This is a genomic window from Clostridium puniceum (assembly GCF_002006345.1).
GTDB classification, from domain to species: Bacteria; Bacillota; Clostridia; order Clostridiales; family Clostridiaceae; genus Clostridium; species Clostridium puniceum.
In genome coordinates this window covers 1-44591 of the sequence record NZ_LZZM01000188.1, presented here as the reverse complement: position 1 = coordinate 44591, position 44591 = coordinate 1, and the positions used below count along the sequence as shown (strand labels likewise).

The window sequence follows — 44591 nt, the reverse complement described above, 5'->3', positions numbered from 1 at the left end:
ATAATCATTTCTATAGATCTATCCATTATTATTCCAACAATTTTTTCTTCTCTTACACCTTTTTCTCTTAAGGCTCTTCCTAAAGAATTTGACTTTTCATTTAATTCTCTATAAGTTAACTTTTGACCATCTAATACTACTGCTATATTGTCTGGCGTTTTCTCTGCTTGTTCTTCAAACAATTCCTGTATTGTTTTTTCTGATGATATTTCTTTATTCTTATTAAATTCATTTAGCAGTTTGTTTTTTTCTTCCACGCTTATCATATCCAATTCAGATAACTTAACACTTGGATTTAATGATACAGAATTTAACAGGTTATATAAATTATCCTTTATTGACTTTATAATTTCTTCACTATATACGTTACCGTTATAGGTTATTTTTATATTTAATTCATCACTCGGTGGTATAAGAATTCCGAAATCATAATTTGTATACTCAAATATTTTAAAATCTTCAATTTTTAAGTCTTCTTTTTTATTTGAATCTAAATTTTCACTGACTGGATAATTTTCATATACAAAAATGTAATTTATAAGCTTGTTTTTCAAAGAAGTCAATGATTGTAATTCTGCCAATGAACAATAGCTATATGTATTAGATTCAATAAAGTCTCTATTTATTTTTTTTACAACTTCTTTAAATTCCGTTCTGCTATCTGTTTTTATTCTTACAGGTACAGTATTTATAAATAACCCTACCATCATCTCTATACCTTCAACTTCATTTGCTCTTCCAGAAACTACAGAACCAAATACTACATCATCAGTATTGTTATATTTTTGGAGTAATACTCCCCAAGCTGTTTGAATTACAGAATTTAATGTTGTATTAGTTATTTTAGCTATGTTTTTTAATTTTTCTATTAATTCATTCTCAATAAAAATTACTTCTTCTTTATTATTAAAGCTATTTGACATTGTATTTAACTTTGGCAGTACTATTTCTTGCTCATATTCTTCAAGGTAAGTTCTCCAATATTCTAAAGCCAAAGCTTTATCTTGCTTGTCAAACCATTCTAAGTATTTACCATAAGATGGGGCTTTTTCAATAATGGCTTCTTTTTCCGCGCATAATGATTTATACATATTAGTTATGTCTTTCATTATGATCCCTAAGCACCATCCATCCATAATTATATGATGGAAACTACATATTACTTTATATTTATTATGAGAGGTCTTTATTACAGATGCTCTAATTAAACAATCTATTGTTAAGTCAAAGCCTTTATTTATATCCTCTTTTTTAAATTCTTCTATGTATTCACCTTTTTTTTCTTCGTCAAAACTGCTTATATCTTCATAGTTTATTGTTATTTCTCTTTTACTTAAAACTACCTGCTTAGGTTTAATCATGCCTCTATAGAAAAATGCTGTTCTTAATATTTCATACTTTTCTATAAGATGATTAAATACTTTATTTAATATTCCTATATTTAATGTTCCTTCTAACTCTGTTATACTTTGTTCAAAATAAGCACGAGAATTTTTATCAAGTATTAAATTGTATAATATTCCCTCCTGCATTGGTATTAAAGAATGAATTTTTTGTATATCTTGGTTAACAATGAGTATCTTTTCCAATTCTTCTATAGTCAGTTCATTATCTCCATAGTCCGATGGAGTTTTTTCTGTTTCTTGCTTCATTTCGCAATGATTTATTATATTAATTAAATGCTCCAAATATTTTTTTGATAACCTATTAATTGTTTCTTCTTTATATTCTTTTATACTATAATTAAATTCTATTTTAAGTTCATCATCTATAACTAATCCATTAATCTCAATAGGATGTGTTTTTTTGTTTGCTTTTGAAATACTAGAAGTATCACTTATTAGCTTAGAATATTTAAATAAACTCGTACTTTCCCTTTGGGCAAATTCTCCAAGATAATTAAAAATTATCTCTGGCTCTAATTTAAAAGTAATCTTGTCCTTTATTTCATTATTAGTTAAATATTTTAGTATTCCGTAACCTATACCTTTGTTAGGTATACGTCTTAAAGTCTCCTTTATGTATTTAATAGAATATGAGATATCATCAGTATTAGTCATATCTAAAACTACTGGATACATAATTGTAAACCATCCTATAGTTCTATCAATTAAAACATCTTCTATAATATCTTCTCTACCATGCCCTTCAAGATTTATAAGTACTTTCTCATTTCCACACCATTCTTTAACTGCCATACCAAGAGAACAAAGTAGTATATCGTTTATTTGAGTATTATATGCCATACTGGTTTTCCTTAGAAGCTTCTCAGTTTCTTTCTTTGAGAGACTTATCGTAATAGTTTTAGTTTCTCCCATTAAAGTTTCACTTTTTTCAAAATCCCTTGGTATTTCTTTTATATCTGTATTCTCTATTGTATTCCAGTATTCTATTTCTTTAAGTATCTTTCTACTATTAGCATATTCTATAAGCTTTTGATTCCATTCTTTATAAGAAGTAGTCTTGCTAGGCAATATTACATCTTCTTGCTTTTCTATAGCTCCATATGCTGTTTCCAAATCCTCCATAAGAATTCTCCAAGATATACCATCTACAATTATATGATGCATTGCTACAATCACATAATCACCTACTGGAGTTTTAAATAGACCTAGCTTTAGTAAAATTCCTTTTTCTAAATCCATTCCTTTTTGTATTTCATTTGATAATATTTCTATGCTATCCTCATACTTCTTATCTTCCACTAAATCATATAGATCTAGAGTAAATACATCTTCAATTCCCTCTAGTCCTCTATTTTTCTGATAAACTTCTCCTCTATCTTTTTCATATATCATCCTTAAGGCATCGTGATGCTTCATAATTTCTACAAAGGATTTTCTTAATATTTGTTCGTCTATACAATCCTTTTTATAAAAAATAAAAGATTGATTCCAATAATTCTCTTCTGAGAAATTGCTGTCAAAAAACCACTTTTGTATAGGAGCAAATTTTACATCCCCCTCAACCGTACCTTGATCTATTTCAAAATTCTTGTATATTACATGCTCACTTAATTCACTTATTGTAGGATGCTCCATTAAATCCTTAACAAGGAGATGAATATTATGATTTTGGAGTCTTGATATAATTTGTATTGATTTTATAGAATCTCCACCCACTTGATAATAATTATGATTTATACCTATTCCTTTTATGCCTAGTACAGCTTCCCATACATTAACCAAAATCTCTTCTATCTTAGTTCTAGGGGCTTCAAATGATATATGTGAAGTTTCAATTATATTTAATTCTAAAAGTACTTTCTTGTCAATTTTTCCATTTGATGTTAATGGTAACTTATCAATCTGAAATATGTAACTTGGAATCATATATGCAGGAATCTCTTTTGAAAGTTCATGCCTTACTGATAATATTTCCATTGCTTCTTCAGACGTTATATATGCACAAAGATACTTCTCTCCTTGCATATCACTTCTATCTATTACTACTGCCTCTTTTATCCCTTTAATTTTTAAAAGTTGATTTTCTATTTCACCTAATTCTATTCTGAATCCCCTTATTTTTACCTGATCATCTATTCTTCCAACAAATTCTATATTCCCATCGTTTAGCCATTTTGCTAAATCTCCCGTTCTATACATTTTGGTTCCTGGTTCAAATGGGTTGTCTACAAATTTTTCGACTGTTAATTCTTTTCTATTTATATATCCTCTTGCCAAGCTATCTCCTGATATACATAACTCTCCCACTTTTCCTATCGGCATTAAATTTAAGCGATTGTCAACATCTACTACATACGTTTTTAAATTATTTAGCGGTTTTCCAATAGGTACTGACGATAGATTTTGAACTTCTTCATAGTTCCACATCGTTGCACAAATTGTTGTCTCTGTGGGTCCATATGCATTCATATAATCTACCTTTTTACACCACTTATTTAATATTTTTTTATTAATAATTGATCCAGCAGTTATTAATAACCTTAGTGTTTTTATTTTCTGCTCATCGACATTACCTAAATATATGGGTGGTATCGTTGCCACTGTTATGTTATGTACATTGATATAATTACTAAAGTTTTCATAATTATCAATTGTTTCTTTTGATAATATATGCAACTCGGCTCCATTTAATAAACTCATATTTATTTCCCATACAGATGCATCAAAAGAAATACTAGCAAATTGTATCACCTTATCTTGTTCATTTATATGTAGCTTTTTCTCAAATAATTCTCTCAGATTAGCTATCCCAATATGTTCTACCAATACCCCCTTTGGTCTTCCTGTGGTTCCTGAAGTGTATATGATATATGCTAAATTATGTACTTCACTTAACATTTTCAGATTACTTGTTGTTCTTTCATATAAAGCTGGATCTTCTATATCTATGATTTCTCCATCATAGTCTATGTTTTTTTGTAATTTTTTTTGAGTTAGAAGTATCTCTGTATTACTATCTTCCAACATATATTTTATTCTCTCAACTGGGTATTCAGGATCTATCGGTAAATATGCACTCCCTGCCTTTAATATTCCTATTATTCCTATGATCATTTCTAAAGATCTATCTACCATTATTCCTATAATTTTTTCTGCCTCTGCACCTTTTTCTCTTAAAACTCTTGCTAAAGAATTTGCTCTCTCATTTAATTCCTTGTAAGTAAGTCTCTGACCATTAAATACTACTGCTATATTATTGGGTATCTTTTCTACTTGTTCTTCAAATAATTGTTGTATTGTTTTCTTCATATATTTTGCATCTGTCTTATTAAATTCATTTATAATTCTATTTTTCTCTATTTCACTTATAATATTTAACTCTGAAATATCCACATTATTATTTTTCATAACAATTCCTCTCTTAATACGTTTTTCTTTAACATAACATCCTATTTATAATATCAATTATATTTTCAGGATTATCGTTAATAAAAAAATAATTCCCTTCAAAAGTATATATCCTCCGCTCTCCACTATTGTGGTTACTCCATTCATCAAGCTCTTTTAAAGTAATCGAATCTTGCTTTCCACTAAATACTGATATATTACATTCGCTTTTCATCTATAATGATATTTTCCCAATATTTTCAAATCTTTTTTTAGTATAAGAGTAATTATTTCTAATAATTCATTGTTGTTAATTACTTTTTTTGAAGTTTCTCCAAGTTCTGTGACTTTCTTCATAAAATCACTATCTGGCAAAGTATGAATATTTTCTTTATTTCTTTTAATATTATGAGTTCTATATCTCGAAAAAACATGTGCTTTAGTTTTGTAAAGCACATGTTGCAAATTTTATAATAAAAGTTCATAACCTAGACGATTCCCATACTGTATCAACACATAGCATATTCATCATCACATTATTCTTTAATGTCTATATTTTATAAAACATACTTAATTAATTATTTACATCTTCTTTATCAATAATAATTAAATTTGCTTATTGTGAAAAAGTTTTTAACTCTCCACTTTACCATTACATTTTACTTATTTTAAGGTAAATTTTATCTCTAGCCACATAATTAACTTAATTACTATCACTTTTGTTAGAAATAGTAACTATTATGAATTATTTGTAATTACATATTCTCATAATACATAGCTTAAGTACATATTTTTTTCTTAAAATATGTACTTTCAAGCTTAAAAAAGCAGATATTTTACGTATACGCTTCTTTTTTTCAAAACATTCTTTTACGCTTTAAAACATATATTTTACTACAAAAGTATTTACTTTTTACTAAATATATGTATACTTCATCTAATTATCATTACCAATTTTTAGTCTTATAAGACATATATTTAAAAAACTAATCTAATATTTTTAAAAGCAATCACTAATATGCTTTTATTTAATCATAAATTAAACATAATCACTTATAATTGACCTATATCAATTTAATAAAAAAAACACCAAATTATTAAACTGATGTTTTCTATGTGAATTTATTCTGTTTTCATATTTCTTTTAATCAGCTTAATCAATCGTTTTAGTTCTTCTCTTAATTTCAACTTTATTTCATGTTCCATGCAATCACTTAAATACTCAGACATAATAATAAACTCTTTTAAAAATCTTTTTGTTATTCCTAAATATATTTTTTAATTAAATTGAATTTTCTATCACTTTTATAATAATAAAAATTGCTTATGGTTTTATTCCTTTAATTATTGTATATTATTTTCATTAAATATAAATAGTTTTATTATTCACCTTATTTTATCCTACAAATAGTCAAATTATTTAAAAATAATTTTTGTTCTAACTATTTCCTACTACGAATTCAACAATGCAATTTTCAAATCTATTATTTTTTACACTTCTGAGAATTTCAAAATATTTTAATTTATTCACAACACGAACTTAGGACAATATTCCGTAACTTTCTAGTAAGAGTAGTGGTACCAGCATCAGTTTTTTGCATCATAAATAAGAATGTTAAATTTTCCTTTGGGCAGTTACAGAAATATGCACCAAGCCAACCATCCCATCCATATTCTCCAATACTTCCCAGATCACCAGCCTTACTGCAATCTGTCATTACACGCATTAAGTTCCCGTAACTGTGTCCACATAGTGTAAGCCAAAGATCAAAGCTTTTCTGCTGCATAGTATTTAAAGTCCCTGACGTTAGATATTTAACTGTGTGAGGTTGTAAAATCTGAACACCATCCAAACTACCTTTATTCATAAGCATACTAGCAAATCTTCCATAATCATCTATAGTAGATACTAGACCAGCTCCTCCAGATTCAAATGCTGGCTCCCTATCCATCTGATGAATTATACCTAAATGATCTCCGATGTAAAGTTCTAAACCTCCATTTTTATTATATGCATAAGTTTTTACAAGTCGCTCTCTCTTTTTTTCAGGTAACCAAAATCCAGTATCTCTCATACCTAGTGGCTTAAATAATTCTTCTTTTAGAAATTCTCCAAACCTTTTACCACTAACTATTTCAATAATGGCCCCTAGTACATCCGCAGAAGTACCATATTCCCAAGAAGTTCCTGGCTGAAAAGCAAGTCTACATCTTCCTAATTTATTCATAGCTTCTATAGTACTTATTGGTGAATCACCTAGTAATCTACTACCTATCTCCTGAAACAAATCTTCTGTATCCTTCCCAGCTCTATGATCTCCACCATATACCAATCCTGAGGTCATAGAGAGTAAATCCTTAATTGTTACTTCCCTTTCTGCCGAAACCAAACTTTCACCTTTATCAACCATCTGGTCTTTAAATCCGAAGAGATACTTACTTACTGGTTCATATAAATCAATTTCACCACGTTCCAAAAGTATCATCACCGCTGCTGCTGTAACTGGTTTGCTCATAGAATATAATCTAAAAATAGAATCTCTTTTGATTGGAACTCCTTGTTCCCTATCAGCTAAACCATCTTCATGATAGAAAATTTCTTTTCCACCTTTTATTATCATTAAATTTCCACCAGCTATAACATTATTGTCTATATTATCTTTTAGTATTTTTTTTACCTGGTTCATTTCGTTTTTACCAAACATTTTCATTTCCCTCACTTAATTGACTAGTGTTTTATTATCTTAATTTTTATATTATTTTATAAAATTTTTTTATTAAACTTTATATTACACTAATTTTTCTAAAATAAACTTGACTATAACCTTTGCAACACCATTATTATCATTAGAATCTGTTACAAAATTTGATTTTTTCTTAACTTTTTCATTAGCATTTCCCATTGCAACTCCCATGCCTGCAAACTCTATAGCTGATAAATCGTTGTCACTATCACCTATAGCAATTATTTCTTCCTTTTTAATATTATAATAATTTGCAAGAATTTCAATTGCCTTTCCCTTTGAGGTTCCCTTTTTAGTAATTTCAATATTATGATTAGATGAACTGGTAATTTCAATTTCACTTACGCTTTCTAATTCTTTTCTAAGATTATGTATTTTTTCTCTATTTCTATTTATAATCTCACATTTAATTATATTATCTTTCTCATGATTAAAAACATCAAACCATTTTTCTTCATCTTTTATATAATTTAGTTTAACATTTCTATTTATAAACCCTCTTATTTTTAAAAGCTCTATACCAATTTTTAACTTTAAGTCACCACAATATATTTTATATACACTATTAAAAATAGGTTTTACATTATATTTATTAAATATTTTTAATAACTTCTTACACGCTTCCTCATCAATAACACTTTTATAAATAACATCATCACCATGCTTTTCTTTAATAATTGCCCCTGTACATGCAATAATAGGAGAATTTAACCCTATAAAATCTGAGTAGGCTACTGCATCAACATAAGTTCTACCTGTACTAATAACTACATGAACTCCCATATCATGAGCTTTTCTAAGAGTACTTTTTGAAATTTTACTGATTTTATGATTACTATTTAAAAGTGTTCCATCCATATCTATGCAAATTAATTTATATTTCATACTACACCTTCCAATAAAATGTGTTTATATGGATTTACATAGTTTATTAATAATTCCATACTTAACTTAAGTATACAAATATTCTTATTGAAATTCAATCCACTTAAAAGTTTTAAATTAGTCATTAGTTTTTCTTGATAAAATCTTTATAACTATGCAAATTGTATCGTCATTTTTTAACTATATTTCTATTCTTCATAACAAATAACTGGAGTTCCATCTTCTATATTGTTAAAAATTGTTTTAGCTAAATATAATGGAGCATTTACACATCCATGGGTTCCATTTCTTTTATATATATCGCTTCCAAAAGAATATCTCCAACTAGCATCATGTATTCCTATATTTCCGTTAAAAGGCATCCAATAAGTTACTTCCGATTCATAATTGTGTCCTCTTAGAGTTGCTTCTTTTTGTTTATAATTAAGCATATATATTCCAACATTAGTGGAATTTCCCTTGTTTGGATCACCTGTTACTACAGGACCTTGAGTTATAAGTTTTGCATCTTTATAAAACCATAAATGCTGTCTTGTTATGTTAATTTCTACATAAGTTTCACCTATGTCATTAGTATTACCTATTTCATCCCTATATAAAGCCTTTTGAGTATATATAGGTTCTTTTTGAAGTAATTCACCGAGTTTTATATTTTCTAATAATGCTTTTGTTTCAGCAGAACAATTAATTTTCCATCCATAAAATCCGCCTTTAACTTCTACTATTTTATTTATAGATGTTTTAATTTTTCTTGGTATGCCAACTGTATCATATTTTTTACTCAATCCTTGTACATATTCCTTAACTGCTTTTTCATTTATTACTACTTCTAATTTATCATCAACATAAAGCCATTGATTTATTATATTATCATCTAACATTTCATTTTGACTTCCAAATATATAAGTTATTTTTGTTGATACATACTTATTAAGTAAATTCTTAGTTTCTATAGTTTTATCAGAACTTAAAGTGTACTTTGGATTTTCGTAACAAAGATTTTTATCTAAATCTAATTTTGTTTTTCCTTCTAATATACTTTTTTCTATAGCTTCATTTAATTTATCTGTGTATATCTTATTTCCATATACTTCTTTAACCACTTCATATGAATCATTTGAATACTTAAAACTTACATTTTGAGGTTCTATAATTTTTTTATTTAAACAGTTTAATTGATTTATTTTATTTTTTAAATTATCTTTATCATAAAGAAATATATCCTCTACATAATATTCTTGTTCCTTAAATAACGAGCTTATCCATTTAAATAAACTTTGCATTTTATAAATTTTAGAAATACTATTTTTTTCATTATACAACATTCCTATATCTTGTCCTTTTATTTTTTCTATTTCTCCATCTCTTTCAATTAACTGTAACTCATAATCTTTAATATAACTTCTAATTATATGATTTACATCATCATGTGACTTTAATGATACATCTACACCATTTATTACTGTATTAAAAAAGTAATGATTAGCAAAGTATAATGAAATAAGCAAATATATTAGTATACTTGAAGCTATTAAAATAATATTTTTTCCTATGATCTCACTTTTAAAAAGCTTTTTTACATTAATATTCTTCATATCTATTATCCTCTTCATCAAAAATACATTTTATTTAAACATAATAATTAATTTATAATATGTTTGTATTTTTGATTTTAAAACTTAATTATAGAAATGTAATCTTAAAGCTTCTTAAATTAACAGTAAAATTGAGCATTAAGCGCACTACTAAACATAATAAAAATTTTAAACCCAACAGACGCATAGTATACTTATATTGAATTTATTTTGTTATTAGAATTATACAACCTAACAACTTAAAGCACTCTGGTAACAACATCTAATATTTCCATCTGTAATGTCCATGAATTGGATTATAAAACCAGCTCAATTTAGCCTCTGATGCGCATGGATGGGAATTATGAATAACATAAGGTATACCGTCATCATCCCTTTTATCTGAAATAATAGCAATATGCTCATATCCCTCAATAAAAACTATTATATCTCCCGGCTGCCACTCTTTTAAATTATTTATGTCATCTTCCTTGAATTCTGTAGTTAACTGAATACAATTTTTTTTGAAAAACGTATCTTGATTTAAAACTCGTCTAAAATCAATATTGGGATCCGCTTTTCCGTTCACTTCCTTATATTGAGTTTTATTTTCCTTAATATCTTTATCTATTAAATCTTTGATTGATATATCTATACCTTTAAATCCTCTCCATATTACATCAGTGCAAACTCCTTCACCATTTGGTGGATATCCTCCTATATAGTATGCATCTTTATATATTGTCTTCTGCTCAGCTTCTTTTCTCGCAGAATTTACTATATCTATAGGATCAGGTATTCCATTTTCATTTTTATCAACCTTTGAACTTTCATCTGGAACATTAACTTTCCTAATTGGTACTACATCAGTAGTTTGTTTTATTTGAATGTTTAATTCAGTATTTGTTTTATTATATTGAAATTTTTGTAATATAATTGTAGCTATTAAACATATAACCAATAATCCTATTAATATAACTAATATCTTCGTTTTTTTCACTCTTATCCCTCATTAAAACAATCTTTTCTATCTCCTTATTATTTTATAGCTTTATTTATATCTGTCCTTACCTGGTAACAATTTCAATTTTAGTTAACAAACGACATAATCCTTCTACCTTTTGAATATATCAATCTCTTGTTTTTGTTATATTATTTGTTCCTAATAATTTTATAAAATCCATCTCATTTATTTCATTATGCCATTTCTTTTATATTTAAGATTAAAGCAATATATATTTGATTTGTATAATATTTGCGTCTCATTAATAGACATAATAGCCATCTAAATCCTCACTATCCTAACTCAAAAATAGAAAAGGATAGCACTATCAGTTTCCAACAAATAGTCTACCCTTATTATACTACAAAACATTATCTTTTAACCCATTTTTTTCTAAAAATTATAACATTACTTTCCTATAAATTTATAACTTATTATATATTATTAAGTAAAACAAGCATGCCAAAGAATATCTAAAAAATTAACCTATTTAAGCAATCAACATCCCCATACACTCAATCACAAAACTCTCAAAATAGTAAACATATTAGTAAAAATCTTATCCTCATATCTCTCAAATTTAACGGTTATAAACTCCTCATCTTCACTAACCAAAATCCCTTTTTCATACTTATCATTTTCAACCATTTCTCTTCCTTCTTAGCCTCCTCCGTCTCTTCCATTGCATTATTTTTTTCTTTAATAATAACCTTCACTTGTCTAGCAACATCCTTAAAATCAGCTTTTGGAGCATATTTTTCTTCTACTATTTCATCAAAAGATTTTATTTAAACTGCTCATTTTTCCCATGCTTTGATTACTTTTTATATTACTTTGATAACATCCAAATATAAACAAAAATTTATATCAAATCAGTATTTTGTCATAAAACATATATATTTAGGAATAAAAAGAAGATATATAATCGTGTAAGTCGATTTATTAAGAAAAATGTATTTAGAGAATAAATTTATGCATTTAAAGAAAATTACATTTAAATATACTAAATATTGTGAGAATATATATCTGTAAGTAAAACTGCAGTTTTGTTCACGTTAACATTAAACATTATATTTGGTACGACATAATTAAATTCTTGTGAATCTTATCGAAAGAGGTAAAAATGATATCTCTATAGCTAACTCACAAAGTAATGTATAGATTTTTAATATAACATTTTAACAATAAAAACATAATAACAAGTGTATATCTTATCTATAATTTAAAAATTAATAAAAGGGAGATTTTATCTATGAAAAAAATTAAAAGTTTATGTTTAATTGCCGCTCTAAGTGCTATGGTTACAGGAGTAAGTTTATTACAAAGCACATCTGCTTATGCAGCTACAACTATACATGTAAGTGAAGGTGGTACTTCTTTGTCACAAGCTTTAGTTTCAGCTAAACCAGGAGATACTGTTCTAATAGATGGAACTGTACACTCACAACCAGTAAAAGTACCTGCTGGAATATTACTAATGGGGGGAGGCGAAGGCAACTTTGGAGTCATAGATTTTTCAGGTTCTTCAGGATCTAATGCTAGAGGTTTAACAATTAATACTGATGGATCAACTATTGCAAATTTAGAAATACTTAATGCTGGAGATAACGGAATTTACATGGAAGGTTCATATAATACTCTTCAAAGTTTATGGGTTCATAATAATCAAGATGCTGGTGTACAATTATCAAATGGTGCAGCCAATAATACTTTAACTAACATTACTTCTTATTATAATGCTGATGGATTTGCAATTAAATTACATTCAGGTGAAGGAAATGTCTTAACAGATTGTATAGCACAAGAAAACTCAGATGATGGATATGACTTATATGCCGCTCATGGTGCTGTCCAATTTATTAGATGTAAAGCTATAGCTAATGGATATTATAACGGAATTTATGGTGATGGAAATGGATTTAAGGTAGGAGGAGTTGATAATAAAACTCCAGGTGTACCAGCACATTTAGACCCATTAAATCATGTTCTTATTGATTGTGTAGCTCAATCTAATTTAGCAGCTGGATTTGATAGAAATAATCAAAGTGGTGTTGTTACAATGCAAAACTGTATTGGTCAAGACAATGGTAAAGGTAACTTTAACTTTCCAGCTACAGGTACACCATCTGCTTTAAAGAAAAAAGTCACATTTGGTAGAGCTATAATTGATTCATGTACATCTATTGGTGAAGGTGCAAATAATATTACGGGAGCTGATTTACAAGGAGAATGTACAGGTTTTTAATATAATATTTTATCAAATTGATATATCACATTAAAACTATTAAAATAGCATAAAAAGTATATTTTTAATCATAAAAGTCAAATAAGTAGAAAAAAGTGATTTTAATTGATTATTTTCTCATTTAAAGACAAATATATATACTTTTTTATCAAATTAAAGTATTATACAAACATATTAAATCCCTAATATTCAAAATTCTCTAACTAAAGCAAAGAATATCATAGTTATTTCTACATAGACAATGATATTTACATTGCATGTAAAACCAAAATAATTACACTGAAGTAAAATGCAGTCTATAGAGTAGGTAATTTAAGAAAAGTCTATTCTATAGGTTGCATTTTATTCTATAGAAGTTAATAAAAAATATTTAAAGGGGGCTAAAATTATGATTAAGAACAAATTTACTTTACTCACTTCAGCTATATTTATAGCTACTTTTTTATTTTGTGTTACGCCAGTCAAAGCAATTGACAGCATTGATAATAATGCTTCGACGGAAACAAACACAGATATCAATAGTATAGACAAGCCTTATACTAAAGAAGTCACACAAGAAACTAATAATGCAAACAATATCCTTGCAAAAAAAATAGGCTCTAAAACAAGCAGCAATACAAACAAAAAACTAACAGTTATGGTTTACAGTGATGCAGATAATAACTTAGAAGAGAGTTTACTTGAAGATATTCAACAAATGAAAGATGGATATGTAGATAACCCAAACTTGAACCTAATTGTTTTAGTTGATAGAACTCCAGATTATTCTGAGGATTCAAATGTACTCGGAGAGGATTTTTCAGACACAAGAATGTATAAAATTGAAAAAAACAAAGCAATTAGAATTAATGGCGGCGATCAATTTCCTGAGATAACCAAAACTAATACTTATGAGGCAAATATGGGTGATGGTAATACACTAAAGAAATTTATAGATTCTTGCAAAAAAAATTATCCAGCAGATAAATATTCACTTATTATTTCTAATCACGGTGGTGGTGCAAGAGACAGCAAGTTATTACAAAAACCAAAAGATCCAAAAGCAGTATGTTGGGATGATACAAATGATGGAGATTGCTTATATACTGCTGAAATAACAGATACATTAACTAATAATGAATCTGTAGATGTATTAGCTTATGATGCTTGTTTAATGGGAACAGCGGAAGTCGCATATCAATATAGATCAGGTAATGGAAGCTTTCAAGCAAATGTTATGGTTGCATCAGCTCCTGTAGTTTGGGGAAATGGGTATGATTATAAAAAAATTTTTAGTAGACTGAAATCTGGTGGCGGAAATAATGGACTAACAGATACAACCTTAGGTGGAAAAGAACAATTTTTTGATCCTTCAGCAGTTACTGATCTTCAATTAGGAGCTATAATGGTTGAGGCTCAAAGAGATTCTGCTAAAGCAGCAAATGCAAATGACCAAGTTTTAAGTTGTTATGACCTTACAAAAATAGAAAATGTAAAAAATTCTGTAGATAAGCTAGCTATAAGTCTATGGAACGAAAATAAAAAAGCTGATATGGAAAGCCTTAGAGGAACTGGCAAAACTGTATCTCTGATTCATTACTTCATTGAAACAGATAAATATGAATGGTTAGCTTATCCTTACTTTGATTTATATGATTTATGTAAAAAAATAAGTACAAGCACTGTTTTTAGTACTAATGTTAAGAGCTTAGCTGTAGATGTAATGAAAAATGTAGATGCTATGATTGTTTATTCATATGGTGGAACAAAGTTTAAAGGATTTACTGAAGGTAAAAGCGGATTAAGTATATTTTTGCCAGATGGAAATAAAATGTATAGAGATGTATCTGCTAATATAAGTTATTCAGAATGGACAGGTCAAAGATGGTACAATTCAATAGATACAACTACTCTTCAATCAGATTATCTATATGGCAAATTAAGCTGGTGTAAAGATGGACAATCTCCTGAAGCTAATAATGTTGGTAATTGGTTTGAGCTTCTTGATTCATGGTTTGATAGTTCAAATGATCAAACAGGTGGAGATAACGGATACCAATGGTAAAATTTAAATAACAATTTACTATAAGTCTAGTTTAATGAAGATTTTATAAAAAACAGCAAATAATAACTACAATAAAGCGTAGCTCCTAATTAACTTTTAATTAGGAGCTACGCTCCTTCTTCTTTCTACTTAATCCTTATTAATTGTTTTATTGTTAGAAGCTATTTTCACCGCTATTAATTTTAGCCTCCATATTCAATAATCTAATTGTCTTAAGCTCTTTCCTCATTACTTACATTTTTATAGTATTCCTTAAAACTTCAATTAATTTTTTCAATTTACAAAAACTATAATACTTATTCTCAAATAACTTTTTATCCTAACTATTAGAATGTTTTACACTTACAAAATAATTGATTATAAAAAATGTTCTTCATAATTAATAAAGAACATTCAATTTCTCAAGACTGAATGTTCCTTATTTTCATATCTAAAAATTTATCTAATAACTAGATTTTTCAAAGGTATCATCTGAAACAGTTATAGTATTTTTACCTGATTTTTGATACCACATATACCCTAAATTAATCATTTCTTTTAATCTAGTTGTTTTAGTACTTGCTGATGCAGCTGCATTACCTGTATTTTTATTATTTACAGTTTCTGCTGGTGGATTGAAAGTAAATGAATAAAAATACCATTCTCTACTTGCAGCATGTTTTCCTGATTGATCTATAAAAGGGACATAATCAGGATAGAAGTCAGTAAATACTGCTAACTTTCTCATCTCTAAATTACTATCTCCGATTAATAAATCATTTATATTACTTGACTTATATTCTTCAAAAACTACACCTTTTTCTTTTAATTTAGTTACATATTCCCTACAAACTTCGCCTGTCCATTCTCCGCCTAAATAACTCTTTCCACCTTTACTCCAAAAAGGATCTAATAATGCAACCCTATTTGGTCTCAAATTAATAGAAAATTCTCCACTTGAAATAGAATCTTCTATTAATTTGCTAGAATTTATAACCATCTGATTTCCTAGAGAATGTCCTACTAATCTTATTTCACTACCAGTAAAATTTTTCATAGCTTTTCCATATACATTCTTAAAAATTTCAGCAACTGATTTTTCAGATCCAGCATAAGATTCATAAGATCCATCAATCTTTCTCCATCTCATTTTTTTTGAAGTTTCGTTTGTCCAAATTTTTGCTTCTGCATCTTTCAATTCGCCTTCATCTGCAAACTGATTCCAATAGAATATTCCTATATTCCATCCAGCTTTTACCCAGTAATCAGCACTATTCACATTTAAGTCTATTCCCGAATTATTACTAGTTGCATTAAATGTTTCTCTATGCAGCTTTTTAGTTGAACCATTTTGCCAGCCATGTATATATATAACGGTTGGTTTGCTTGGGTCAAAATAACTATTCTTTTGACCTTCTACATATTTTTCGGATTGATTATTCTGCCCAAACCAATATATTCCAGTATCTAATGTCTTTCCATCAAAAACAGCTGCTTTAACATTTAATGTTCCACCACCTAAAACACATAATAGTAAAGCAAATAATGATATTACTATCTTTCTCATACTTTTACATTCCTTTCATCAATTAAATATACAATTTTACTTTATTCAAAATTATAAGTATAAAATTGTCTTACTTATGGTGTAACAAGTCTAGTAGGAAAATCATTTGTATTATAACAAGTTGTTGTATCTACTCCAGATGATTTGTATACCATACCTTAACCATTAATCTTTGGTTGTTAAGTGAAGCAGCATTTAAATTATAAGAATATACTGTAGGATGATTTCCAGTACCTGTTGCTGAAACATTCATTGTTTGAGTTCCAAGTAATACTGCCCCAGTACCATCTGCATTAACTTTTAAAATATCAACTGTAATATTTGAACTGCTCCCTGGATTATTTGTCCATAGTGTAAAATTCCATTTGCCACTTGGATAAGTGCCATTAACCAATGGAGTGGTTCAGAAATTTGGAGTTGTATTAATTGTCTTTGTGGCTGCCACCCAGATATTACATTTTTTGTAGTTTGCATATTTTGACTAGGAGTACCAATGCCAGTTACTGCTTGATTAGATAAATACCATGTTGTACTTGAAGTATCATGACCAGATCATTGTTGATATACACGCACATAGTCAACATACATTTTAGCAGGAAATTGTGTTGAGTGATCTGGACTTCCTGGCCAGTTTCCTCCTACTGCTAAATTAAACAGAATAAAAAAGGTTTATGAAATTCATCTGTTCCATTAACACTATTTAATATATTGGCTTCCAAATATTTAGCTCCATCTATAAACCACTTAATTGAGCTTGCATTCCATTAAATTGAATAAACATGATATTGAGTTACATCAAGATTCCCAGATGGTCCTCCATAATTTGCATACTTATTATCATCCCAGTGAATAGTACCATGTATATTAGCTTCATCGTTTACGTGTTCCATAATATCAATTTCGCCACATTTAGGCCAAACTGCTTGAGAAATATTTAATCCTAACATCCAAAATGCTGGCCATATACCTTGTCCACTCGGAAGCTTCATTCTTGCTTCAATTTTCCCATACTTGAATTCCTTTAATCCTTGGGTTTTAATACGACCTGATGTATAACCCATCCCACCAGAACCGGTTCCAGTCTCATTAATCCAATTTGCTTTATTTATATTGTTTCCATTAAACTAGGTAGTGGCAGCATTTGCATTAATAGCAGAAAGTACTGAAGATATTAGCGCAAACACCATAATTAAACTAAAAACTGTTTTCTTTTTCATTAAAAAGCCCCCTTATTAATTTTGCATTTTATTTACCTAGTATTAACCATTCTATTTTTTACCAATACATACATTTAGCAACATATATTATAGATACCTAAATGTAGAATTTATACGTATAATGTAGAAGTCATATCGTATTAACTTAGAGCAAACTTTTAAATTGTTTTAGGTATCTATAATAGAAACATTACTATTTTCAATTTTCAGTGTAAATAATTTTATAGTAAATCATACTTTTATCTTCATAAAACATCAATATCATCCAAATATATAGATTAAGACAAAAAATCAGCATTTTACGACTCATTTAAGTATTAATAAAACTTATTGCAATTCATATAAATGGCTCTAACAACGGCATTTAGCATCAAATAACAAAAGAATTTCATTCCATAATTCTTTTTTCATTTGTATAATACTGGCTTGACATTCAGAATTTTATCTTTTATCGTAAATAAATTAATTATGAGAAAAAATAGATTAACGTCCTGACTCATTTTTTATTATTTTCTAATTGTAACTTTTTCTAATAAAAATACTTTATTTTTCTGAGTTCTCTTTATTTTATTCATCTAATCTTCATTATAAATTTAAAGATTTCTGCATATACTAACCATAGTATAGAAGGGAGGAATGGTTTTATGAATAAAAGTATGAAAATAATATTAGTCATAGTTGGAATTTTAATAATTTTAGCTATCCCTGTTAGTGACTACAATAGTTTAGTTTCTCTTGAACAAAAAGTTAATTCAGCATCCTCAAATATTGATACTCAACTCCAAAGAAGATCTGATTTAATACCTAATTTAGTTAGTACGGTTAAGGGATATGCTACTCAAGAAAAAACAATATTCACAGATATTGCAAATGCAAGAAGCAAACTCGCAGGAGCTACAAATGTATCAGAACAAGCTAATGCGGATAATGAATTATCTAGTGCTCTTTCACGATTATTAGTTGTTGTAGAGAATTATCCTGATTTAAAATCTAGCCAAAGTTTTAGAGACTTATCAATTCAATTAGAGGGAACTGAAAATAGAATTGCAGTGGCTAGACAAGATTATAACACTGCTGTAACAAATTATAATACTAAAAGAAGAAGATTCCCTAGTAATATAATCTCATCATTATTTGGTTTTCAAGAAAAAATACTTTACAAAGCAAGTGAGGGTGCAAAAGAAGTACCTTCTGTGGACTTTAATAAGTGAAAATAAATAATAAAAGTAAATTTATAAGCTTATTTATAATTTTTCTTCTTTTAGTAGTTTCTTTTTTTTCATTTCCAGTAATAGGTGAAATTAAACTCCCCTCTCCAACTCCTCATAAATATATAAATGATTATGTGAAAATAATAAATCAAACCGAATCAAATAACATAATTTCTATAGGAAAAGAGTTAGAAGATAAAACAGGTGCACAAGCTGTTGTGGTTATAATAGATTCAACTAATAACATTCCTATTGAAGAATTTGCTATTAATTTATTTAGAACTTGGGGAATTGGGCAAAAAGAAAAAGATAATGGCTTATTAGTTCTTTTAGCTATAAAAGACAGAGCTTGGAGAGTTGAGGTTGGACGTGGACTTGAAGGTGCTGTTCCAGATGCATTAAGTAGCAGAATTATTGAATCAATTGCAAAACCTAATTTTATAGAAGGTAATTATGGAAAAGGAATCATTAATTCATATAGTACATTATGTGATTATATTGCAAAAGAATATAACGTTACCTTGGATAAATCTTTAAAAATTTCAGTAACTGATACTAATACTATTTCTACTGGTAATTTTAAACTTTATGTTGGAATTTTTTTAGGTTTAATTCTATTAGATTTATTATTTAATAGAGGACGAATTTCTTACACGCTTTTGCAAATTCTAATTCTAAATAGCATCTTTAGAGGAAATGGCCCCAAAGGAGGTTCTTCTAGTGGTGGCTTTGGCAATTTTGGTGGTGGTTCCTCTGGTGGCGGTGGTTCCAGTGGAAATTGGTAAAACTTCCACTTTAAAACATAAATAAGATAATTATTTTTAATAATTATCTTATTTTACTTCTCATATAATAAATATACTAATAATTTTATCATAGTTGTAGTTTTTATCTATCATGATTTGGACTACTATTAACTTTATTAATTGCTTTTGTAACTTCTACGATTATGTCTGTTTCAACTTGTTGTTTAGTACTTTCCAATTTAGCCATTATTTTTCCTAAAGGTGTAGCTACATAATATGGTTTTAAATTATTAAGTGAAAGTGTATAAATATCTCTTTTACATTTATCACATTTACATCCATCTACTTTTTCTAACAAAATTTCCATATACTCATTAACCCATATTTCCATATAATTAATAACATCGTGCATTATATCTTCTCTCCCCTTATTAAGACGTTAAACTATCCTTAAAATTTACTACAGACAATCTACAGCAATCCCCCAAAATTTACAAATAACACAATCATATTATTAATTTTACTATAATTTAACTATAATAAAAAGTATTTATTGAGTTTTAATTAAAATTTTGTTATATTCTCCACAAAATTTTTATTCATTTTCCAGAATTTTTATTTGATTAAGATTATTAAGTATGTGCATATAACAATCTGCTTTCTTTTGTATACCATAAATTATAGTTTCCAATTGTTGATTTTCTGCTTTTGATTTATTCACTAAATTAGTTAAACTAATTGATATTTCTTTTATTCCATGCAAATTATTACTTTGAGAGTCTTGTACTTCTGCCACATTTTTATATACACCTAGTTCAGCATCAACAATCCTGTCTAATATAGAAGATGAACCTTCAATAATTTCAGTAGCCTTAGTTATAACACCAGAACCTTCATTTGATTTATTTACTAATTGTTCCATAGATGTAGTTAACATTTGCAAGGAATTCATGATATCTTTTGCATTTTCCTGCGTATCAACAGAAAGTTTTTTTATTTCGTTAGCAACAACAGTAAATCCCTTTCCTGCTTCGCCCACTCTAGCTGCCTCTATTGATGCATTTAATGATAATAAATTTGTTTGTTTTGCAATACCAGTTATCATAGTTGCAAACCCTTGAATGCTATTATAATATTGTTGGATATCTGAAATTAAATTTAATAATTCCTCAAATACTTGTGATACAGAACCGACTTGATTTATTAAATCGCAAAATTCATTTTTAGCATTCTCTATTTCTTTTTGTGAATTATCAAGACTTACGACTACACCATCGACAAGTTTTTTTGTTTTATCGCTATTATGAGATAAACTTTGCAAGTATTCATTAACTTGTTCTGTTTCTTGTGTCGTATATTCTGCTCCCTTTAAAAGTGTATTTAATCCGTGAGTCATATCCCCTTCTTCATGAACAAGAATATCAATATTACTTTGTATTTGTGAGTTTAACTCAAAAACTTCTTTTGCATACAAAAATCCTTTTTCTTCTGATTTTATCTCAGTATTAACCTTACTTTCAGATGATTTTATTTTCTCTATCTTATCTTTATTAGAAATTTTAAACATTTTAATGCCTCCTTACTATTCAACTATCAACATTACCATCGTTTGATTGGCATGCGCTTTATAGTATTGTTCTCCATAACTTATAAAACCTGCAGTATTAGGACAGAATGAAATAATTTCTTTATCTATACTTTTCCAAAGATTTTCTTGTTGGAATTTTAAACTTCGTAAGATACAATTTATTGCAAAAACAAAAGTTGGTTTAAAAGGAATATCTCCAATAGTCTTTTTTATTTGAATAACTGGATCAACTGATTTAAGAACTTCTACAAAAGTATTGGCCATTAATTGACAATAAAATGTAATAGATTTATCTGTATTCACCTTCATAGGTGAAGCAATAAAAATTTCATCTCTATAAATTTTTCCTAAAGGATTATTCATAAAATGATTAGGCAAGTCTGATTCACTAACATTTAAAATTTTTGCATATTCTATACTTGCAGGAACATTATTAAAGGTTTTTACAGTTCTATTAATAGCATCTGCCTCCGTTACTAACAAACGTGCTCCACTTGGAACATATATATTTTCTTTGATTAAAGTTGTTCTTCTGCTTGTATTAAAAAATAAAACAGTACTATGAACTCTTTTAGACCCTATAAATATAAATGTTTCTTTAAATTTAAGATTATCACCAGCGCTTCCACCTATAATTTTAAAATTATCATGTGTAAAATAAAATGTAGTAACAATACTTTCTTCCATTCCAGTTAATCCATCACATAATAACAATGCAAAAGCATTTACATTATTTTGTACCTTTTTATATGCTTTCTTTAAATTACTAATACTTTTTATTGGAGGATAAAGTATTTCCACAACTTCTGCATCTGATAATTCATATTCAAAACCTGAAATAATTCCATCTTTATACCCTTCTATACTGTATTCCCCAGATGTAGAACAAAGTGTAACATTTGATGAAACTAACTTAGATAATTCCAATATAACTTCTACTGTAGAAAATAAAACAAATCCTTTATTACTATTTGTTTTTGTATACTTAGATACTCCTTGTGGATTTGAGAAAATTAATGATTTCATAATAACAGCTCCTAACATTTAAAATAATTTCTCCAAATATTCGATTATGTTGCAATTTTAATTCTTCACTGGAATTAACCGCCTTTACACACTTTTTATTTTTTACAACATATTTCCTTAAATACAATATTCTTATATATAATATTATCATAAAAGCATTAAAAATAAAATTTTCTTCTTCTTTTACCAATTTTTATCAATTGTTCTTTGTCATTTAATTTATGATTTTCTATAATTTTGTCAAATAAACATTTCAAAGTTTAACAAAAGTATAATTTTATATTAATATTTGCTCCCAATCTTCTATCTATTAATAATTTAATATTTTAAAGAAACATAATATTTTAGCATTTGTATACCAAGATGCTTTATTATGGTATAATCATAAGATTATAATTATACCATATCTTTAAGTTCAAATATTAATTGTTAATATTTTCTAAAAAATAGAGTTCACAAAGTTATCTCTAAATACAAACTTTTAATTATATATATATGTTCTAAAAAATTTTGTTCATTAAGACTTAATTTCTATATTAGAGTGATTGGATAAGACAACCAACTAAATTATGAACTTTCTTAATTAGAACTTATATATGTAAATTATTATGAAATAGATATGTTGTAATATTATATTAGGAGGATAAATACCGATGATGTTAAAAATTAATATACCTAAAAATCCTGCTTTAGCAGTAAAAATGTTAATAGATTCAGGTTTTGAAGCAGGTGTTGTTGGAGGATGCATTCGAGATGCCCTTATGAATAAGATTCCTCATGATTGGGATATCTGCACATCAGCTACACCAAATGAAATTCAATCAGTATTTCACAACTTTAAACAACTTGCTGTAGGTTTAAAACATGGTACTGTAGTTATTTTTATAAACGATGAAGAAATAGAAATAACAACCTATAGAATAGATGGCACTTATTCCGATGGTCGTAGACCTGATACTGTATCATTCACAAGAAATTTAGTAGAAGATTTAAGCAGGCGAGATTACACACAAAATGCTATTTTTTTTAATGAATCTGTTGGAATAATAGATCCTTTTAACGGTGTATCTGATATTGAACGTAAAATTATTAGATGTGTTGGGGATGCTAATAAAAGATTAAGAGAAGATGCTCTAAGAATTTTACGAGGAATTAGATTTGCATCTAATTTAGGGTTTATAGTAGAAGAATCTACAAAAACAGCAATGTTAAAAAATAAAGAACTTTTAATAAATATTTCTCAAGAACGAATTGCTGTAGAATTTATAAAAATTCTTCAAGGCAAAAACGCAATAAATATACTTGATGAATTTCAAGAAATTATATTATGTATTATTCCAGAAATAAAATCTATGATTGGATTTGAACAAAATAACCCTTATCATTGCTATGATGTTTGGAAACATACCCTTATTACAATTAATAACGTAGACGAATTAATATTAAAATTAACTATGTTCTTTCATGATATTGGAAAGATAAATTGCTATAGAATTGATACGCAAGGAATTGGTCATTTTTACGGTCACGCAGATGAATCCACTAGAATTGCATCTGAAATTTTCAAAAGAATGAAATTAACAACTTCAGAATTAATTTCTAAAAATGACATAAAAAATGTTATACAACTAATAAAATATCATGATATAGTTATCAAACCACAAAAAAAGAGTATTCGAAAAATCTTATCTAAATTAGACGGTAATATATCACAATTTCAAAGATTACTTTCAGTAAAAAAAGCTGATATTCTAGCCCAAAACCCTGATAAAGCACTGATTCGCTTAGGCGAAATTGATTCTATTCAAAAAATCTTTAATGAAGTAATTGAAGAAAATATTTGCATAACATTAAAAAAATTAGCTATTAATGGTAAAGATTTAATTGATATTGGTATTCCAGCAGGTGAAAAAATTGGTAAAATATTAAACCAATTACTTGAAGATGTTCTTGCTGAAAATTTATCCAATGAAAAAGAATCACTATTAATAGCAGCAGAAAAATATAATTATTAATAATTTCATGCTTAAAACATAAAAACTGTTTCAAAAAAAATCCACCTAGTAATTAAATTCTAGGTGGAACTCCTTCTTTTTTTGAACAAATGCAAAGCTATCAAAATTTTTAGCTATATCATAATGTGTTACTCCTAAATTATGAAGAAGATAATAATCAAAATAATCTACACTAGATTTTTGTAACTGTTCATTAAAAACTCTTTCAAAAAAAGTATCTACCATTTGATTTTATATTCATTCATGACTCTTAATCATCTGATACATTCCTATTATTAATTGAATATACATTATAAGTTTGCCAGATTTTTTCTAAGTTTCCAAATACATAAGAAATATTTTCTTTTTCTCTCATTCCAACAGCAATAATTAAAGCATTTATTACTGATAATGGTGCAACTAACGAATCTACAAATGATGCCATATTACTTTGAGCTATTAATGTATAATCTGCTTTAGCTGCTAATGGTGATAATAAACTATCTGTAAGCGCAACTACTTTTGCTCCTCTGTCTTGAGCAAATTCCAAAGCATCTATTGTCTTAGCTGCATATCTTGGAAACCCAATACCAATGACTAAGTCACCTTCACCCACATTTATCATTTGTTCAAAAACATCTGAAATACCATAACTTACAATCTTTACATTTTGTAATATTATGTTTAGATAAAATCCTAAAAATTCTGCAATCGCTGTTGAACTTCTAAGACCGATTATATATATTCTTTGTGCTTCAAATATATTTTTCACAACCTCTTCAAATGTATTTTGATTTATTTTTTCCAAGGTAGCTCTAATATTTTCCATATCTGCCTTAAGTACACCTTTTAAAGCATCACCATCTGAGAAATAGTCATTTCTAAGCTCTAATCTTTGCACTGTAGTAAGTTTATTTTTTATAAGTTCTTGCAATGCTTTTTGAAGTTTTGGATATCCTGAAAATCCAAGTTCAATTGCAAATCTTACAACTGTTGATTCTGATACTCCTACAGAGGTTCCAAGCTTAGCTGCTGTCATAAATGCAGCTTTATCATAATATTTTAATATGTATTCAGCTATTAATTTTTGTCCCTTACTTAATCTTATAAATTTGCCTTGAATTAGTCTCATTAAATCTTTGCTATTTTCATTATTTAATTCATCCATACTTTGCCTTCCCACTATCAATTTTGAATAATATTAATTTAATTCTATCATCTTATTTAAAATTGTACAATAAATAACTGATTTTTGAAACTAAATATTAAAAATCTGCAAGATTTTTATTACTTACCGTCAATATAAAATTTAATTTTAATTTAAAATTAAAAATTGTTATAATATTCTCAATTTAATTAACAGTGATTTAATCAAAATTATTCAAATCACTGTATTATACTAGAAGTTATATCTAATTTGCCACATTAGAATTTTGTAAATAAATTACGCATATGTAGCTTGTTTATTTTAACTTATTATTATAAAGTATTTATATAACTTATTTCCTCTTTATTTAAATCTCTGTATTCTCCTCTTTTTAAATATCCAAGTTTTATTTCTCCAATAGATATTCTCTTTAACGACAAAACCTCATGATTTAATGCTGCACACATCTTTCTTATTTGTCTATTCTTCCCTTCATGAATACCGATCTCTATAGTTGATACCTCTTTATCATAACTTATTACCATAAGTTCTGCTGGAGCAGTTATGTATCCTCCAATATCTATTCCTATTTGAAATTTTTTAATATCCTTTTCACTTATTTTCCCTTTAACTACTGCTATATACTTTTTAATTATCTCTACTCTTGGATGAATTATTTTATTATATATTTCACCATCATTTGTTAATAACAATAGTCCTGAACTATCATAATCCAGTCTTCCAATCGGATATATTCTCTCATCTACCTTAACTATATCTAAAATAGTTTTTCTCCCTTTTTCATCTTTTACAGAACTTATGTATCCTTCTGGCTTATTAAGCATTATGTATACTTTTTTTTCTGCTTTACTTATTATCTGTCCTTCATATTCTACTATATCCTTTAATGGATCTACTTTGATTCCAACTTCATTAACAAAAACTCCATTTACCTTAACTTTTCCTGTAAGTATTATTTCTTCACATTTTCTTCTTGAAGCAATACCGCAACTTGCCATATATTTCTGTAATCTTTCTTCCATAATTTCACTCACTCCATAACTTGGTATTTCTACTGGTTTTATTTCCTCTTTTGCTATTTTAAATTATATCTTTTTCGTCTATATAATACAACTTCTCTCTATAATTTAGTTTATTTATCAGAAGTTAAATAAGTAATTTAATTATTATTCTACAATAAATATAATTATTATATATTTATGTATATTTCACAATTTAAAAATATAATCTGATAAATCAATTATTATATTTTATTGTTTAACATGATAAAATATAATACACTAAAAACTACAATTTTATTATAGATATAATAGAAACGCTAAAACTAGCGTTTCTATTATCTAAACTAAGGCTACCTTTAGGTTATCGTCCTTAAGATTAATAAAATTAACAGAAAAAGCTTCCGCAACCTGCTCCTCCACCAAGGAATAAAATCACTAAAATCCAAATCCAGCTTCCGCCAAAACCTCCACAGCCTCCGCCGAATCCATTTCCAAAACCACCACCAAATCCTCCATTGCAGCAACAGCTATTAGTATTACAGCAGCAATTATTATTACAACAAGGATTACATCTACAGCAGCAACAACTATTATTAGAATGTTTAGACATGTTTATCATCTCCTATTCTTTTGTTATTATATATTATTCAACTTTTATATTTTTTGTTCTTTAAGACTAAAAAAAATAAGAATTACTTTTAAAAAATCACTAAAGGGACTTTAAAATAAAAAAACACACATAAAGCATAAAAAATCTGCTTATATGCATGTTTTCAGTATTGTATAAATCTAATTGTTAAAACAATAAATTAATTTACTATATTAAAGCAATGTACAGTAACTAAATATATGTGTGATTTCTTTATTGGAATATATATTTAGTTAATTATGAAAATTTATAAAACACATTGCAAATCCATAATATTGGAAAGAATATTAATCTAACTAATCACTCTATACTAAAGCTTTTAATACCTTTTTCATTATCGTATATGCTATCCCCCCTACAATTACTACACAAAACAAGTCAGCACCCAGACCTTTAACTAAATTTAATCCACCTAAAGGCAAATATTCACCATTTCTGCGTTGCATATTATTTATAAAACCTGATAATAAAAATAAAGATGCAAATGAACCAATTGCTGTAGCCACTAATGAAAGTATAATATTTTCATTAGTTTTAGATGAAAATATCTTATTACAACATTCTAACTTATATCTTTTTTGAGTTACATTAAAAATAAAAAACATAATTGCAATTATACTTAAAGCAATAACTATTTCAAAAAACAATTCTCTAAGTCTTACTTCCCTTATAGTTCCTCGATTGATTAAAACTTTAATAGTATATTTTTGAAATTCACTATCTAAACTATTAATATTATTTTCTAATGCATACCTACTATATATTCCAGTGTATTCTATAGTTTCAAATATTTTTACTACAACAATATAAATTGATATTGGCATTACAAAAATCATACTAATAAGTCCTATCACTGCATTAGAAAATAATAAATCAACAGTAAGCATAAACATTATCCCTATTATTCCTATTAAAACTATTCTAGCAATTTCTATTAAAACAATACTCCTATAACCTTCAATAATGGCTAAAAGTTCTCTATTTCGAATATATGCCATAAAAGCTATATAAACATATGTTAAAACAAAAAATATCAATGTAATTAAAACACACATTAATTCATTATATTTAATTTGTTTTTTAGTGTAAGGTCCACTAGCTAAAAACATTGCTGTATTTCTTTTATTAATTCCTTGAGCTATAAAATATATAGCTATAAATATAACTCCTAATCCAAAATAATTTTCCAAATTAGTAGTACTAAAATCATTAAAAAATGATTCTGCTATTTGTAATTTTGTTTTATTTAATTCAATAGTTATAATTGAATTTGCTATGAATCCCCAGCTCAATAGTCCAATAATTATCGGTATTTTAGCTGAATTAAACCAGTTATAAATTAATCCCTTATTTAAATATTTCTTCATTTTTATCCTCCTTATCAACCTTATAGATAAAGATATCTTCTAAGCTAAGATCAATTTCTTCAATAAATAATGGTTTAAATTTATTTAGATTATTTATAAATTCTTCATCATATTCATCAGTTATAATTGTAAAAACTCTACCAATTTTACTTATCTTAAAAATCCCTTTTAAATTTAAATCTTCTTCATAAACAGGTTCATCAAAGGCAACCTGTACTTTTTTAATCTTGCTTTTCATGTTTTCTATTGAGTTTTCATATGAAACTACACCTTCATCAAAAATAGCTACATCATCACAGATTCTTTCGAGCTCCCCTAAATGATGAGAACTTATTATTATTGTTGTATTATTTTCAAATACTTCATCTACAAATATATTAAGAAGTTTATTTTTAAGTATTGCATCTAATCCTGAGGTTGGCTCATCCAATATTAAATAATTTGCATGTATAGAAAAAGCAAGCATTATTGAAAGCCTCATCTTCATACCTTTCGAAAGTTGAAATACAAATTTATTTGTAGAAATCTTAAAAATTTTATTTAGTTCATTAAATTTTTTTTCATCAAAATCTGAATAAGAATACTTGTAATATTTTAATATTTCACAAACTTTAAAATTTGTATGCATTATGTTTTCATCTGCTACATATCCTATTTTGTTTTTAACTGCTGGATTATCATAAACTATTTGCCCATCATAGCTAACATTTCCCGAGGTTGGATTATATATACCTGTTAAGCATCTAAGTAAAGTAGTTTTTCCAACTCCATTTGGTCCTATAATTCCAAATATCTTACCTCTGTTTATTTTTAAATTTATATCATTTAAAATCTTCTTTCCATCTATTTCAAATGATAAATTATTTACTTCTATCATTATCGTTCACCCCTAACTCTGAAAATATCCGAAGTGCTAGTTTCATAAATTCTTCCTTATTAATTCCGCTATAATTAGCTTCAAGTATAATTTTTTTTAATTCTTCTGAAATATACTCCATCTTTTTCTCATCTACTTTCCTCTCAAAATTCTGTGTTATAAAAGTTCCTTTTCCCCTTAAAGTTTCAATTATTCCGTCTCTTTCTAATTCACCATAAGCTTTACTTATAGTATTGGGGTTTATTGTAAGTATAGAAGACATCTCCCTAACTGAAGGTAATTTTTCACCTGCTTTTAAAGCTCCCTTTAGAATAAGTTCCTTAACTCCAAGTTCTATTTGTTCATAAATAGGAGTACTGCTCCTAGGATCTATACTAAGCATCTTTATTTCCCTCTTCATCATTAAGCTTTTCATCGTTTTTTTCCATTATATAATCAATTACTAAGCCTTCACCTTCATCTATAAATACTAAATCAATCTTAATCTTTCTTGGATTAACATATACTCTCTTTCCATTATCTAAGTGTGAATACCAAGCCTCTATATATATTCTAACTGGTTCTTCTTTTGTTATTTCTCTTCTCTTAGAAAATTGATTTCTAAATGCATTATACTCTTCTAAAATTTCTTGCTTATCATTATCATTAAGTTCTCCTAATTTTGCTATTCCTATTTTTCCATAATCGAATCTTGAATCAGTTAACCTTTTTCTTTCAGAAAAACACTCTTTCAAATCATTAGATTCAGTGAATATACCTTTTTCATTAACTTCTTTTAATGGCTTATTATCTAATTGATGAAGTACTTCATCAACTGTTTCAAAAAGTTTTTGTTTCTGATACAGTTTTTCACCATTCATACCAAGCAAAGCTGTAATCACAACGAAAAATCCAAGTACAACTACTGTTGTTGATTTTTTCATAATTATTCCTCCAGTCTGTATTAAGTGCACTATATCATATAGTACACTTAAATTATATAAGGAAATATATTTATAATCAAGATTAATTTCTTTAATAGTTCTTAATATTTTCTTAAGTAATATTTGAAATTTTAAAGTGAAATATACATTAATAAATATAAATTAAGAATAACTTGCTTTATAAACAACATTTTTCTAAAACATCCGTATGGAATTAAAATAAGATGTATTATGAGGTTAAAATCATATAAGAACTAAATTATAATAGCTCTTAAAACAAAAAGCCTACCTAAAAAGTATTTAGGATATATACCTAAACACTTTTTAGATAAGCTTAAACTTCTAATCTTTTATTTCTTTTCACCATTTGCATAAATTCTTAATGCTATTATAATAAATATTAATGGTCCTGCAATCATCGCAATTGTAGATTTATAATTTCCATTAATAGCGGGCTCTATAATTGTAAAGAAATTAGCAAAGCCAACGACTATAGTTACTAAAATTCCAATATACACTGCAAAAGTTTTATTTTTTAATACCAAAAATGGTTTTTCTATAGAATCTTTCTTTCTAAATGAAATATACGCAACCGATAAGAAAAGATATGGCAAAGTCATTGCTACATTTGTCATTAATACTAACATTTCAAAAAATGCTTTTGCACTCTTTCCTCCCATTGAAATGAATAATACCATTACTGCTACTACAGCTGTTTGTACAGCCATTGCATTTATTGGCATATCATTTTTATCTATTTCAGCCATCTTTTCAGGCCATAATTTTGCTGGTGTTCCTTCAACCAATTGCTTAAGTGGTGCATAAGATAAAGTGAAAAATGCACCAGTCAGTGCTAAGAACATAGATAATCCAACAAATCTTGCAATCCAGTTACCAATTTGAATAGATAAAGTATTTGTTAATCCTAGTGAATTTCCTAAAGTAAACCCTAAATTATTCATTACAACATATGCCACATTTGCCATATTTACATTTTCTCCAGAAAGAGTAGCAGTCCAATTAGTAAAGATACCAATCAAGAAAATTCCAAGAGAATATCCAACAGAAATTATAGCAGCTGCTATTAATATACCACGAGGAAAAGTCTTTTCCGGATTTTCAGTTTGATCAACTAAACCAGAAGCCGCTTCTATGCCACCATATGCGAATAATGCAAAAACTAAAAATGATAGCATTGAAATAGCACTATGATACGATGGATTTGGGGAATTCACAAATGATATAGCTGATGTAATAGGTTGTTTAAATTGTCCGTTATTTAATATTAATACTATAATTGCTCCCATTATAAGACCTATATTTAATAATGCAACTGCCATTCCACCAATAGATGTTATTTTAGTTATTCTATTTATACCTTTTTTAGATATAAGGAAAGTGGTCATCACCCATATAACTCCTAATATACCAATTACTTGTGTAGAATTTAATCCCAACATTCCCCACTTTGAAGTAGTATCAACACCAAAAATTGTGTTTGATAATGGTATCCAAATAGTTGAACAAATATTTATCATCCATACTATATATGATGCATACCACATGAAAACTCCTATAAATGCAAATTTAGAACCTGCTGATTTTTCCATCCATGAATATATACCACCTTTTTCTTCTTTAAAAGCAGATCCATATTCTGACATCATAAAAGCAAATGGTACAAAAAATGTTATCCCACCTAATATAAACCATGGGATTGCACCATAACCCATAAGATAAAAAGATCTTGGCATATTAGCAAATCCAAAAACTGATGTAAAAATCATTAGAATTAATGTTATTAAAGTTAACTTCTTTTCCTTTTCTTTTTTGCTCATTAATTTTGCTCCTTTATTTTTTGATTAAGTTTATGCTTTAAAACAAAGTTTAAATTGCTAAGTATTAGTATTTGCGGTTAATTAATAATATATTATTAATTACAGTGATGTATATTAGCATGAATATACACTCCTCAATATTACTCTTCTTTTTTTCTCATTTCAAACCATGTATTTTTCCAATTTATTAATAAATATTTCAATTTTTTCATAGTTTCATTAAATACAAATCACTTTAAATATAATACGGAAATCTTATGACTATATTGATGAATTATTACTATAAATTCATAATGAAATCTTATACATATTAAAGGCTAGAAAATTAAAATTTTACTTTTAAATTTCCTAGCCTTTAATTAATATTATTTAAAATTAATATTTTATGGTAAATTAGTAGGATCCTCAATTAAGGTAACAAAATAATAATCATGATCATGTCCATCATTATTTGTGGTTTCACCCTTTATTAAATGAACATGTTTACCATTTGGAAGATAAAGAGCTGGACCGGTAGTATCACAAATCCCATGAAAATGATCATGAAAAGTATCTGTAAGCACATTAATTTTGTGTACATGAGACTTACCAGCTATAATTGCAGGACCAGTCACACCAGCAATGCGATGATTGTGTAATTCACGTGCTTCATCTCTTTCAAAATTTGTACTTGATAAAAATTCATGATTATGATTTCTCACACTAAATCCACTTGTTCCTTGAGTATTACAGTTAATTCCATTGTGTCCCATTAGAATTTCCTCCTCAGTATTTAGATACTATATTTTATGTTTATCTAAATATTTGTGTGAGTAAAACAAAAAATACTTAATTAAATCTATGCTCTCTAATATATACTGAGGCGTAAAAAAACTAAAATATTATGCTATTTCTCGTGTTTCTTCTTTTAGCCATTGTTTTTCTTCTTCTGTTAAATAAGGAGAAAGTTTTGTATACACATTTTTATGATAATCATTTAGCCATTGTTTTTCTTCTTCTGTCATCATTTGACTATTAATTCCATCTAGATCAATAGGACAATATGTGATTGCTTCAAACTTCATAAATTGGCCAAATTCTGTTTTTTCATCTTCAACTACAATCATCATATTTTCAGTTCTTACACCAAACTTTCCTTCTTTATAAATTCCTGGTTCATTAGTAAGAATCATTCCTTTTTCTAGTTTTATATAGTTATTAGCTCTAAATCCTTGAGGACCTTCATGGACATTTAAGAAAAATCCAACACCATGACCTGTTCCACATTTATAATCAATGCCATATTTCCAAATTGGTTGTCTTGCTAATATATCTAAATTAGCACCTGTTGCTCCATATAAAAATTTTGCTGTACTTAATGCAATGTTAGCTTTTAAAACTAAAGTATAATCTCTCTTTTCTTCTTCTGTAAGATTTCCTAGTACTATAGTTCTTGTTGTATCTGTTGTTCCATTGTAATATTGTCCACCTGAATCTACTAAGAAAAAACCTTCATCTTTTAAAGTATATTGAGTTTCTTCATTTGCTTTATAATGCATCATTGCTGCATGATCTTTATATCCTGCTATAGAATCAAAGCTAAGACCTGCAAATAATTCTCCTTGTGATCTAAACTCTTCTAGTTTATCTGATGCTGAAATCTCTGTTATTTTTTCTTTATTTACAGAAGTCTTTAGCCATTTTATAAATTTGACCATAGCAACTCCATCAATCACTTCACAATTCTTTAAATTTTCTATTTCAATTTCATTTTTAATTCCCTTTAAATTAGTAGTAATATTAATCATTTCAACTTTTTTTGTATTTTTCCCTATAGCATTGTATAAACATATATTTGTTTTGCTGCTGTCAAAGATAATTGTATCTTTATCCGTAAGACCTTGTAAAAACTTTTCAATTTCATTATAATCTTTTAGCTCAATTCCTTCATCTCCTATGATTAATTCAATATCTTTAGAAACCTTTGAAGAATCAATAAATAAATAACATTTATCTTGTGCTACTATTACATTAGAGATTACAACTGGATTGTTTGGAACATCATTTCCTCTTATATTTAAAAGCCATGCAATATCATCTAATGAAGTTAATAGATAATGGTTGGCACCTTTATTATTCATTTCTTCTCTTACTTGATTTAACTTTTCTGTTATGGACTTTCCTGCATATTTTACTTCATGTATAAATACTGAACTTTTAGGTATTTCTGGTCTGTCTGACCATATTTCATTAATTAAATCCTGTTTAATTATTAATCCTATATTTTTAGTGTCAAATTCCTTATGCATATCTTTTACCATATCTACTGAAATAATATTACCATCAAATCCAACATTATTTTTTTCCTTAAGAGTATCTCTTAACCATTCTATAAAAGAAGGTACCTCTGGTTCTGCTGCCTTAAATAATCTAATTCCAGAGCCTTCAAGTTGTTTTTCTGCTTGAATATAGTATCTTCCATCTGTCCATAATCCAGCATCATCTAATGTAATTACTACAGTTCCAGCTGAGCCTGTAAATCCCGATATCCATTCTCTACTTTTCCAATAATCTGCTACATATTCACTCTGATGCGCATCAAAACTAGGAACTATGTACGCATCCATGTCATTTTCTTTCATCAATTGTCTTATTGCTTCAATTTTTTCTTTAATTTTCATATTTTATACCTCTGCTTTCTTTAATATTACATTCTTTATATTCGCGTTCATATAACCATACAGCTAGCACAATACTTATTATTCCAGCTATAATCTTAGATATAATAAATGCTCCTAATATTTCAGGCGCTATTCCTGACACAAAACCAAATTGCCCTCCAAAAACAAAAGCTCCGCTTACAGCAAATGCAGTGCAAATAACTTTGCCTTTAGGGTCCATTTTCCCATATGTTCCAAATATTAAAAGGTTACTAGCTAAGTTTCCTAAAATACCCGCAACTGAGACTGAATTAATTCCAAACTTGTCACCTATTTTTTCAATTCCATCCTTAAATATACGATTTATTACTTCAAGCATAGGATAAGCTCCTGCTAAAACAAAAGCAATCTTCCCAACAATATATGTAGATTCAGAAAGCGGTGCTAAACCTGATATAACTTTTAATTGAAATATAGCTTCCACTCCTTGTAATAATAATCCCACAACACTTAATGCCATTATTAATTTTCCAAATATATTAAAACCCTTCATTAAAGTATTATGAAACTTTAATAATCCTATTCCGAGTGCAATAGAAAAAATGAATATAGGTAAAACATTCCATATTAATATACCAATATTTATATTCTGCCATATACCACCAGCAAGACATCCAAAAGGTATAGCAATAATACCAATCATAACGCCTTTAGAAAAATACTTTTCATCTTCCTTAGAAATCATTCCAATAGCAACAGGTATGGAAAAACTAATAGTTGCCCCTAATGTTGACCCTACAATAATTCCTGAGAATAACCCCATTTCCTTAGTTAAAGCTAGCTCACTAGCTATTTGATATCCTCCCATATCAACAGCTAATAAAGCCGAAGGAAATATCGAAGGATCTAATTTAAATACTTCTGAAATTGGAACAATTATAAAAGCTAAAACATTTGATAATATAGGTGCTAAAGAATATATTCCTATCATACCAAGACCTAAAGCACCCATGGTCTTTATCCCTTCCTCAAATTTTCCACCAATTTTTAAAGGATTTCCCAATATATAGTCAATTCCTCCTAATATAAAAAAAATCCCTATGAGATATAATACAAACTTATCCATCTTTGTCTTCTCCTTAAAATATCTATACATCATATAACTTTCATTGCTGCTTATAAAAATTGCTTTCTTTTTCTACATGCTCTAATATTATACATCATTTATAGATATCTTTCATGCTATGATGAAATAATATTTTAAAATTAAATATTACTTCTATAAAATTATAACTTTCTCCAAATGAAAATAGGGCAGCGATTATATTATAATTAATTGTATTTCCACATTTATTTACTACTAAATTATAAAGGCTATGCCTCATTTACATATTTGTTGAGTCAAAAATAAATTTTTCTATCCTTACAAAAAATATCTCTTAATTTTTTTATCTAAGCCTATGTTTGTATTCCTAAATAATTTAAAATTCTTATAGGCTACCTAATCATAGGCAACCTATAAGAATTCACTCTAACATAACTTTTGATTGAAAATATTGTCTAAATTAAACTTTTTGATTTTTGCTTTAATTTCATCTTTATCAGTTGTATAAAGATTAAGCTCTTGCATCCTCTTAAAGTATACTGAGCCAGCAAAAGTATATCTATCTTTTCTTCCTTCTCTAGTTCTAGCTCTTTCATTTGCATAAGTTATTATATCCCCAATGGCAATAGATGAAGGTAATATTAAAAGTGGCATTCCAAGAGCTAGTCTTACAGAATTATAACCAGCTAAAGTTCCAGTACAAATTGCTTCAGTATGACCAACGAATAATCCACTTTTTTCTCCAGCACAAAATAAATTATCTACACCTATAACTTTTAAATCATTAGTTCTTGGGGCAACTGATAAATATCTAATTGAATTTCCTTTACTTCCTGCATATGGATCAACGTATTTTGCATTTTCTAATCCTTTTATTTTTCTCAACTTATGCAATGGATAATAGGTTGTCATTAGCTTAGCATGACCTGTATCAAGAAGAATTATATTTTCTGCAAATTCTTTTAACGCATATTGTTGGCATACCTTAGTATTTAGCTTCTCATAATTTATATCTTCCTTAGGAACTTTTAAGATAACAACTCCCTTGGAATCTAATTCATCTTTAATTTCATTAGATAAACTTTCCTTAGCTAACTTGCATGATCCAGAAAATGCACCTAAAATGTCATCACCTCTTTCCCCTTGAATATCTGAAACACCACATCTTTCACTAATACTTATTCTAGGTCCAAAGGATGGACACCTTAGGACACACATAGAACAGCCATTACCATAACGCAAACAGTTTCCCATTGGACCTGTGGTACCAGTCGTTTCAATAAATACATCACCTTCTATATAAGTACCATCACTTAGATAAACACCTTTAATTTTTTGTCCGTCAAAGTTAATATTATTTACTCTGCTTTCCATCATAATATTTATATTTAAAGATTTTAAATACTTATAAACTTTACCCTCAATCATATTTACATTATAAAGAGTTGCATGTTTATGCCCCGGAAAATCTATATTACTATGGACTGCGACTCTATCGGTAATTTCTATTAACTCTCCTGAGCCTAAAGCCATTAATTCTTCTGACGCAGTAAAACGTCCATTATTACGCATTATTCCCCCTACATTACCAAGTCCAAGTAATAAATCCGTTTTTTCTATTATAATAACATCAGCACCTGCTTTTTTGCTTGAAACTGCAGCGGCACATCCAGACCAGCCGCCTCCAATAATAACAACTTTCATATAAATCTTCTCCCTTCAAAAATACTTCTTGGATCAGCCTGTTCTTTACAGAATCTTTTTACTCTATGCCCTGAGAATCTTGAAGTGCAAGCACCACAAATACCTTCTCCACAGCACATTTTAAAGTTATTACAGCAAGAAAGGGAGACATCATTTCTATTAATATCATTTAAATAATTAATAACACTATAAGTTAAAATATCAGCACCTGCTATGTGAATGTACGTTACTCCTTCTTTAAGTAAATCTTTAATTATAACTTTTGCATAATCTGAAAGTGTACCTTTTTCAAATAAGGAATTCTCAAATATACTTACATTATATTCACTTAAAAATTCGCTTGCGAAATTCATTTCAAAAGGATTTTTATCTATTAATATCTGTACCTTATTATTTTGGGAAATCAATTTTCTTATTACAGGCATCATAGGAGCTAATCCAATACCTCTTGCAAGAACTAATGTTTTGTTGTCTTTTTGATCTAATATATTTTTAATTCCAAATACTCCATTCCAATATGGGCCTCTAATTACTATGTTTTCATCTGTTTTTATACTTAGTAATTTATTAGTCTTTATACCTCTAATTTCAATTGCAATGGTAATAACATCATTTTCTATATCTGAATTCATAATAGAAATAGGAATATCAAAATAATTGTTTTCATCTGTTCGTATAAATATATAACTTCCAGGCTTAACTAAATCTAAAACTAATTTGTGAAGTGCTTTAAATTTAATAACAATTAAACTATTTTTATAATTGACGACTTCAGTAACAATACAGTTATAAGTTTTGCGTCCGTCTTTTGCTTTATTAGCATTATTGTAAAGTTCTTGATATATACAAACCCCCTTCCAATTTAAACAATCACAAAATACTTTTCCTTGACATTGTGAACAAATTAAGCATTGTCCGTGTTCTGCCAATTTGCAAGGGCAGTATTCAGTTCCAGCATCTATACAATCAATGGCTTCTTTTATCATTTTTTCTCCTTTAGATAAAATTGCTCCTAGTAATAGATTATTTCAAAAAAATTATTTTGATACTAATAAAGTAAAAGTTTGTAATAGATAGTAATTTTTCAAAAACTATCTACTACAAACTTCTATATTAATTCTTTAACTGTACAACTACCAAATGCAACTTTTTCTAATACATGTTTATAAATCTCTTCTGTTACATTCCATCTATCTGGGCAATTTAAAACTACGATTATAACATCCTTTCCATTATTATTAACAGAAGAAACTAAACATTTCCCTGCCTGACCTGTATATCCTGTTTTTACACCATTTGCCTCTGGAATTCTCCAAAGTATTTTGTTTATATTATTGTAGTCTCTTGTAAAATTGTATTTTTCTTTTGAAATTTGTTTACTTCCAACAATTTCTCTAAACAAATCATAGTCCATGCCTTTAGCTGTTAATATTGCTAAATCATAAGCTGAAGAGTAATGCTGACTGCTATCTAAGCCATGAGGAGATTCAAAATGTGAATCCAATATTCCAATTCCTCTAGCATAATGATTCATTATCTCTGCAAATCCTTCTGTAGATTTTCCTAATTCTTCCGCTATAGCTATGGCAGCATCATTTCCAGATTTAAACATAAGTCCAAAAGTTAATTCTCTTAAAGTGATCTCTTCATTTGCCTTATATCCAACAGTAGAGCCTCTAATACCTGCTGCCTTTTTACTTATAGTAACTTTTTTATCTAAATTTCCTTGTTCAATAGCAATAAGTGCAGTTAATATTTTGGTTGTACTTGCCATTGGTACAATTTCATAAGCATTTTGTTCATATAAAATAGTACCGCTTTCTTTGTCTAAAGCAATTGCACATCTTGCATTTACTCTAAAATTTTTATAATCTTTACTTTTTGCATTTGCACTTATACCTAAAACTTGAGTAAAAATAAGGCTGAGTAATATTATTGAAATAATTTTAATACCTTTCCTCATTATTAATCACCTTCTAATCTTACTTACTATTTGTTTCTAGTTTACCTTGAAAATTATTTTTTAAACCTAGTTTTAGTATTTTTTTATGTTTATTTTTTTTTTATTAGTCAATACTTATGAAATATACGAGTTTGGAGGATTTTTATGAAATTATTTTTTATCTTCTTCATAGTTTTATCAATATTTCTTATACCTATTCCTATTAAAATTAATATTTACTATTCCCAAATAAATTATTATATAAAATTATATGGATTTACTATTATTTCTCGTAAAAAATCTGAAACAAAAAAAAAACTTGTTCATAAAGCTAAGTCTACAATAGAGAATCAGCCTAATATTTTTAAAATATTTTATAAAAACATAAACTTTAAATCTTTAGAGTATAAAGTTTTAATTTCAAAGTTATACAATTCAAAATTTAAACCATTATTAAAAATAGACTTATTTTTTGATTATTCTCTTAATGATGCTGCTAAAACTGCAATTTTTTATGGAATTTTATGCCAAGCTCCATCTTTAATTTATCTTCTTTTAAATATTCCATTTAATCTTCATAAATTTAATATGAAAATAAATCCAATATTTGAAGATAAATTTTTACTAAAAATTGAAACATCAAGTATATTTTTCTTATCATTTGCTAATGCTATATATATAATATTTTTTTTATTTAAACTTATAAAAAAGCAAGGGAGGTGAACCCCTTGATTGGGGCTTATTATGTCAAACGAACAACAAGTTGAAAATTTAATTAAAAGTACTATGGAAAATCTTAAAAATATGGTGGATGTAAATACTGTTATAGGAACAGCTGTAGAAACTAAAAATGGATCTTATATAATTCCGGTTTCTAAATTGTCTTTTGGTTTTGCATCTGGAGGTAGTGAATATTCTTGTCAAAATGGGAATCCCAATAATACAATATTTCCTTTTGGTGGTGGCTCTGGAGCTGGTGTATCTGTAAGGCCTGTGGCCTTTTTAGTAGTTAAAGAAGATGGTGTTAGAATGTTGCCTGTAAATCAAGATACTACTTATGATAGAATAGTTGATACAGTTCCTCAAGTCTTAGATATTATAAAAAGTTTAGTAAAAGATATGTGTAATAAGAATAAAAACTCAACTACTGGTAATAATAATAGTAACGCTAATAGTAATTCTACTGAAAATATAAGTAAAGAGAATTATTCTAGCGATATTAATAATATTTAATTAGCTCCTAATTTTTTAAATTTAAAAGAGAAATAGTTTGCTGATTTTTCAGTATACTATTTCTCTACTTAATTATTTATCAAATCAAATATATATTATGTTAAATTTCATTCTAAATATTTTAAATTAGATAATAATTTATAATTCTATTTACTTTCTTCAATTTCATCATCTTGAAAATCGTTTTCGCTAAATAAGTCCAGGGAAGGTAATTCTTGTAAATCTTTCAATTCAAATTGTCTTAAAAATTCTTCTGTTGTTCCGTATAAAATTGGTCTTCCTGGCACTTCCAATCTTCCTATTTCTTTTATAAGCTCTCTTTCTATAAGTCTTTGAATTGCACTTTCAGACTTAACTCCTCTAATTTCATCAATATCTATTCTAGTTATAGGTTGTTTATATGCTACAATTGCTAAACTTTCTATAGATGCTTGAGATAGTGATTGTCTCTTATTTTTCTTTAAAAGTTTTTGTATATAATCTGCATTTTCTGATTTGGTAACTAATTGATAACTTCCCTTTATACATATTAGTTTTATTCCTCTGTTGGTAGTTTCATATTCTTCCATCATTTCTTGAATAATAATTTCTATAAGTTTGGATTTTTCTTCAAGATGATTTACTAAATCCTGCAAACTTAACGGATCTCCACTAGTAAATAATAATGCTTCTATTGCCGATTTTAACGAATTTTTTCTTAAATCATCTAAAAATGGAATTTGAATTCCTTCCTTATTATGCATCTTCTGCTCTCCTTTCAATTAATATATTCATAAAGTTATCACTTTGATAAACCTTAACCATCCTTTGTTTAATCATTTCAAGTAAAGCTAAGAAGGTCACAACACATTCTAATTTACATTCGCAACTTTCCATCAATTCAAAAAAATTGCCAGCTTTTTGTTTTTTTAACTTTTCCATTATATATTCCAACTTGTCTTCTATCTTATATTGATCTACATATATTTTCTTTTGAATTACATTATTTTTATTTTGCTTATTATTATAAATCTCTAGCAAATTATTATAAATATTGAATAGGTCAATAAGGTGTATATCTTTAAATAATTCATTTGTGCTAATTACTTCTCTTTTGTCTTCTATTAATTCTGGTTTTTTTCCGTATACTTCACCTGCACTAATATATCTTTCTTTAAAGAAACTAGAAACACCTTTTATCTTCTTATATACTATAAGCTTTTCTATAAGGTTTCTTTCATCATCTTCTTCATTTTCATCTTCCTTTTTAGGTTTAGGTAATAAATGTTTAGATTTTATTTCTATTAAAGTAGCAGCAACTACTATAAATTCAGAGGTTATTTCTAAATCCATTTCCTTCATTTCATTTATATAGTTTAAATATTGATTAGTTATCTCAAATATTTTTACATTATATATACTCATTTGATTTTTCTTTATTAAATGTAATAATAAATCAAATGGCCCTTCAAAATCATTAATTTTAATCTTTGGAAGTTCCATATAGTTTTTTCTACCTCCGTTATATATTTTTAAAATTAGCACTCACTATATATAATAGCAATTTATATGATTCAAAACAAGAAGGTTTCAATTTATCCTAAAAATACCCCTATAAATAAATTTCTCTTTCAAATTGCGTAATTTTAGGTTCTCTGTAGGAACTTGTATTAAATTATGCTATACTAACTTTATAAATATTTTATAAAATTATATATATATTCTATATTTTTACAGGAGGATAAATAAAATGAAAATCAAAGCAAAATTAGTCCTATTCTTCATTATTCTTATATTAATATTTTCTACAGGAATATTTACTATTCTTTATCTTGATATTACAAATATGGCTAATTCAGACTATCAAAAAATAGTAGCCCATAATAACAAATTAGGTTATGCATATTTGGATGCAAAATATCCTGGAGATTGGAATGTATCTAATGGAAAACTTTACAAAGGAAAAATGCTCATTAACGACAATACAGAAATAGCTGATTTTATTAAAGAACAAAATAGTACACTAGTAACTATCTTCTTAAACGATACAAGGGTTTCTACTAACGTTTTGGACCAAAAGGGGAATAGAGCTATAGGAACAAAAGCTTCTGATGAAGTTATAAATAAAGTATTAAAAGGTGGAGAAACTTTTACTGGAAAAACTAAAGTTTTAAATAATGATACAATGACTCAGTATTCGCCTATTAAAGATTCCAATGGTAATATTATAGGCATGTGGTTTGTTGGTGTTGACTCAAGTGTAATTGCACAATCTACCCTAAAAATAATTTCAATTAGTGCATTGGTTTTATTGTCAATGGCTATTATAGGTATCTTAATTTTTAGTAAGTTAGGGGCAATTATAGTTAAATCAATTCATAATTTTAATAATCATTTGGCTGTTTTATCTAATGGTGATTTTACTGTTTCAGTAGATGAAAAAGCTTTAAAAGCTAAGGATGAAACTGGTTCTATGTTTAAAAATTTAATCCTTATGCAAAATAACATAAGAAGCATTCTTAAAAATGTTGAATCACAATCAGATTTAACTTTTAATACTAGTAACGAATTATCTTCTATAATAACTGAATTAAATTCAATTGTAGAAAAAGTTAACATTGCTACAGAACAAATTTCTGCTGGCTTAGAAGAAACTGCTGCATCTACAGAAGAAATCAATTCAACAGTTCATGAAATGGAAAACTCTGTCGAAGATATATCAAGTGATACTAATAAAGCTCTACTACGTTCAAATGAAATAAAAATTAAGGCAGATATTTTAAAAGTTAACTCTATTGAGTCTAAAAATGCAGCCCTTAAAATTTATGATGATAGTAGTAGTAAGTTAAAGATCGCTATAGATGAATCTGCTAAAGTTAATAATATAACTGAATTATTAGATGCTATTGCTGCTATAAGCAAGCAAACAAATTTATTATCTTTAAATGCTTCCATAGAAGCAAACAAGGCTGGTGAATCTGGTAGAGGATTTGCTGTAGTTGCTAATGAAATAAAAAAATTAGCTGAAGAATCAAATAGCACAACTGAAAAAATTAGAGAAATAACTTCATTAGTAATAACAGCTGTAGAAAATTTAGCTGAAAATTCTTCTAACATATTAAAATTTGTTGATCAAACGGTAATTAATAATTATGAAGATTTTGTTAATATGAGTGAATCTTATAGTAAAGATGCTACTTACTATGCTGAAATGTCTCAAAATATAGAAAATACAGCTAAAAACTTGTTACTTGCAACACAAGATATTACTTCTGCCATAAATAATGTTGCAATTTCATCTAGTGAAAGTGCTAACGATGCTGTTAAAATAGCTAATACAGCAAATGATTTATCATTAAAATCTGAAGCTATTGTCAATGCTTCTAAAAAATGTGCTCAAATTTCTTGTGATCTAACTTTAGCTATGCAGAAGTTAAAATTATAGTTTTATATGATTACTAATAAATTTAATTTATTACTGATTAATTTTTTTAATCATTTATTAAATTAAGCTAATAATATATAAATTTTAAATTACTATAATATATGT

General features: G+C 27.4%; 38 protein-coding genes and 1 pseudogene. 8 read left to right on the top strand and 31 right to left on the bottom strand.

All coding sequences use genetic code 11. The features are described from left to right. The 8 genes from CLPUN_RS16980 to CLPUN_RS29250 all read right to left on the bottom strand — a co-directional run. Positions 1-4814, bottom strand: a 4814-nt coding sequence (locus CLPUN_RS16980) for a non-ribosomal peptide synthetase (protein WP_143329076.1), incomplete at its 3' end; no start/stop codon positions are given. A 28-nt stretch (positions 4815-4842) separates the two neighbouring features. Further along, entirely contained in the window at positions 4843-5028 is a 186-nt protein-coding gene (locus CLPUN_RS16975; RefSeq protein WP_077848429.1) for a hypothetical protein, read from the bottom strand. Continuing rightward, positions 5025-5150: a hypothetical protein gene (locus tag CLPUN_RS29255; protein WP_278281667.1), complete on the bottom strand. Its 126-nt coding sequence runs from the start codon at positions 5148-5150 to the stop codon at positions 5025-5027. Before CLPUN_RS29255 ends, CLPUN_RS16975 begins: the two co-directional genes overlap by 4 nt. Before the next feature lie 1166 nt (positions 5151-6316). Beyond that, positions 6317-7498, bottom strand: coding sequence for a serine hydrolase domain-containing protein (locus CLPUN_RS16965; protein WP_077848427.1), 1182 nt, complete (start codon positions 7496-7498; stop codon positions 6317-6319). 84 nt (positions 7499-7582) lie between these two features. After that, entirely contained in the window at positions 7583-8422 is an 840-nt protein-coding gene (locus CLPUN_RS16960) for a Cof-type HAD-IIB family hydrolase (RefSeq protein ID WP_077848426.1), read from the bottom strand. Positions 8423-8610: 188 nt separating this feature from the next. Then, entirely contained in the window at positions 8611-10017 is a 1407-nt protein-coding gene (locus CLPUN_RS16955) for a L,D-transpeptidase family protein (protein WP_077848425.1), read from the bottom strand. A gap of 262 nt (positions 10018-10279) precedes the next feature. After that, on the bottom strand, positions 10280-10996 hold the full coding sequence (locus CLPUN_RS16950) for a DUF1287 domain-containing protein (RefSeq protein WP_077848424.1): 717 nt from the start codon (positions 10994-10996) through the stop codon (positions 10280-10282). Between the two features lie 522 nt (positions 10997-11518). Beyond that, complete coding sequence (locus CLPUN_RS29250; protein WP_278281666.1) at positions 11519-11647, bottom strand: hypothetical protein; 129 nt, start codon at positions 11645-11647, stop codon at positions 11519-11521. A 604-nt stretch (positions 11648-12251) separates the two neighbouring features. Here CLPUN_RS29250 and CLPUN_RS16945 point away from each other — a divergent pair. Both CLPUN_RS16945 and cloSI read left to right on the top strand, forming a co-directional pair. Continuing rightward, positions 12252-13244 (top strand): right-handed parallel beta-helix repeat-containing protein, encoded by a 993-nt coding sequence (locus CLPUN_RS16945; protein ID WP_077848423.1) that lies wholly within the window; start codon positions 12252-12254, stop codon positions 13242-13244. 388 nt (positions 13245-13632) lie between these two features. Further along, positions 13633-15288 carry a clostripain gene (gene cloSI / locus CLPUN_RS16940; RefSeq protein WP_077848422.1) on the top strand — a complete coding sequence of 552 codons (1656 nt, stop codon included), beginning with the start codon at positions 13633-13635 and terminating at the stop codon, positions 15286-15288. Positions 15289-15730: 442 nt separating this feature from the next. Here the strand turns inward: cloSI and CLPUN_RS16935 are convergent, their stop codons facing one another. The 3 genes from CLPUN_RS16935 to CLPUN_RS28800 all read right to left on the bottom strand — a co-directional run bounded on the left by CLPUN_RS16935 (position 15731) and on the right by CLPUN_RS28800 (position 17895). After that, positions 15731-16834 carry a cell adhesion domain-containing protein gene (locus CLPUN_RS16935; RefSeq protein ID WP_077848421.1) on the bottom strand — a complete coding sequence of 368 codons (1104 nt, stop codon included), beginning with the start codon at positions 16832-16834 and terminating at the stop codon, positions 15731-15733. Between the two features lie 130 nt (positions 16835-16964). Further along, positions 16965-17228 carry a hypothetical protein gene (locus CLPUN_RS16930; protein ID WP_077848420.1) on the bottom strand — a complete coding sequence of 88 codons (264 nt, stop codon included), beginning with the start codon at positions 17226-17228 and terminating at the stop codon, positions 16965-16967. Positions 17229-17598: 370 nt separating this feature from the next. Then, entirely contained in the window at positions 17599-17895 is a 297-nt protein-coding gene (locus CLPUN_RS28800; protein ID WP_242954166.1) for a glycoside hydrolase family 16 protein, read from the bottom strand. A gap of 800 nt (positions 17896-18695) precedes the next feature. Here CLPUN_RS28800 and CLPUN_RS16920 point away from each other — a divergent pair. Together CLPUN_RS16920 and CLPUN_RS16915 are read left to right on the top strand one after the other, a co-directional pair. Then, positions 18696-19262, top strand: coding sequence for a LemA family protein (locus CLPUN_RS16920; protein WP_077848419.1), 567 nt, complete (start codon positions 18696-18698; stop codon positions 19260-19262). Beyond that, positions 19259-20047 carry a TPM domain-containing protein gene (locus CLPUN_RS16915; protein ID WP_077848418.1) on the top strand — a complete coding sequence of 263 codons (789 nt, stop codon included), beginning with the start codon at positions 19259-19261 and terminating at the stop codon, positions 20045-20047. The genes CLPUN_RS16920 and CLPUN_RS16915 overlap by 4 nt, the downstream gene beginning before the upstream one ends. Positions 20048-20150: 103 nt before the next feature. Here the strand turns inward: CLPUN_RS16915 and CLPUN_RS16910 are convergent, their stop codons facing one another. The 3 genes from CLPUN_RS16910 to CLPUN_RS16900 form a co-directional block, all read right to left on the bottom strand. Then, a complete protein-coding gene (locus tag CLPUN_RS16910; RefSeq protein WP_077848417.1) occupies positions 20151-20420 on the bottom strand; it encodes a late competence development ComFB family protein in 270 nt (89 codons plus the stop codon). 183 nt (positions 20421-20603) lie between these two features. Beyond that, positions 20604-21575 carry a methyl-accepting chemotaxis protein gene (locus CLPUN_RS16905; RefSeq protein ID WP_077848416.1) on the bottom strand — a complete coding sequence of 324 codons (972 nt, stop codon included), beginning with the start codon at positions 21573-21575 and terminating at the stop codon, positions 20604-20606. 15 nt (positions 21576-21590) lie between these two features. Continuing rightward, entirely contained in the window at positions 21591-22622 is a 1032-nt protein-coding gene (locus CLPUN_RS16900) for an FIST signal transduction protein (protein ID WP_077848431.1), read from the bottom strand. Positions 22623-23275: 653 nt separating this feature from the next. On the opposite strand from CLPUN_RS16900, the gene CLPUN_RS16895 reads away from it, so the two are divergent. Next, positions 23276-24637, top strand: coding sequence for a CCA tRNA nucleotidyltransferase (locus CLPUN_RS16895; protein ID WP_077848415.1), 1362 nt, complete (start codon positions 23276-23278; stop codon positions 24635-24637). Positions 24638-24706: 69 nt separating this feature from the next. On the opposite strand, the pseudogene CLPUN_RS16890 reads toward CLPUN_RS16895, so the two are convergent. From CLPUN_RS16890 to CLPUN_RS16820, 15 genes and pseudogenes are all read right to left on the bottom strand, one after another. After that, positions 24707-24844 (bottom strand): annotated as a pseudogene (locus CLPUN_RS16890) (aldo/keto reductase); the annotation flags it as partial. A 43-nt stretch (positions 24845-24887) separates the two neighbouring features. Then, on the bottom strand, positions 24888-25784 hold the full coding sequence (locus tag CLPUN_RS16885) for a MurR/RpiR family transcriptional regulator (RefSeq protein ID WP_077848413.1): 897 nt from the start codon (positions 25782-25784) through the stop codon (positions 24888-24890). Positions 25785-26095: 311 nt separating this feature from the next. Next, complete coding sequence (locus CLPUN_RS16880; protein ID WP_077848412.1) at positions 26096-26806, bottom strand: pseudouridine synthase; 711 nt, start codon at positions 26804-26806, stop codon at positions 26096-26098. Between the two features lie 364 nt (positions 26807-27170). After that, positions 27171-27395: a hypothetical protein gene (locus CLPUN_RS16875; protein ID WP_077848411.1), complete on the bottom strand. Its 225-nt coding sequence runs from the start codon at positions 27393-27395 to the stop codon at positions 27171-27173. Between the two features lie 344 nt (positions 27396-27739). After that, on the bottom strand, positions 27740-28801 hold the full coding sequence (locus CLPUN_RS16870; RefSeq protein WP_077848410.1) for a hypothetical protein: 1062 nt from the start codon (positions 28799-28801) through the stop codon (positions 27740-27742). Beyond that, entirely contained in the window at positions 28782-29678 is an 897-nt protein-coding gene (locus CLPUN_RS16865; RefSeq protein WP_077848409.1) for an ABC transporter ATP-binding protein, read from the bottom strand. Before CLPUN_RS16865 ends, CLPUN_RS16870 begins: the two co-directional genes overlap by 20 nt. Then, positions 29662-30060 carry a GntR family transcriptional regulator gene (locus tag CLPUN_RS16860; protein ID WP_077848408.1) on the bottom strand — a complete coding sequence of 133 codons (399 nt, stop codon included), beginning with the start codon at positions 30058-30060 and terminating at the stop codon, positions 29662-29664. The genes CLPUN_RS16865 and CLPUN_RS16860 overlap by 17 nt, the downstream gene beginning before the upstream one ends. Then, positions 30053-30601 carry a hypothetical protein gene (locus CLPUN_RS16855; protein WP_077848407.1) on the bottom strand — a complete coding sequence of 183 codons (549 nt, stop codon included), beginning with the start codon at positions 30599-30601 and terminating at the stop codon, positions 30053-30055. The genes CLPUN_RS16860 and CLPUN_RS16855 overlap by 8 nt, the downstream gene beginning before the upstream one ends. 350 nt (positions 30602-30951) lie before the next feature. After that, a complete protein-coding gene (gene yjeM / locus CLPUN_RS16850; RefSeq protein WP_077848406.1) occupies positions 30952-32439 on the bottom strand; it encodes a glutamate/gamma-aminobutyrate family transporter YjeM in 1488 nt (495 codons plus the stop codon). 383 nt (positions 32440-32822) lie between these two features. Next, positions 32823-33191 (bottom strand): YmaF family protein, encoded by a 369-nt coding sequence (locus tag CLPUN_RS16845; RefSeq protein ID WP_077848405.1) that lies wholly within the window; start codon positions 33189-33191, stop codon positions 32823-32825. A 129-nt stretch (positions 33192-33320) separates the two neighbouring features. Next, positions 33321-35099, bottom strand: a complete 1779-nt coding sequence (locus CLPUN_RS16840) for an aminopeptidase P family protein (RefSeq protein WP_077848404.1) — start codon at positions 35097-35099, stop codon at positions 33321-33323. Beyond that, positions 35089-36204 carry an ethanolamine utilization protein EutH gene (eutH, locus tag CLPUN_RS16835; RefSeq protein ID WP_077848403.1) on the bottom strand — a complete coding sequence of 372 codons (1116 nt, stop codon included), beginning with the start codon at positions 36202-36204 and terminating at the stop codon, positions 35089-35091. Before eutH ends, CLPUN_RS16840 begins: the two co-directional genes overlap by 11 nt. Before the next feature lie 405 nt (positions 36205-36609). Next, on the bottom strand, positions 36610-37887 hold the full coding sequence (locus CLPUN_RS16830) for an FAD-dependent oxidoreductase (RefSeq protein WP_077848402.1): 1278 nt from the start codon (positions 37885-37887) through the stop codon (positions 36610-36612). Then, complete coding sequence (locus CLPUN_RS16825) at positions 37884-38873, bottom strand: sulfide/dihydroorotate dehydrogenase-like FAD/NAD-binding protein (protein ID WP_077848401.1); 990 nt, start codon at positions 38871-38873, stop codon at positions 37884-37886. Before CLPUN_RS16825 ends, CLPUN_RS16830 begins: the two co-directional genes overlap by 4 nt. 122 nt (positions 38874-38995) lie before the next feature. Beyond that, complete coding sequence (locus CLPUN_RS16820; protein WP_077848400.1) at positions 38996-39850, bottom strand: D-alanyl-D-alanine carboxypeptidase family protein; 855 nt, start codon at positions 39848-39850, stop codon at positions 38996-38998. Positions 39851-39994: 144 nt separating this feature from the next. Between CLPUN_RS16820 and CLPUN_RS16815 the strand changes: the two genes are divergently transcribed. Together CLPUN_RS16815 and ytfJ are read left to right on the top strand one after the other, a co-directional pair. Beyond that, positions 39995-40552 (top strand): DUF2953 domain-containing protein, encoded by a 558-nt coding sequence (locus CLPUN_RS16815; RefSeq protein ID WP_077848399.1) that lies wholly within the window; start codon positions 39995-39997, stop codon positions 40550-40552. Positions 40553-40573: 21 nt separating this feature from the next. After that, positions 40574-41062, top strand: coding sequence for a GerW family sporulation protein (gene ytfJ, locus CLPUN_RS16810; RefSeq protein ID WP_077848430.1), 489 nt, complete (start codon positions 40574-40576; stop codon positions 41060-41062). 146 nt (positions 41063-41208) lie between these two features. Here the strand turns inward: ytfJ and scpB are convergent, their stop codons facing one another. Together scpB and CLPUN_RS16800 are read right to left on the bottom strand one after the other, a co-directional pair. Beyond that, positions 41209-41805 carry an SMC-Scp complex subunit ScpB gene (gene scpB, locus CLPUN_RS16805; protein ID WP_077848398.1) on the bottom strand — a complete coding sequence of 199 codons (597 nt, stop codon included), beginning with the start codon at positions 41803-41805 and terminating at the stop codon, positions 41209-41211. Continuing rightward, positions 41798-42544 (bottom strand): segregation/condensation protein A, encoded by a 747-nt coding sequence (locus tag CLPUN_RS16800; RefSeq protein WP_077848397.1) that lies wholly within the window; start codon positions 42542-42544, stop codon positions 41798-41800. The genes scpB and CLPUN_RS16800 overlap by 8 nt, the downstream gene beginning before the upstream one ends. 247 nt (positions 42545-42791) lie before the next feature. On the opposite strand from CLPUN_RS16800, the gene CLPUN_RS16795 reads away from it, so the two are divergent. After that, on the top strand, positions 42792-44486 hold the full coding sequence (locus CLPUN_RS16795) for a methyl-accepting chemotaxis protein (RefSeq protein WP_077848396.1): 1695 nt from the start codon (positions 42792-42794) through the stop codon (positions 44484-44486). The last annotated feature ends 105 nt before the right edge of the window (positions 44487-44591 follow it).

Coding starts and splice junctions, on each gene's coding strand:
- CLPUN_RS16975 (WP_077848429.1), bottom strand. CDS start 5,028: ATGAAAAGCGAATGTAATATATCAGTATTTAGTGGAAAGCAAGATTCG.
- CLPUN_RS29255 (WP_278281667.1), bottom strand. CDS start 5,150: ATGAAGAAAGTCACAGAACTTGGAGAAACTTCAAAAAAAGTAATTAAC.
- CLPUN_RS16965 (WP_077848427.1), bottom strand. CDS start 7,498: ATGTTTGGTAAAAACGAAATGAACCAGGTAAAAAAAATACTAAAAGAT.
- CLPUN_RS16960 (WP_077848426.1), bottom strand. CDS start 8,422: ATGAAATATAAATTAATTTGCATAGATATGGATGGAACACTTTTAAAT.
- CLPUN_RS16955 (WP_077848425.1), bottom strand. CDS start 10,017: ATGAAGAATATTAATGTAAAAAAGCTTTTTAAAAGTGAGATCATAGGA.
- CLPUN_RS29250 (WP_278281666.1), bottom strand. CDS start 11,647: ATGGTTGAAAATGATAAGTATGAAAAAGGGATTTTGGTTAGTGAAGAT.
- CLPUN_RS16945 (WP_077848423.1), top strand. CDS start 12,252: ATGAAAAAAATTAAAAGTTTATGTTTAATTGCCGCTCTAAGTGCTATG.
- cloSI (WP_077848422.1), top strand. CDS start 13,633: ATGATTAAGAACAAATTTACTTTACTCACTTCAGCTATATTTATAGCT.
- CLPUN_RS16935 (WP_077848421.1), bottom strand. CDS start 16,834: ATGAGAAAGATAGTAATATCATTATTTGCTTTACTATTATGTGTTTTA.
- CLPUN_RS28800 (WP_242954166.1), bottom strand. CDS start 17,895: ATGGGTTATACATCAGGTCGTATTAAAACCCAAGGATTAAAGGAATTC.
- CLPUN_RS16920 (WP_077848419.1), top strand. CDS start 18,696: ATGAATAAAAGTATGAAAATAATATTAGTCATAGTTGGAATTTTAATA.
- CLPUN_RS16910 (WP_077848417.1), bottom strand. CDS start 20,420: ATGCACGATGTTATTAATTATATGGAAATATGGGTTAATGAGTATATG.
- CLPUN_RS16905 (WP_077848416.1), bottom strand. CDS start 21,575: ATGTTTAAAATTTCTAATAAAGATAAGATAGAGAAAATAAAATCATCT.
- CLPUN_RS16900 (WP_077848431.1), bottom strand. CDS start 22,622: ATGAAATCATTAATTTTCTCAAATCCACAAGGAGTATCTAAGTATACA.
- CLPUN_RS16895 (WP_077848415.1), top strand. CDS start 23,276: ATGATGTTAAAAATTAATATACCTAAAAATCCTGCTTTAGCAGTAAAA.
- CLPUN_RS16885 (WP_077848413.1), bottom strand. CDS start 25,784: ATGGATGAATTAAATAATGAAAATAGCAAAGATTTAATGAGACTAATT.
- CLPUN_RS16880 (WP_077848412.1), bottom strand. CDS start 26,806: ATGGAAGAAAGATTACAGAAATATATGGCAAGTTGCGGTATTGCTTCA.
- CLPUN_RS16875 (WP_077848411.1), bottom strand. CDS start 27,395: ATGTCTAAACATTCTAATAATAGTTGTTGCTGCTGTAGATGTAATCCT.
- CLPUN_RS16870 (WP_077848410.1), bottom strand. CDS start 28,801: ATGAAGAAATATTTAAATAAGGGATTAATTTATAACTGGTTTAATTCA.
- CLPUN_RS16865 (WP_077848409.1), bottom strand. CDS start 29,678: ATGATAGAAGTAAATAATTTATCATTTGAAATAGATGGAAAGAAGATT.
- CLPUN_RS16860 (WP_077848408.1), bottom strand. CDS start 30,060: ATGCTTAGTATAGATCCTAGGAGCAGTACTCCTATTTATGAACAAATA.
- CLPUN_RS16855 (WP_077848407.1), bottom strand. CDS start 30,601: ATGAAAAAATCAACAACAGTAGTTGTACTTGGATTTTTCGTTGTGATT.
- yjeM (WP_077848406.1), bottom strand. CDS start 32,439: ATGAGCAAAAAAGAAAAGGAAAAGAAGTTAACTTTAATAACATTAATT.
- CLPUN_RS16845 (WP_077848405.1), bottom strand. CDS start 33,191: ATGGGACACAATGGAATTAACTGTAATACTCAAGGAACAAGTGGATTT.
- CLPUN_RS16840 (WP_077848404.1), bottom strand. CDS start 35,099: ATGAAAATTAAAGAAAAAATTGAAGCAATAAGACAATTGATGAAAGAA.
- eutH (WP_077848403.1), bottom strand. CDS start 36,204: ATGGATAAGTTTGTATTATATCTCATAGGGATTTTTTTTATATTAGGA.
- CLPUN_RS16830 (WP_077848402.1), bottom strand. CDS start 37,887: ATGAAAGTTGTTATTATTGGAGGCGGCTGGTCTGGATGTGCCGCTGCA.
- CLPUN_RS16825 (WP_077848401.1), bottom strand. CDS start 38,873: ATGATAAAAGAAGCCATTGATTGTATAGATGCTGGAACTGAATACTGC.
- CLPUN_RS16820 (WP_077848400.1), bottom strand. CDS start 39,850: ATGAGGAAAGGTATTAAAATTATTTCAATAATATTACTCAGCCTTATT.
- CLPUN_RS16815 (WP_077848399.1), top strand. CDS start 39,995: ATGAAATTATTTTTTATCTTCTTCATAGTTTTATCAATATTTCTTATA.
- ytfJ (WP_077848430.1), top strand. CDS start 40,574: ATGTCAAACGAACAACAAGTTGAAAATTTAATTAAAAGTACTATGGAA.
- scpB (WP_077848398.1), bottom strand. CDS start 41,805: ATGCATAATAAGGAAGGAATTCAAATTCCATTTTTAGATGATTTAAGA.
- CLPUN_RS16800 (WP_077848397.1), bottom strand. CDS start 42,544: ATGGAACTTCCAAAGATTAAAATTAATGATTTTGAAGGGCCATTTGAT.
- CLPUN_RS16795 (WP_077848396.1), top strand. CDS start 42,792: ATGAAAATCAAAGCAAAATTAGTCCTATTCTTCATTATTCTTATATTA.